General features: G+C 71.7%; 54 protein-coding genes (1 of these 54 running past the window's edge). 34 read left to right on the forward strand and 20 right to left on the reverse strand.

What is annotated here, in order from left to right:
• The 4 genes in view from RUR49_RS02105 to RUR49_RS02120 are tightly spaced (at most 26 nt apart) and all read left to right on the forward strand, a layout consistent with a single transcriptional unit that may run on beyond the window.
• Positions 1-431, forward strand: the 3' portion of a protein-coding gene (locus RUR49_RS02105) for a (Fe-S)-binding protein (RefSeq protein ID WP_409144680.1). The gene continues 382 nt to the left of window position 1, outside the view; 431 of the gene's 813 nt are visible here — the last part of the coding sequence; the start codon falls outside the window, past its left edge; its stop codon occupies positions 429-431.
• A gap of 16 nt (positions 432-447) precedes the next feature.
• Positions 448-954 (forward strand): DUF6653 family protein, encoded by a 507-nt coding sequence (locus tag RUR49_RS02110; RefSeq protein WP_409144681.1) that lies wholly within the window; start codon positions 448-450, stop codon positions 952-954.
• A gap of 26 nt (positions 955-980) precedes the next feature.
• Complete coding sequence (locus tag RUR49_RS02115; RefSeq protein WP_409144682.1) at positions 981-2,402, forward strand: LutB/LldF family L-lactate oxidation iron-sulfur protein; 1,422 nt, start codon at positions 981-983, stop codon at positions 2,400-2,402.
• Positions 2,399-3,082: a lactate utilization protein C gene (locus RUR49_RS02120; protein WP_409144683.1), complete on the forward strand. Its 684-nt coding sequence runs from the start codon at positions 2,399-2,401 to the stop codon at positions 3,080-3,082. The genes RUR49_RS02115 and RUR49_RS02120 overlap by 4 nt, the downstream gene beginning before the upstream one ends.
• Positions 3,083-3,150: 68 nt before the next feature.
• On the opposite strand, the gene RUR49_RS02125 is transcribed toward RUR49_RS02120, so the two are convergent.
• Positions 3,151-3,603 (reverse strand): hypothetical protein, encoded by a 453-nt coding sequence (locus RUR49_RS02125; protein WP_409144684.1) that lies wholly within the window; start codon positions 3,601-3,603, stop codon positions 3,151-3,153.
• 109 nt (positions 3,604-3,712) lie between these two features.
• Complete coding sequence (hrpB, locus tag RUR49_RS02130; protein WP_409144685.1) at positions 3,713-6,178, reverse strand: ATP-dependent helicase HrpB; 2,466 nt, start codon at positions 6,176-6,178, stop codon at positions 3,713-3,715.
• A gap of 122 nt (positions 6,179-6,300) precedes the next feature.
• Between hrpB and RUR49_RS02135 the strand changes: the two genes are divergently transcribed.
• On the forward strand, positions 6,301-6,561 hold the full coding sequence (locus RUR49_RS02135; RefSeq protein WP_409144686.1) for a hypothetical protein: 261 nt from the start codon (positions 6,301-6,303) through the stop codon (positions 6,559-6,561).
• A gap of 3 nt (positions 6,562-6,564) precedes the next feature.
• Entirely contained in the window at positions 6,565-7,140 is a 576-nt protein-coding gene (locus tag RUR49_RS02140) for a type II toxin-antitoxin system VapC family toxin (protein WP_409144687.1), read from the forward strand.
• A 10-nt stretch (positions 7,141-7,150) separates the two neighbouring features.
• Here RUR49_RS02140 and RUR49_RS02145 read toward each other — a convergent pair whose 3' ends face one another.
• The gene (locus RUR49_RS02145) at positions 7,151-8,617 is read right to left on the reverse strand and encodes a UPF0149 family protein (RefSeq protein WP_409144688.1); all 1,467 of its coding nucleotides are present in this window, start codon (positions 8,615-8,617) and stop codon (positions 7,151-7,153) included.
• Positions 8,618-9,074: 457 nt separating this feature from the next.
• Here RUR49_RS02145 and RUR49_RS02150 point away from each other — a divergent pair, with 457 nt between their 5' ends.
• A complete protein-coding gene (locus RUR49_RS02150; protein ID WP_409144689.1) occupies positions 9,075-9,395 on the forward strand; it encodes a HigA family addiction module antitoxin in 321 nt (106 codons plus the stop codon).
• Positions 9,396-9,663: 268 nt separating this feature from the next.
• On the opposite strand, the gene putA is transcribed toward RUR49_RS02150, so the two are convergent.
• The 3 genes from putA to RUR49_RS02165 form a co-directional block, all read right to left on the reverse strand.
• Positions 9,664-12,813, reverse strand: a complete 3,150-nt coding sequence (gene putA, locus RUR49_RS02155) for a bifunctional proline dehydrogenase/L-glutamate gamma-semialdehyde dehydrogenase PutA (RefSeq protein WP_409144690.1) — start codon at positions 12,811-12,813, stop codon at positions 9,664-9,666.
• Between the two features lie 138 nt (positions 12,814-12,951).
• Positions 12,952-13,437, reverse strand: a complete 486-nt coding sequence (gene bfr, locus RUR49_RS02160; RefSeq protein ID WP_409144691.1) for a bacterioferritin — start codon at positions 13,435-13,437, stop codon at positions 12,952-12,954.
• 73 nt (positions 13,438-13,510) lie between these two features.
• Positions 13,511-13,987, reverse strand: a complete 477-nt coding sequence (locus RUR49_RS02165) for a bacterioferritin-associated ferredoxin (protein WP_409144692.1) — start codon at positions 13,985-13,987, stop codon at positions 13,511-13,513.
• A 256-nt stretch (positions 13,988-14,243) separates the two neighbouring features.
• Between RUR49_RS02165 and RUR49_RS02170 the strand changes: the two genes are divergently transcribed.
• The 10 genes from RUR49_RS02170 to RUR49_RS02215 all read left to right on the forward strand — a co-directional run bounded on the left by RUR49_RS02170 (position 14,244) and on the right by RUR49_RS02215 (position 23,776).
• Positions 14,244-15,002 carry an SDR family NAD(P)-dependent oxidoreductase gene (locus tag RUR49_RS02170; RefSeq protein WP_409144693.1) on the forward strand — a complete coding sequence of 253 codons (759 nt, stop codon included), beginning with the start codon at positions 14,244-14,246 and terminating at the stop codon, positions 15,000-15,002.
• Positions 15,003-15,139: 137 nt separating this feature from the next.
• The gene (locus tag RUR49_RS02175; RefSeq protein ID WP_409144694.1) at positions 15,140-15,664 is read left to right on the forward strand and encodes a hypothetical protein; all 525 of its coding nucleotides are present in this window, start codon (positions 15,140-15,142) and stop codon (positions 15,662-15,664) included.
• Between the two features lie 448 nt (positions 15,665-16,112).
• Positions 16,113-16,643, forward strand: a complete 531-nt coding sequence (locus tag RUR49_RS02180; protein ID WP_409144695.1) for a helix-turn-helix transcriptional regulator — start codon at positions 16,113-16,115, stop codon at positions 16,641-16,643.
• Positions 16,644-16,826: 183 nt separating this feature from the next.
• A complete protein-coding gene (locus RUR49_RS02185; protein WP_409144696.1) occupies positions 16,827-18,116 on the forward strand; it encodes an ABC transporter substrate-binding protein in 1,290 nt (429 codons plus the stop codon).
• Between the two features lie 99 nt (positions 18,117-18,215).
• The gene (locus RUR49_RS02190; RefSeq protein ID WP_409144697.1) at positions 18,216-19,085 is read left to right on the forward strand and encodes a branched-chain amino acid ABC transporter permease; all 870 of its coding nucleotides are present in this window, start codon (positions 18,216-18,218) and stop codon (positions 19,083-19,085) included.
• A gap of 5 nt (positions 19,086-19,090) precedes the next feature.
• On the forward strand, positions 19,091-20,140 hold the full coding sequence (locus RUR49_RS02195; protein WP_409144698.1) for a branched-chain amino acid ABC transporter permease: 1,050 nt from the start codon (positions 19,091-19,093) through the stop codon (positions 20,138-20,140).
• Positions 20,137-20,901 carry an ABC transporter ATP-binding protein gene (locus RUR49_RS02200; RefSeq protein ID WP_409144699.1) on the forward strand — a complete coding sequence of 255 codons (765 nt, stop codon included), beginning with the start codon at positions 20,137-20,139 and terminating at the stop codon, positions 20,899-20,901. The genes RUR49_RS02195 and RUR49_RS02200 overlap by 4 nt, the downstream gene beginning before the upstream one ends.
• Complete coding sequence (locus tag RUR49_RS02205; RefSeq protein WP_409144700.1) at positions 20,898-21,662, forward strand: ABC transporter ATP-binding protein; 765 nt, start codon at positions 20,898-20,900, stop codon at positions 21,660-21,662. The genes RUR49_RS02200 and RUR49_RS02205 overlap by 4 nt, the downstream gene beginning before the upstream one ends.
• A gap of 220 nt (positions 21,663-21,882) precedes the next feature.
• Positions 21,883-22,791, forward strand: coding sequence for a hypothetical protein (locus tag RUR49_RS02210; RefSeq protein ID WP_409144701.1), 909 nt, complete (start codon positions 21,883-21,885; stop codon positions 22,789-22,791).
• Positions 22,792-22,867: 76 nt separating this feature from the next.
• Complete coding sequence (locus RUR49_RS02215; RefSeq protein WP_409144702.1) at positions 22,868-23,776, forward strand: hypothetical protein; 909 nt, start codon at positions 22,868-22,870, stop codon at positions 23,774-23,776.
• Positions 23,777-23,810: 34 nt separating this feature from the next.
• On the opposite strand, the gene RUR49_RS02220 is transcribed toward RUR49_RS02215, so the two are convergent.
• On the reverse strand, positions 23,811-24,851 hold the full coding sequence (locus tag RUR49_RS02220) for a GSU2403 family nucleotidyltransferase fold protein (RefSeq protein WP_409144703.1): 1,041 nt from the start codon (positions 24,849-24,851) through the stop codon (positions 23,811-23,813).
• Between the two features lie 321 nt (positions 24,852-25,172).
• Between RUR49_RS02220 and RUR49_RS02225 the strand changes: the two genes are divergently transcribed.
• From RUR49_RS02225 to RUR49_RS02235, 3 genes are read left to right on the forward strand one after another with little or no spacing between them, the layout of a single operon-like run.
• Positions 25,173-25,787: an ATP-dependent Clp protease proteolytic subunit gene (locus RUR49_RS02225; protein ID WP_409144704.1), complete on the forward strand. Its 615-nt coding sequence runs from the start codon at positions 25,173-25,175 to the stop codon at positions 25,785-25,787.
• A 13-nt stretch (positions 25,788-25,800) separates the two neighbouring features.
• Positions 25,801-26,142: a hypothetical protein gene (locus tag RUR49_RS02230; protein WP_409144705.1), complete on the forward strand. Its 342-nt coding sequence runs from the start codon at positions 25,801-25,803 to the stop codon at positions 26,140-26,142.
• Positions 26,143-26,184: 42 nt separating this feature from the next.
• A complete protein-coding gene (locus RUR49_RS02235; protein WP_409144706.1) occupies positions 26,185-27,027 on the forward strand; it encodes an aldo/keto reductase in 843 nt (280 codons plus the stop codon).
• Between the two features lie 6 nt (positions 27,028-27,033).
• Here RUR49_RS02235 and RUR49_RS02240 read toward each other — a convergent pair whose 3' ends face one another.
• Positions 27,034-27,738: a DUF599 domain-containing protein gene (locus RUR49_RS02240; protein ID WP_409144707.1), complete on the reverse strand. Its 705-nt coding sequence runs from the start codon at positions 27,736-27,738 to the stop codon at positions 27,034-27,036.
• A gap of 345 nt (positions 27,739-28,083) precedes the next feature.
• Here RUR49_RS02240 and RUR49_RS02245 point away from each other — a divergent pair, with 345 nt between their 5' ends.
• Positions 28,084-28,209 (forward strand): hypothetical protein, encoded by a 126-nt coding sequence (locus RUR49_RS02245; protein ID WP_409144708.1) that lies wholly within the window; start codon positions 28,084-28,086, stop codon positions 28,207-28,209.
• 208 nt (positions 28,210-28,417) lie between these two features.
• A complete protein-coding gene (locus tag RUR49_RS02250) occupies positions 28,418-29,074 on the forward strand; it encodes a glutathione S-transferase family protein (protein WP_409144709.1) in 657 nt (218 codons plus the stop codon).
• Between the two features lie 28 nt (positions 29,075-29,102).
• Here the strand turns inward: RUR49_RS02250 and RUR49_RS02255 are convergent, their stop codons facing one another.
• Positions 29,103-29,342, reverse strand: coding sequence for a hypothetical protein (locus RUR49_RS02255; RefSeq protein WP_409144710.1), 240 nt, complete (start codon positions 29,340-29,342; stop codon positions 29,103-29,105).
• Positions 29,343-29,681: 339 nt separating this feature from the next.
• Here RUR49_RS02255 and cysS point away from each other — a divergent pair, with 339 nt between their 5' ends.
• The 5 genes from cysS (at position 29,682) to cimA (ending at position 35,267) form a co-directional block, all read left to right on the forward strand.
• Positions 29,682-31,244: a cysteine--tRNA ligase gene (gene cysS, locus RUR49_RS02260; protein ID WP_409144711.1), complete on the forward strand. Its 1,563-nt coding sequence runs from the start codon at positions 29,682-29,684 to the stop codon at positions 31,242-31,244.
• Between the two features lie 211 nt (positions 31,245-31,455).
• Positions 31,456-32,040 carry a hypothetical protein gene (locus RUR49_RS02265; protein ID WP_409144712.1) on the forward strand — a complete coding sequence of 195 codons (585 nt, stop codon included), beginning with the start codon at positions 31,456-31,458 and terminating at the stop codon, positions 32,038-32,040.
• A 16-nt stretch (positions 32,041-32,056) separates the two neighbouring features.
• Entirely contained in the window at positions 32,057-32,659 is a 603-nt protein-coding gene (locus tag RUR49_RS02270) for a GFA family protein (protein ID WP_409144713.1), read from the forward strand.
• Positions 32,656-33,606 carry a prolyl aminopeptidase gene (gene pip / locus RUR49_RS02275; RefSeq protein WP_409144714.1) on the forward strand — a complete coding sequence of 317 codons (951 nt, stop codon included), beginning with the start codon at positions 32,656-32,658 and terminating at the stop codon, positions 33,604-33,606. The genes RUR49_RS02270 and pip overlap by 4 nt, the downstream gene beginning before the upstream one ends.
• A gap of 17 nt (positions 33,607-33,623) precedes the next feature.
• Positions 33,624-35,267, forward strand: a complete 1,644-nt coding sequence (gene cimA / locus RUR49_RS02280) for a citramalate synthase (RefSeq protein WP_409144715.1) — start codon at positions 33,624-33,626, stop codon at positions 35,265-35,267.
• Positions 35,268-35,542: 275 nt separating this feature from the next.
• Here cimA and RUR49_RS02285 read toward each other — a convergent pair whose 3' ends face one another.
• Positions 35,543-36,142 carry a TIGR00730 family Rossman fold protein gene (locus RUR49_RS02285; protein WP_409144716.1) on the reverse strand — a complete coding sequence of 200 codons (600 nt, stop codon included), beginning with the start codon at positions 36,140-36,142 and terminating at the stop codon, positions 35,543-35,545.
• Between the two features lie 119 nt (positions 36,143-36,261).
• On the opposite strand from RUR49_RS02285, the gene ubiG reads away from it, so the two are divergent.
• The gene (ubiG, locus tag RUR49_RS02290) at positions 36,262-37,041 is read left to right on the forward strand and encodes a bifunctional 2-polyprenyl-6-hydroxyphenol methylase/3-demethylubiquinol 3-O-methyltransferase UbiG (RefSeq protein ID WP_409144717.1); all 780 of its coding nucleotides are present in this window, start codon (positions 36,262-36,264) and stop codon (positions 37,039-37,041) included.
• Positions 37,042-37,065: 24 nt separating this feature from the next.
• Here ubiG and RUR49_RS02295 read toward each other — a convergent pair whose 3' ends face one another.
• From RUR49_RS02295 to RUR49_RS02315, 5 genes are all read right to left on the reverse strand, one after another.
• Positions 37,066-37,572, reverse strand: a complete 507-nt coding sequence (locus RUR49_RS02295) for a DUF1178 family protein (RefSeq protein ID WP_409144718.1) — start codon at positions 37,570-37,572, stop codon at positions 37,066-37,068.
• Positions 37,569-38,447, reverse strand: a complete 879-nt coding sequence (locus RUR49_RS02300) for a carbon-nitrogen hydrolase family protein (protein ID WP_409144719.1) — start codon at positions 38,445-38,447, stop codon at positions 37,569-37,571. The genes RUR49_RS02295 and RUR49_RS02300 overlap by 4 nt, the downstream gene beginning before the upstream one ends.
• Positions 38,448-38,476: 29 nt before the next feature.
• A complete protein-coding gene (gene grxC, locus RUR49_RS02305; RefSeq protein WP_409144720.1) occupies positions 38,477-38,731 on the reverse strand; it encodes a glutaredoxin 3 in 255 nt (84 codons plus the stop codon).
• A 106-nt stretch (positions 38,732-38,837) separates the two neighbouring features.
• Positions 38,838-39,662 carry a ComF family protein gene (locus RUR49_RS02310; protein WP_409144721.1) on the reverse strand — a complete coding sequence of 275 codons (825 nt, stop codon included), beginning with the start codon at positions 39,660-39,662 and terminating at the stop codon, positions 38,838-38,840.
• A gap of 64 nt (positions 39,663-39,726) precedes the next feature.
• The gene (locus tag RUR49_RS02315) at positions 39,727-41,442 is read right to left on the reverse strand and encodes a uracil-xanthine permease family protein (RefSeq protein WP_409144722.1); all 1,716 of its coding nucleotides are present in this window, start codon (positions 41,440-41,442) and stop codon (positions 39,727-39,729) included.
• A 247-nt stretch (positions 41,443-41,689) separates the two neighbouring features.
• Here RUR49_RS02315 and RUR49_RS02320 point away from each other — a divergent pair, with 247 nt between their 5' ends.
• Together RUR49_RS02320 and RUR49_RS02325 are read left to right on the forward strand one after the other, a co-directional pair.
• The gene (locus RUR49_RS02320; protein WP_409144723.1) at positions 41,690-42,559 is read left to right on the forward strand and encodes a methyltransferase domain-containing protein; all 870 of its coding nucleotides are present in this window, start codon (positions 41,690-41,692) and stop codon (positions 42,557-42,559) included.
• A 302-nt stretch (positions 42,560-42,861) separates the two neighbouring features.
• Positions 42,862-43,233, forward strand: a complete 372-nt coding sequence (locus RUR49_RS02325; RefSeq protein WP_409144724.1) for a hypothetical protein — start codon at positions 42,862-42,864, stop codon at positions 43,231-43,233.
• On the opposite strand, the gene RUR49_RS02330 is transcribed toward RUR49_RS02325, so the two are convergent.
• A complete protein-coding gene (locus RUR49_RS02330) occupies positions 43,205-44,809 on the reverse strand; it encodes a beta-1,6-glucan synthase (RefSeq protein ID WP_409144725.1) in 1,605 nt (534 codons plus the stop codon). The two genes, RUR49_RS02325 and RUR49_RS02330, sit on opposite strands and share 29 nt — an antisense overlap.
• Positions 44,810-44,991: 182 nt before the next feature.
• Here RUR49_RS02330 and dapF point away from each other — a divergent pair, with 182 nt between their 5' ends.
• The 4 genes from dapF (at position 44,992) to RUR49_RS02350 (ending at position 49,327) form a co-directional block, all read left to right on the forward strand.
• Positions 44,992-45,885: a diaminopimelate epimerase gene (dapF, locus tag RUR49_RS02335; protein WP_409144726.1), complete on the forward strand. Its 894-nt coding sequence runs from the start codon at positions 44,992-44,994 to the stop codon at positions 45,883-45,885.
• Complete coding sequence (mtaB, locus tag RUR49_RS02340; protein WP_409144727.1) at positions 45,885-47,162, forward strand: tRNA (N(6)-L-threonylcarbamoyladenosine(37)-C(2))-methylthiotransferase MtaB; 1,278 nt, start codon at positions 45,885-45,887, stop codon at positions 47,160-47,162. The genes dapF and mtaB overlap by 1 nt, the downstream gene beginning before the upstream one ends.
• Positions 47,163-47,170: 8 nt before the next feature.
• Positions 47,171-48,421 carry a signal recognition particle-docking protein FtsY gene (gene ftsY, locus RUR49_RS02345; RefSeq protein ID WP_409144728.1) on the forward strand — a complete coding sequence of 417 codons (1,251 nt, stop codon included), beginning with the start codon at positions 47,171-47,173 and terminating at the stop codon, positions 48,419-48,421.
• Between the two features lie 150 nt (positions 48,422-48,571).
• On the forward strand, positions 48,572-49,327 hold the full coding sequence (locus tag RUR49_RS02350; RefSeq protein ID WP_409144729.1) for an SDR family NAD(P)-dependent oxidoreductase: 756 nt from the start codon (positions 48,572-48,574) through the stop codon (positions 49,325-49,327).
• 10 nt (positions 49,328-49,337) lie between these two features.
• Here the strand turns inward: RUR49_RS02350 and recF are convergent, their stop codons facing one another.
• The 4 genes from recF to RUR49_RS02370 form a co-directional block, all read right to left on the reverse strand.
• On the reverse strand, positions 49,338-50,480 hold the full coding sequence (gene recF / locus RUR49_RS02355) for a DNA replication/repair protein RecF (RefSeq protein ID WP_409144730.1): 1,143 nt from the start codon (positions 50,478-50,480) through the stop codon (positions 49,338-49,340).
• Entirely contained in the window at positions 50,477-51,595 is a 1,119-nt protein-coding gene (gene dnaN, locus RUR49_RS02360; RefSeq protein WP_409144731.1) for a DNA polymerase III subunit beta, read from the reverse strand. Before dnaN ends, recF begins: the two co-directional genes overlap by 4 nt.
• A 140-nt stretch (positions 51,596-51,735) precedes the next feature.
• Entirely contained in the window at positions 51,736-53,406 is a 1,671-nt protein-coding gene (gene dnaA, locus RUR49_RS02365; protein WP_409144732.1) for a chromosomal replication initiator protein DnaA, read from the reverse strand.
• A 152-nt stretch (positions 53,407-53,558) separates the two neighbouring features.
• On the reverse strand, positions 53,559-54,005 hold the full coding sequence (locus RUR49_RS02370) for a rhodanese-like domain-containing protein (RefSeq protein WP_409144733.1): 447 nt from the start codon (positions 54,003-54,005) through the stop codon (positions 53,559-53,561).
• Positions 54,006-54,829 lie beyond the last annotated feature (824 nt).

The raw sequence follows: 54,829 nt of genomic DNA on the forward strand, positions 1-54,829 counted from the left end.
CCCACGAGCTGACGAGCTTCCTCGTCGACGTGCTGAAGGTGACGGCGGTCGACGCCCGCTTCGACGGCTCGGTCACTTATCACGACAGCTGCTCTGGCTTGCGCGAGCTCGGCGTGCAGGCGCAGCCGCGCCGGCTGCTCGACAGCGTCGCCGGCCTCGCCCTCACCGAACTGCGCGACGCCGACGTCTGCTGCGGCTTCGGCGGCACCTTCTGCGTCAAGTATCCGGACGTCTCCGCCGCCATCGTCGGCCGCAAGGCGCAAGCGATCCGCGAGAGCGGCGCCGGCACCCTGCTCGCCGGCGATCTCGGCTGTCTCCTCAACATGGCCGGCAAGCTCGCGCGCGACGGGACGTCGATCGAGGTCCGCCACGTCGCCGAGGTGCTCGCCGGCATGGCTGATGGCCCGGCGATCGGCGCCCCGCGCCGCTAGCCGGACCGCGCACCCCATGCCCGCCCCCGCCCGCCTCATCGCCACGCTGTTCGCCATGAACGAGCGGACCTGGGAGCGACACGCGAGCCCGTGGAGCGTGTGGACGCGCATGGCGACCCTGCCGGTCCTGCTTTCGGCGATCTGGAGCCACTCCACCCTCGGCTGGTGGGCGCTCGTGCCGGTGGCGATCGTCGTCGCCTGGCTGTGGCTCAACCCGCGCCTGTTCCCGCCGCCAGCCTCGACGCGGAGCTGGGCGTCGCGCACCGTCCTCGGCGAGCGGCTCTGGCTCGACCGCGCCCGGCCGATCGACCCTGAGCACCGCACCGCCGCGACGGTCGCCGCCGGCGCCTCCTCGATCGGCTTCGTGGCGGCGATCTATGGTGCGGCCGTCAATGACTGGGGCTGGACGGTCGCCGGTGCGGCAGTGTGCTATCTCGGCAAGCTGTGGTTCATCGACCGCATGGTCTGGGTTTTCGAGGACGAGCGCCGGCGCGATCCCGCCGTCGCCGCCTGGCTGCGCTGACGGCGGCAAGGAGACGGGCGAGGCCCATGCAGACCACATCCCCCCGCTTCAAAGAGAACGCCGCCGAGGCGCTCGTCGACCCGAACCTGCAGCAGGCCCTCGGCATGGTCGAGCGCGGCTTCATCGTGAAGCGCCGCGACGCCGCCGCCGCCCTGCCGGAGTTCGACGCGCTGCGCGCCTCCGGCCGCGCCATCAAGGACCACGTGCTGGGAAACCTCGATCTCTACCTCGAGGCCTACGAGAAGAAGGCGACCGAAGCCGGTGCCAAGGTGCACTGGGCGGTCGACGCCGCCGACGCCCGCGACATCATCCTCGGCATCTGCCAGGCCGTCGGTGCGAAGACCGTCACCAAGGGCAAGTCGATGGTGACGGAGGAGATCGGCCTCAACGATCACCTCTCCGCCAACGGCATCACACCGGTCGAGACCGATCTCGGCGAATACATCATCCAGCTGCGCGGCGAGCACCCGAGCCACATCATCGCCCCCGCCATCCACCTGACGCGGGCGCAGATCGCCGACGACTTCCGGCGCGTCCACACCCACCTCGATCCCGCCCGGCCGCTGGAGGAGGCACCGACGCTGCTGGCGGAGGCCCGCGGCGTCATGCGCGAGCGCTTCCTCGCCGCCGATGTCGGCATCACCGGCGCGAACTTCCTCGTCGCCGAGACCGGTACCTCGATCATCGTCACCAACGAGGGCAACGGCGACCTGACGCAGATCCTGCCGCGCGTCCACGTCGTCGTCGCCTCGATCGAGAAACTGGTGCCGACGCTGGAAGACGTCGCCCAGATCGTCCGCATCCTCGCCCGCTCCGCCACCGGCCAGGAGATGAGCGTCTACACGACGCTGTCGACCGGTCCGCGCCGGCCGGGCGATCCGGACGGGCCGGAGGAGTACCACGTGGTGCTTCTCGACAACGGCCGCTCGGCGATGCTCGGCTCGGAGTTCCAGGACATGCTTCGCTGCATCCGCTGCGGCGCCTGCATGAACCATTGCCCGGTCTATGGCGCGATCGGCGGCCATGCCTATGGCTGGGTCTATCCCGGCCCGATGGGGGCGGTGCTGACGCCGGCCCTGATCGGCATCGACAAGGCGGCCCACCTGCCGAACGCGTCGACCTTCTGCGGGCGCTGCGAGGCGGTCTGCCCGATGCAGATCCCGCTGCCGAAGATGATGCGCCACTGGCGCGAGCGCGAGTTCGAGCGGCACCTGCAGCCGGGGACCATGCGCGCCGGCCTCGGGCTCTGGGCCTTCGTCGCCCGCCGCCCGGCGCTCTACCGCCTCGCCACCGGCCTCGCCGCCCGCGCGCTCGGGCTGTTCGGCAAGCGCAAGGGCCGCTTCGCCTCGCTGCCGCTCGCCGGCGGGTGGACGGCCCACCGCGACATGGCGGCCCCCGAGGGGCGCACCTTCCAGGACCTTTGGGCGTCCGGGGAGCGGCGGCGATGAGCGGCGGTCCCTCGGCGCGCGACGCCGTTCTCGGCCGCGTCCGCGCGGCGCTCGGTGTCGACAGCCGCGATCCCGGCCGCCGGGCCGCCATCGCCGACCGGCTGGCGGCCCACCGCGCCGGCGTCGTGCCGGCGCGTGGCCACATCCCGCCGGCCGAGCAGGTCGACCTCTACGAGAACCGCCTGAAGGGCGTGATGGCGACCGTCGAGCGCCTGCCGGAGGCCGCCGCGGTGCCGGCGGCGGTGGCCGCGGTGCTGCGCGACCGCAACCTTCCGGCGGCGGTCCGCATCGGCGACGACCCGCGGCTTGCCGCGATGCCGTGGGGCGCGGTGCCGACGCTCGCCGTGGCGCGCGGCCGCTCCTTCGGGGATGACCTCGCGGCCGTCTCGCACGCCTTCGCGGCGGTGGCGGAGACCGGCACGACGATGCTCGTCTCCGGTCCCGACAACCCGACGACGCTCAACTTCCTGCCCGACCTGCACATCATCGTCGTCGACGCCGCCGACATCGCCGGCGACTTCGAGACCGTCATCGCCCGCCTGCGCGCCCGCTACGGCGAAGGCGAGATGCCGCGGACGGTGAACTTCGTCACCGGCCCGTCGCGCTCCGCCGACATCGAGCAGACGCTGGTCCTCGGCGCCCACGGTCCGCGCGCGCTGCACGTGCTGATCGTCGGCTGACGCCATAACTGGTCTGTGGGGCAGACCAGTGTGGCCCGTCGACCTGTGCCGCGCTGTGCCGGCCGGCGTCAGCTCGGTTCCGGCACCTTCACGGCGTGGTCGGCGAGGCGCGCCTTCGCCGCGGCGACAGCCTCGGGCGGGAAATGGTCGGCATACTCGACGACGATCGCCTCGCCGGTGAACTCGGCATGGCCGTTCGCCATCAGTGCCTCGAAGCCCGGCGTCACCTTGGTGTCCATCGCCCAGTCGGTGAGGGTGGCGATCGCCCCCTTGGTGGCGATCTTGCGGCGGGTGTAGCTCGCCCGGCGTGCCTTGCCGTGCTGGCGGTGCAGCGTCTCCTCATAGGCTGCCACCGCCTGCCAGAGGCGGCGCTCGATCGGGTCGTCGACGTCGACGCCGGCGAGCTCGTAGAGGCGGCGCTGGCAGGCGAGCGCCAGCTCCGGCGCACCGAGGCGCTCGGCGTTCATCATCAGCGTCCGCACATCCTTCACATCGGTGAGAGTCGTCGGATCTGCGGCCATGGTCGTTCTCCTGTTCTTGCCTCGCGCGATGGTGACGCAATGGCCGGTGGTAGCAAGCACCAATCGCCAGTCCTGCTCGCAGGTGCGAGAAAAAAGATCGGCCGCCGGCTCAACTCCGCCGGTTCATCCTGACCGGCGGTGCGGACAGCGGGTCCTCCGGCCAGGCATGCTTGGGATAGCGGCCGCGGAGGTCGGCACGCACCGCGGCCCACGAACCGCGCCAGAAGCCCGGCAGGTCGGCGGTGACCTGGATCGGGCGGTTGGCCGGCGACAGAAGCTCCAGCACGATCAGCACCTTGCCATCCGCCACCGTGGGATGGCGGTCGAGGCCGAAGAGGTCCTGGACGCGCACCGCGGCGACTGGCGGGTCCCGGCCGTAATCGATTGAAGCGGAACGGTTTCCGGGCGTCTCCAGCTGCTCCGGCACGAGCCGGTCGAGCAGACGTTCGCCACCGGCCGGAAACAGCGCCGTCAGCGCCGCCTCCAGCTCCGCCGGCCGGATGTCGGAAAACCGTGTCTTTCCCGGGATATAGGGCGCCAGCCAGGCGTCCGCGGCGGCCGCCAGTGACGGGTCGGAAACGTCCGGCCAGCCGGGCACCGCAAACCGGTGCAGGAAACCCGCCCGCTCCCGCAGCCGCCGCAGCGCCGGCGTCCACGGCAGCCGGTCGAGACCGTGATCTCTGATCACGGTCATCAGCGCTGCTGTCGCCGCCTCGCCGACCGCCGGGATCGCCTCCTCCGCCAGCACCAGCCGGTCGAGCCGGCGGATGCGCCGGCCGCGCACCGAGCCGCTGCCGGCGTCGAAGCTCATCGTCTCGACCGTCTCGATATGGTCCTTGAAATCACTCTCGATTTCGCCTCGGGAGATCGGCGCCGCGGCGAGGATGCGCGCCGCTTCCGCCGAACCGGAAAGGTCCGCGACGGCGAGGAACAGCTCGCGCGCCAGCCCGTCGGCGGGATCGAGGACGGCACCACGGCCGTTCGCCAGCCGGAACTTGCCGGGACCGCCGCGCGCTTGCGCCAGCCGCTCGGGAAAGGCGAGCGCCAGCGCGGCGCCGGCCGATTCGACATCGCCGTCGCCCCGCTTGCCGCCGACGCTTGCAACGAGCCGGTCGGCGAGGCGGCGGGCGTCGTCGGCGCGCCTTCCGCGCTCGCGACCAAAGCGGCGCAGGCGCTCGCGCAGGTCGACATCGTCCCCGCCGAGGCCACGCTCCGACAGGAGGACAGCGAGGTCGGCGGCGAGCCCCGCCCTGCCGTCGGCGGCCGCGCGGTGAAGCATGTGGGCGAGCCGCGGCGGCAGCGGCAGCCTGCGCAGCGCCTCACCCTCGGCCGTCAGCCGGCCGGTGGCGTCGAGGGCGTCGAGCGAGACGAGCAAGTCCACCGCCTCCCGCCACGCCGGCCCAGGCGGCGGCTCGAGGAAGGCGAGCGTCGACGGGTCGGTGACACCCCAGGCGGCGAGGTCGAGAACGAGGCCGGAGAGGTCGCTGTCGAGGATCTCCGGGCGGTCGTGCGGGGCAAGCGCCGCCGTCTGGCCGGCCTCCCAAAGCCGGATGCAGACGCCCGGCTGCGTGCGCCCGGCGCGGCCGCGGCGCTGGTCGGCGGCCGCCCGCGACACCCGCACGGTCTCGAGCCGCGTCAGCCCGGTCGCCGGCTCGTAGCGCGGCTTGCGGGCGAGCCCGCCGTCGACGACGACACGCACGCCATCGATGGTGATCGAGGTCTCGGCGATCGAGGTGGCGAGCACGACCTTGCGGCGGCCCGCTGGCGACGGCCGGATGGCGCGGTCCTGCGCAGCGCCGTCGAGCGCGCCGTAGAGTGGTGCGAGGTCGACGTCCGCCGGCAGCCGGCCGCCGAGGCGCTCGGCCGTCCGGGTGATCTCGCCCTGCCCCGGCAGGAAGGCGAGGATCGAGCCCGGCTCCTCGGCGAGCGCCGCCAGCACCGCGTCGGTGACGGCGTCCTCCAGCCGGGTGCGGGCGTCGCGTGGCCGGTGGCGCGTCTCGACGGGAAAGGCGCGGCCCTGGCTCTCGATGACGGGGGCGTTGGCCGGCGCGCCTGAGGCCCCCTGCCCTCCACTGAGGAGGTTCGCAAAGCGGGCGCCATCGATGGTGGCGGACATGACGAGCAGCCTGAGGTCCGGCCGAAGCGCCCCGCGCGCCTCGATCGCCAGCGCCAGCCCGAGGTCGCCGTCGAGGCTGCGCTCGTGCGCCTCGTCGAACAGCACCGCCGCCACGCCCTCGAGCGACGGATCGTCGACGATCATGCGGGTGAAGACGCCTTCGGTGACGACCTCGATGCGGGTCGCCGCCGAGATGCGGCTCTCCATCCGCACCCGGAAGCCGACGCGCCGGCCGACGTCCTCGCCCAGCGTCTCCGCCATCCGCCGCGCCGCCGCCCGCGCCGCGAGCCGGCGCGGCTCCAGCACGAGGATGCGCCCGTCGCCGCGCCAGGGGGCGTCGAGCAGCGCCAGCGGCACCCGCGTCGTCTTGCCCGCCCCCGGCGGCGCCACCAGCACGGCGGCGCCCTCGCGATCGAGCGCGGCGAGGAGTTCGGGGACAACGGCGTCGATCGGCAGCATGGGTGGGGAAGAGGCCGGATGAGGGGTGGGAGTCAAGCGGCGGGGCGGCGGCGATGCTTGCCGCGGGGTTGTCCGTGTCAGACGAAAAGTTTAATCTGTCATTCACACGGTGGAGACAAGCCATGCAGACGTCCAGGCCATCGCCGCGCCAGCGGGAACTGCTGGAGCAGGCCAGCGAGGCCGGGCTGCTGTCCGGGGACAAGGCTGTTCGCGTCAGCTGCCGGGTCACCGGCTCCCTGATGGAGGCGGCGACGCGGCGCTCCGGCATCCGCTCCCGGACCGAGCTCATCGAGTATGCCCTCTCCAAGGTGGCCCTTGAGGACGACTATGGCGACCGGCTGCTCACCCTGAAGGGAAGCGTGCCCGCCGACGTGGACCTCTGACCGATGCGCGGCGCCGGCGTCGATCTCGGCCGCCTGCTGCGCCGGATCAAGCCGGACAAGGTCACCGGGCCACTCGCGCCGAGGGCCGACGCGGAGCTTCCGTTCGCCGAGCAGCAGCAGACCTTCGGCCCGCCCCTCCTGCTCGACACCTGCGTCTATCTGCACGTCCTCAAGGGACAGACACCCCCGGCGGCGGACCGCCTGATCTCCGGGCGGACGATCCTCCATTCCGCGGTCGCCGTCGCCGAGCTGACGCACCGGTTCGGCCGCAGGCCACCCGCGAACGAGCGTGAGCGGGCGGCGCGCGCCCGTCTCGCCGAGGCCATCGAGGCCATGTCGGCGCGACGCATCCATGCACCGGGCGCGGCGGCGTGGGCGGAGGCCGGCATTCTCGCCGGGCTGCTGCAGCGGCTGCGGACGCTGCCATCCGACAGCGCCCGCGCCTGCCTCGACGACGCGCTGCTCCTCGTGCAGGCCCGCGATCAGGGGGCCGCGGTCATGACGGCGAACCTGCGGGACTTCGACATCCTGCAGCAGCTCGTGCCGGCTGCGCAGGTGATCTTCTACCGTACCGCCTGAACCGCCGCCCTCACGCCGCCGCGCCGCAGCAGCGCTTGTATTTCTGGCCGCTGCCGCAGGGGCAGGGGTCGTTGCGGCCGGGCTTGGCGCCGGCCGATGAGGGTCGGCGGGCCGCCGCTTCTTCCTCGACCTCGCGCCAGTAGCCGTAGAGCCCGGCGACGCAGGCCGGCAGTTCCTCGTGTGCCGAACGCAACTCCGCATCGTCCAGCCCGACCTCGGCGCGGCGAGCGGGATCGACCATCAGCGCGCTGATCGGCGCCATCAGTGCCCGCACGTCGTCGTCGTCCTGCATCGCGCGGGTCCAGTCCCGCCGGAAGAGACGGACGGCGAAGCCGAAGCCGGATGCCCAGGCCTCACCGGGGAAGCGCTCGACCGGCACGCCCGCCGCATCGACCGCCGGCTCGAACGCCTCCACCGGCAACAGCAGCGGCCGATGCTCGGCGTCGGCGGCGAGGCGCAGGGCGATCGACTGTCGCAGCCGCTCGACGATGTCCTCGCAGCGCTGCCGATCGGCCTTCGCCACCTTCGCGCCGGGCGCGAAGCCGCCGTCGAGGATCTCCCGCAGCACCGCCGCGGGCTCGAGGCTGCCCGGCCCAGCGACGAGGCCGGCGAGGAAGCCGTCGATCATCTCGAGGTCCATCACCGTCGGCCGGCACGTCGGCGACGCCAGGAACGCGACGAGCCAGTTGATCTCGTCGGCATCGGGCAGGACCTCGGCGGCGGGATCGGACTCGACACCGAACTCGAAGGCGACGGCGGGATCGTCGAGCGGTTCGATCGGGCGCGTGGTCTCCGGCGGCGGCGAGGCCGGATCGGCCTCCAGCGCGGCGAAGTCGGCGCGCAATTCGGCGAGGTCGGCGGGCGCGAGGCACGTCTTGCTCATCACCCACTGGGTGCGGGCGAGCGGGACCAGTTTGGCGGCGCGCAGCCGGAGCACTGCCTCGTGCCAGCCGAGCCAGGCGCCCTCGTCCTCCTTGTCGATCGTCGGCGGCATGGCGCGCAGCAGCGCCACCGCGGCGTCGCGGTCGACGCGGCCGTCGACCGCCAGTTGCGCGACGACGTCGGCGAGCACCCAGCGGACCGAGCCGTCGGTGGCGGGAGCGAGGAGCAGGCGCTGCGCCGCCGCGAGGTCGCCGTCGAAGACGGCCATCAGGATCGCCGGGAAGGTCTCGGTGACGGCGTCGCCGAACAGGTCGTCGAGTTCCTCGCCCGGGCGGGCGAGCACGGCCAGCAGCGGCTTCCAGAGCTCCGTGCGCCGCGCCGCCGCCAGGACGTGCACGCCGAAGAAGGCGAAGCGGGTGTCGTCCTCGTCGAGCTCCTCGCCGGTTGCGGCGGTCGCGAGGATGGCGAGCACCGGCGCGGACAGGCGCTCGGCGCTGGCGACCGTGGCGCGCAGGGCGTCGGGATCAGGCTCCTCCGCGGTGATCGCGGCGAGGAAGTCGGCGACGGGACCAGTCTTCGGAAGAAGGTTCGGCACGTCGGCGCTCCTCGCGACTCGTGGTCGGCGTCTGCGTAGCACGAGGAGCGGTCATCGCGGCAGTGAGGAAGGCTACGGGGGTGGATCGAGGGCGGAGGGAATGAGTTTTGGCGGAGAGCCGCGCCCCTGCCCCGACTGCGAGGCGCGTCCGATCATGTTCGGTGTGACCATGCACGCGCACAGCATTGGCCTGGCGACCCTCATGACCGTCACTTCCCACGCCTACTCGACCTGCACCCCCCTCGTTCCGTCATCGCCCGGCTCGACCGGGCGATCCATCCCGGACGAAAAGCCTTGCGATTTCCGTGTGATGGATACCCCGGTCAAGCCGGGGTATGACGGGGGAGAGGGTTGTGGCCCAACGACCATGGTGTCGGGCGGGCTCCCTGCCGATGGCGGGAGATGGATGCCCCGATCTGAACATTGAGCCAGGGCATCACGGAAGGAGGCGCAAGCGATGTCGAAATCGTCGACTATCACGGCTGAGGTGGACCTGCTCGCCAACCCCCACCCCGGCGACATCCTGCTTCTTGAGTTCCTCGAGCCGATGGGGCTCAGCCAGAATGCGCTGGCGCGTGCGATCGGAGTGCCGCCGCGGCGGGTGAACGAGATCGTCCTCGGCAAGCGCTCGGTGACGGCCGACACCGACCTGCGCCTCACCCGCTATTTCGGCCTGTCGGAAGGCTTCTTCCTCGGGCTGCAGGCCGACCACGACCTGATGGCGCGGCGACGGGAGATCGGACCGGAACTCGCGCGCATCGTGCCACGCGCGGCCTGAATCGCCGCTGGCTCGGCCATCGGTTCCGACCGCACCGCCCGACCTGTGTGACTGTGCGAGGCGCCCACCCCCCTTCGTTCCGTCATCGCCCTCACCCGGCTTGACCCGGTGATTGACCGGGCGATCCATCCCGGGCGAAAAGCCTTGCGATTTCCGTGTGATGGATACCCCGGTCAAGCCGGGGTATGACGAGGGAGAGGCTTGTGGCCCGACTACCACGATGTCGGACAGGTTCCCTCCCGTTGGCGGGGGATGGGTGCGCTCCCCCTCAGTTCTCGCCCATGGCGATCAGCGTCGCGTTGCCGCCGGCCGCCGCCGTGTTGATGGAGACGACCTGCTCCAACACGAAGCGGGTGAGGTAGGCCGGGCCGCCGGCCTTCGGGCCTGTGCCGGAGAGGCCGGAGCCGCCGAAGGGCTGGGTGCCGACGACGGCGCCGATCATGTTGCGGTTGACGTAGACGTTGCCGGTGTCGAGGCGGGCGACGATGCGCTCGACCGTCTCGTCGATGCGGGTGTGGATGCCGAGCGTCAGCCCGTAGCCGGTGGCGGCGATGGCTTCCACCACACGATCGAGGTCGCGCGGCTTGTAGCGGACGACGTGCAGCACCGGGCCGAACACCTCGCGGGTGAGCTCCTTGCCGTCGGAAAGCGCGATCACCGTCGGTGGCACCCAGTGGCCCGCGGCGAGCCCGCCGCCGGGCGCCCTGCCCTCGAACAGCACCTTCGCCCGGCTGCGCATGGCGACGATGTGGGCATGGAGGCCGTCGGCGGCCTCGCGGTCGATGACCGGGCCGACATCTGTGGCGGGGTCGCGGGGGTCGCCGAGCGAGAGCTCCGCGGCGGCGCCGGTGATCATCTCGATCATCCGGTCGGCGACGTCCTCCTGCACGTAGAGGATGCGGAGCGCCGAGCAGCGCTGGCCGGCGGAGCGGAAGGCCGACATGACGACGTCGTCGGCGACCTGCTCGGGCAGCGCCGTGGCGTCGACGATCATCGCGTTGATGCCGCCGGTCTCGGCGATGAGCGGCACGATCGGCCCGTCCTTGGCGGCGAGCGCACGGTTGATGGCCCGCGCGGTCTCGGTCGAGCCGGTGAAGACGACGCCGGCGACACGGGCGTCAGCGACCAGCGCCGCACCGACGCGGCCGTCGCCGGGGACGAACTGCAAGGCGGATGCCGGCACGCCGGCCTCGTGCAGCAGCTTCACCGCCTCGAAGGCGATCAGCGGTGTCTGCTCGGCGGGCTTGGCGACGACGGCATTGCCGGCGACGAGCGCCGCCGAGACCTGGCCGAGGAAGATCGCCAAGGGGAAATTCCACGGCGAGATTGCCACGAAGACGCCGCGGCCGCGGTGGTGCAGGCGGTCGTCCTCGCCGGTCGGGCCGGGCATCACCTGCTCCGGGGCGAGGGTGTCGCGGGCGCGGGCGGCGTAGTAGCGGCAGAAGTCGGCCGCCTCGCGCACCTCGGCGACGCCGTCGGCAAGCGTCTTGCCGGCCTCCAGCGCGGCGAGCGCGATGAAGCGGTCGCGGCGGGATTCGAGCAGGTCGGCGGCGCGCTCGAGCGCCGCGGCGCGGGTGGTGGCGGGCGTGGCGCTCCAGGCGCGGAAACCGAGCGCGGCGGCCTCCATGGCTGACCGGGCGGTGGCCTCGGACGCCTCGGTGACGGTGCCGACGACGGTGCGGCCGTCGGTGGGGCTCAAGACGTCGCGGGTCGTGCCGGTGCCGGCGGCCCCGTCCACGAGCGGATGAGCGTCGACCACCGGCGGGGCGAGGCGGGCGACGGCCGTGGCCAGCGCCTCGCGTTCGGCGGCGCAGCCGAACTCGAGGCCGGCGGAGTTGCGCCGCTCCGGCGCGTAGAGGGCGGCCGGCAGCGGGATGCGCGGATGGCGGGCGAGCGCGCCACCCGACAGCGCGCCGACCGCCCGCTCGATCAGCTTGTCGACGGGGACGCTCGGATCGCCGACGGCGGAGACGAAGGAGGAGTTGGCGCCGTTTTCGAGGAGCCGGCGGACGAGGTAGGCGAGCAGGTCGCGGTGGCCGCCGACCGGCGCGTAGATCCGGCAGGGGATGCCGTCCTTCTCGGTGACGATCTCGTAGAGCGCCTCGCCCATGCCGTGCAGGCGCTGGAACTCGTAAGGCGTGCCGGCGGCGATGGTGCGGACTTCGGCGACCGTCAGCGCGTTGTGGGTGGCGAACTGCGGGTAGAGCCGGCCGCGGGTGGCGACGAGGCGGCGGGCGCAGGCGATGTAGGAGAGGTCGGTCGCCGGCTTGCGGGTGAAGACGGGATAGTCGGCGAGGCCGCGCTCCTGGGCGCGCTTCACCTCGGTGTCCCAGTAGGCGCCCTTGACGAGGCGGACCATGAAGCGCCGGCCGAGGCCGCGGGCGAGTTCGTCCATCCAGTCGACGACGGCGACCGCGCGCTTCTGGTAGGCCTGCACGGCGAGGCCGAAGCCATCCCAGCCGGCGAGCGACGGATCGGCGGCGACGCGGGCGATGACGTCGAGGGAGAGCTCGAGCCGGTCGGCCTCCTCGGCGTCGATCGTCAGATTGAGGTCGTGGGTCTTGGCGAGGCGAGCGAGCTCGAGAAAGCGGCCGGGGAGTTCGGCCAGCACGCGCGCCTCCTGCACCGCCTCGTAGCGGGGGTGCAGGGCCGAGAGCTTCACCGAGATGCCCGGGCGATCCGGCAGCGCCTTGCGGCCGGCCTTGGCGCCGATCGCGGCGATGGCGTCGGCATAGGAGCGGAAGTAGCGCTCGGCATCGGCGGCGGTGCGGGCGCCCTCGCCGAGCATGTCGTAGGAGTGGCGGTAGCCCTTTGCCTCCGACGAACGGGCGCGACCGAGGGCGTCGGAAATCGTCTCGCCGAGGACGAACTGGTGGCCGAGGATGCGCATCGCCTGGCGGGCCGCACCCCGCACCGCCGGCGAGCCGATGCGGCGGACGAGGCCGGCGAGCACGGAAGCCGGCGTCTCGCCGGGGTGGACGAGGCGGGCGGCGGTGGCGAGCGCCCAGGTGGAGGCGGAGACGAGCCACGAGTCCGTCGTCTTCGTCTCGCGCGCCTCGAACTGGGCGGCGGCGAGCTTGTCCTCGATCAGTCGGTCGGCGGTCTCGGCGTCGGGGACGCGCAGCAGCGCCTCGGCGAGCACCATCAAGGCGAGGCCCTCGCGGGTGGAGAGCCCGTACTCGCGCAGGAAATCCTCGACGCCGCCGAGCGAGCCCTGGGCCTTGCGGATGCCGGTGACGAGGCGACGGGCGTCAGCCTCGAGCGCCGCCTCGGCGGCGGGCTCGAAGTGCGCCTCCGCCGCCAGCCGGGCGACGAGGGCGCCGTCGTCGTTGGCGTAGGGTGGCCGGAAGGGAGGCGGCAGGCGGCCGGGGGAATGAGCGGCCGTGAGGGCGGGGGACGCGGAGGTCTGTGCGGTCATCGAGGCAGCCCGGAAACGGAAACGGCGCCCGCGACCCTAGCAGATCGCGGACGCCGTCGAGAGGGTGGCCCGGTGACGGGCCGGCGTAGCCCATCACCCGGCCGGCGGCCGGGCGAGGCTCGCGAAAGACGCGTGCGGTCAGTCGGCCTCGTCGGCCGAGCCGGCGTTCAGCTGTCCGTAGTTCTGGATGCCGATCTGCTCCATCAGCTGCAGCTGCGTCTCGATGAAGTCGATGTGGTGCTCTTCGTCTTCGAGCAGGTCCTCGAACAGCTCCATCGACACGTAGTCACGCTTCTCGCGGCAGAGCTCACGCGCCTCGGTGTAGAGCTTGCGGGCGGAATATTCCGCCGCGAGATCACACTCGAGCACTTCCTTGATGTTCTGGCCGATCCGCAGGACGTCCAGCGTCTGCAGGTTCGGGTGGCCTTCGAGGAAAATGATACGCGTGACGAGCTTGTCCGCGTGCTGCATCTCCTCGATCGACTCTTCCCGCTCCTTCTTGGCGTACTTGGTGAAGCCCCAGTCGTCGAGCAGGCGGTAGTGCAGCCAATACTGATTGATCGCGGCGAGCTCGTGCTTCAGCGCGCGGTTCAGCATGTCCAGGACTTCGGGATCGCCCTTCACGGAAAACTCTCCTCATGCGTGCGCCGAGGTGGCGCTCCGACGTGAGGTTATACTAATTCTAAAATGAAAAAGATCAACCGGCGCGGCGCAGGGCGGCGGGGCCGGAGGGTGCCGGCAGGGTCAGCGCGGGCAGGATCACGGCCGGCGAGTTCGCTGCCGGCAGCGTCGTCCCCGGCCTGGTCGGGCGCACGACGGCGGGCAGCTGCACGACCGACGGTGCCGGCAATTCGCCGGCGGCGCGGGCGCGTTCGTGCTCGGCGCGCGGGCAGTCGGCGCAGGCGTGCTGATGCGCCGCGGCGGGACGCTCGGTCGGATCGAGGAAGGCGGGCAGGCCGCGGGTGGCGCCATGCAGCACCTCGACGACGAGCGGGAAGCAGCCCCCGCAGCGCGGCCGGCAGCCGGCGGCGCGGAACACGGCGCCCGGGGTGACCACCCGGCGACCCGGCTCGAGCGCGACCTCGGCCGCGGCGTCGCGCAGCACGTCGTCCGTCAGTCTGTTGCAGTGGCAGACCATCATGGAGAAGGCGCTCCGGCGGCTCGTCCCGACCATCGCGCCCTGCCCTTCCGGCAGGCGCTCCTCTCGGCCGACAAGAAGACACCTAGACCGGCGTGCGGTCCGGCGCAAGGGAAATGAGAACCATTCGCAACTTGGAGTCTTTCCAAACTCGGCGCCGCACCGCACCCGTCCCTCGCGGCAGCCGCGGGGGCGGGTGCGCGCGTCGGCGCGGTCGCAGCGGGCTTGTGGCGAGGCCGAACTTGGCGCTTAGCTGCGCCAGCGTGACATTCATTCGAGGACGGGACCACCGATGACGACGTCGACGCCAGCAGCCGCGCCTCGGCCGACGCTCGTTTTGACCGGAGCGAGCCGCGGCATCGGCCACGCCACGGTCAAGCGCTTCTCGGCCGCCGGGTGGCGCGTGATCACCTGTTCGCGCCAGCCGTTTTCCGACAAGTGCCCGTGGCCGGCGGGCGAGGACGACCACATCCAGGTCGACCTCGCCGACCCGGACGACCTCGAGGACGCGGTGGAGGAGATCCGCCGCCGCCTCGGCACGGCCTGCCGGCTCGATGCACTCGTCAACAACGCCGGCATCTCGCCGAAGGGCGAGGGCGGCAGCCGGCTCGATTCCCGCTCGACGCCGATGGAGACGTGGCGTTCGGTGTTCCAGGTTAACTTCTTCGCGCCGATCATGCTGGCCCGCGGCCTGTTCCCGGAGCTCGCGGCGGCGCGCGGCTCGGTGGTCAACGTGACGTCGATCGCCGGCGGGCGGGTGCATCCCTTCGCCGGCACCGCCTACTCGACCTCGAAGGCGGCGCTCGCGGCGCTGACGCGCGAGATGGCGGCCGACTTCGGCCCGCACGGCATCCGCGTCAACGCCATTGCTCCGGGCGAGATCGACACGGCGATCCTGTCGCCAGGCACGGAGCTGATGGTCGGCGACATCCCGCTGCGCCGGCTCGGCAAGCCGTCGGAGGTCGCCGACACGATCTTCTACCTGTGCAGCGACGCGTCGAGCTACGTCAGCGGCGCCGAGATCCACATCAACGGCGGCCAGCACGTCTGAGACCGGTGCGGCGCCCCGCCGCCCCGGCGGAACCGCCCCGCAATAACCCGACTTTCGACTGATGACAGCCGAGCCTCGCGGTGACGCCGCGGGGCCGGACCCGTTAGTCTTTCGCAAAACAGGAGGATCACCCACCGATGGCCATCACCCAGAAGGAAGAAGCCCGGGCGCTCGACGCCGAGGAGCGCGACCTTGTCGAGAAGTCGCACCACCCCGCCTTGCAGCAGCTCTCCGACCAGGAGCTGTCGAAGCTCGTGAAGCTGGTGCGGGAGCGTCGCGACAAGGCGAAGACGACGGCCGAGCAGCGCCGCCGCGAGATGCGCGGCAAGGCGGCACCCCGCGGCGCCACCCCGTCGAAGGCCGATACCGGCTCGCGCACCAAGCTCGCCGTGCTGGCGATGGCGGTCCGCCGCCTCAACAGCGAGAGCGAGCGGCGCCGCCGCATGGCCGCGAGCACGTCGCTCGTCTCCAATGCGAAGAAGGCGCTGGCGCTGCGCCAGGCGAGCGACGAGGACGACGGCCCCGCCTTCAACTCACGCCACGCCCACAAGGGCATGCGCGACGTCTCGAACCAGCGCGCCGACAGCCTGATCCGCCCGATGGAGCGCGGCCGTCTGCGCAAGGCCGCCGCCGTCTCGCAGGCAAAACGCGACGCGCGCTGAGCCTATGACCCGCGACCCGGCCGGCGGCTTCGGCCTACCGGCCGCGGTGGCGGGGCGCTGTGTTTAGCTTTGGCCGCTCCTACGCCGCGTGAAGCTCAGTCCGCGGCGTCGAAGATTGACATTGCCCTTGGCCTGCATGTCCGTCGAAGATCGCGGGCGTCATTTCCGACCCTGCGATGTTGACATTTGTTAACACTCGGCTGATCCTGGGCAGCGCCGATGGCTAGGCCACGTCATCCTCACAAGGCGGTGGAAGAGGCGGTAGCCACGGCAGAGTCGCAGGGGTGGCGCTGGCGCAAGATGGGACATTGGGGTCGGCTTTTCTGTGCCCATGCGGACCGGGACGGTTGCCAGGTCGGCGTCAACGGAACGCCGCGAAACGCGGAGGCGCATGCACGGCAGATCCTGCGTGCTCTCGATCGCTGCCCGCACCGAGAGGAGGCTTCCGATGACGGTCCATGAGTTCTGCGTGATCGCTTCGGGCCTGGACCCGCAGGCCGAGGATTTCGAGGCCCGCTTCTACGAAGCCGGCTGCGACGACGCGACGATCTCCTTCCAGCGAGGCCACGTCATCGCCGACTTCACGCGGGAGGCGGAGAGCATCGAGGAGGCAATCGCCTCAGCCATCGCGGGGGTCGTGGCCACCGGCGCCCGCGTCGAGCGCGTTGAGCCCGACACGTTGGTGAGCCTCGCCGACATCGCGGCGCGGACCGGATTGAGCCGTGCAGCCATCACCCAGTATGCCAAGGCACAGCGCGGCAAGGCCTTCCCGGCGCCGGTTGCCAAGGTGACGTCGGATAGCCCGCTGTGGGACTGGGCGGTCGTCGCGGCGTGGCTGTTCCGACACGAAAGGCTGTCGCGCGAGGCATTGACTGCCGCCGAAGCGGTGAAGCGGGCGAACAACATCCTCGCGGAGGGACGTATCCCGACGCTGGACATGCTCCGGCAGCGCCGCTCGGTGCTCGAACCGGCGGCGTGATCGCACCGCTGCCAAGACGTGAGAAAGCACCAGACGCGGCGCTTGTCTGCTCTTCAGGTCTTCCCTTGACGCGAACACACCTCGCGGTCGACCATCCCGGCCGATCGCGGGGCGTGCGTCCCGCAGGTTGACGGACGGCCAGAGGAAACGGCCGCCGCATCGGAAACCTGAGGGAGGGAGCCCATGTCCGACGAGATCAAGGCCGACGAGATCACGGCCGATAAGCCCACGGTCGCGGCGAAGGTCGCGTCCACCGCCGTTTCGCCCGCTCGCAGCGCCGCCAAGCTCCTGCGGCCGTCGCGCCGCGCCGTGCTCACCGGCCTCGGCGCCGCCGCGACGCTGCCGCTGTTCGGCCGCTTCAACATCGTCCGGGCCCAGGGCGCGCCGCTGAAGGTCGGGCTGATGTTGCCCTATTCGGGCACCTTCGCGCAGCTCGGCGAGAACATCACCTCAGCCTTCGAGCTCCTGATCGCCCAGAAGGGCGGCACGCTCGGCGGCCGGGCGCTGGAGATCATCAAGCTCGACGACGAATCCAATCCGGCCAAGGGCCCGGAGAACATGAAGCGCCTCGTCGACCGCGACATGGTCGACGTCGTCGTCGGCACGGTGCACTCCGGCGTGCTGATGGGCATGCTGCAGGTGGCGCGGGAATCCGGCACGCTGCTCATCATCCCGAACGCCGGCGCGGGTGCGGCCACCGGCGCCCAGTGCGCGCCGAACATCTTCCGCTCGTCGTTCTCCAACTGGCAGCCCGCCTATGGCTGCGGCCGCATCGCCGCCGACGCCGGCTACAAGAAGCTCGCCTACGTGACGTGGGACTACGCGGCCGGCAAGGAATCGGCGGCGGGCTTCGAGGAGGGTGCCAAGGAGAAGGGCGCCGAGGTCGTGCAGGTGCTGACCGTGCCGTTCCCGGAGACCAACTTCCAGCCGATCCTGGCGCAGTTGCCCGGCCTCGGCGTCGACGCGGTCGGCGCCTTCTACGCCGGCGGCGGCGCCGTGCAGTTCATCAAGGATTACGCAGCCGCGGGCCTGAAGGACAAGCTGCCGCTGATCGCCTCGGGCTTCGCCACCGACGGCACGCTGGGCGCGCTCGGCAGCGTCGCCGACGGCCTCGTCACCGGCCTGCACTACGCCGACGGCCTCGACACGCCGACCGACAACGCCTTCCGCGCCGCCTTCAAGGAGAAGGCCGGCCGCGAGGCCGACGTCTATGCCGTGCAGGGCTACGACGCCGGGCAGCTGCTCGCCGCCGGGCTCGAGGCGGTGCAGGGCGATTTCGATGAGACCGACGCCCTGCACAAGGCGATCGCCGGCGCCAAGCTCGACAGCCCGCGCGGCCCGATGACGCTTTCGCCCTCGCACAATCCGGTGCACAACATCTACCGGCGCGTGGTGAAGAACGGCATGAACGTGGTCGATGGCGTCGCCGTCGAGGCGCTCGCCGATCCGGGCGTCGGCTGCTCGATGACCTGAGCCACGCTTCTCGCGAGATGCTTCCGGCGGGCGGGGCCTTTCCCCGCCCGCTCGTTTTCCGCCCGACTGCTTCCGCCCTCCCCCGACGACGGATGACCGATGGACCCGGCGACGCTGCTGACCCAGGTTTTGAACGGTCTGCAGTACGGGCTGCTGCTGTTCCTCGTGGCGAGCGGTCTGACCCTCGTCTTCGGCATCATGGGCGTGATCAACCTCGCCCACGGCAGCCTGACGATGGTCGGTGCCTACCTCGCCTATGCGATCGGCGCCGCCACCGGCTCGCTGTGGCTGGCGCTGCCGCTGGCTGTGGCTGCCGGTGCCGTGTTCGGGGCGGTGCTCGAGCGCGTGCTGATCCGCCGCTTCTATGATCGCGCCCACCTCGACCAGGTGCTTCTGACCTTCGCGCTGATCCTGCTGTTCGAGGAGGGGCGCTCGCTGCTTCTCGGCAACGACTTCCACTCCGTGCCGATCCCGCCGGTGCTCGACTTCTCGGTGCCGATCTCCAGCGTCTTCAGCTATTCGGCCTACCGGCTGTTCGTGCTGGCCGTCTGCGTCGTCATCGCCGCCGCTCTGTTCCTCGTCATCCACCGCACCCGCTTCGGCGGCATGATCCGGGCAAGCGCCGAGAAGCCGGAGATGGTCGAGGCGCTCGGCATCCCGGTGTCGCGGGTGCAGATGGCGGTGTTCGCGCTCGGGACCGCGCTTGCCATGCTCGCCGGCGCGCTGTCGGCGCCGCTCACCTCGGTCTATCCGAACATGGGCGACGGCGTGCTGATCGTCTCCTTCGTCGTCGTCGTCATCGGCGGCATCGGCTCGATCGCCGGCGCGTTCTGGGGGGCGCTCTTGATCGGGCTCGTCGATACCCTCGGCAAGGCGCTGGTGCCCGATCTCGCCGGCATCGCCGTCTACGTGCTGATGGCGGCCGTGCTGCTGTGGCGGCCGACCGGCCTGTTCGCCCGCGCGGCGTGACGACCATGCTGCCGCAGACCCGCATTGCCAAGCTCGCCCTCGTCGCCGGTTTCCTGGCGCTTGCGCTGCTGCCGCTGGTGCTGCCGCCGTTCTATCTGATGCTCGGCTCGACGGCGTTCGTCGCCGCCATCTTCGCCCTCAGCCTGCAGCTCCTCGTCGGCGGCACCGGGCTCGTCAGCCTCGGCCACGCGGCCTTCTTCGGCATCGCCGCCTACTCGGTCTACCTGATCTCGCCGGCCGACACCCCGCTGTCGGTGTTCGTGACGCTGCCGGTGGCGATGATCGCCGCGGGGCTCGCCGCGCTCATCATCGGCGCCTTTGCGCTCCGGACGCGGACGTTCTTCTTCCTGATGGTGACGCTCGCCTTCGGGCAGATGGTCTACTTCGTCTTCCATGACACCGGCCTCGGCGGCGGCGCCGACGGCGTCTTCGCGCCGCGGCCGATCCTCGGGATCGAGGGCTTCCAGCTGCCGATGGGCCGGCGCGAGCGCGGGCTGACGCTCTACTACGTCAACCTCGCCCTGATGGCGGCGACGTTCCTGGTGCTGGCCGGCGTGCTCGCCTCGCTGTTCGGCCGCGTCCTCGTCGGCATCCGCGTCAACGAGCACCGCATGCGCATGCTCGGCTACGACGTCTATGCCTACAAGCTCGCCGCCTTCACGCTGGCCGGCGCGCTCGCCGGGCTCGCCGGCCACATGTTCGTGGTGCAGGAGGGCTTCGTGAATCCCGAGCTCGTCGGCTGGCACCGATCGGCCGAGGCGCTGCTGATCGTCATCCTCGGCGGGCTCGGCACGCTGGTCGGGCCGATCCTCGGCGCGATCGCGCTGACGGCGCTGGGGGAGGCGAGCCAGCAGCTGACCGAGCGGCAGCTGCTGGTCGAGGGCCTCGTCATCCTGGCGGTGGTGCTGGTGCTGCCGCGCGGCCTCGCCGGGCTGTTCACGCGGCGGGTGCGGACGGCGGATGCGAGCGAGGCGGCGACGGCGGACGACACCCCGGCCGCGGAGACGGCGCCCCTGAGCGCCGCAGCCCCAGTGCGAACGGAGGCTGCGCCGTGAGCGGCCTTGCCTCGCCATCCCCTGCGCTCTCGGCCCGCGGTCTCACACGCCGCTTCGGCGGCCTCGTCGCCGTGCGCGACGTCGACCTCGACCTCGCGGTCGGCGAGTTGCACGCCGTCATCGGGCCGAACGGCGCCGGCAAGTCGACGCTGATCAACCTGCTCTCCGGCGACCTCGCGCCGAGCGCCGGCGAGATCCGCATCGGCGGCACCGACGTTGCAGGCTGGCCGGCCTTCCGCATCGCCCGGCGCGGCGTCGGCCGCTCCTACCAGCGCACCAACATACTCGGCGAGCTGACCGTGCTCGAGAACGTCCGCCTTGCAGCCCAGCGCGGACGGGCGACCGTCGGCGGCCTGCTCGCCCCGGCCGAACGGCGGCGCGACATCGTCGCGGCGGCGGAGGCGGCGCTCGGAACCGTCGGGCTGATGAGCCGGGCGGCGCGGACCGCCGGGCTGTTGTCGCACGGCGAGCAGCGGCAGCTCGAGATCGCCATGACGCTCGCCACCGATCCGACGATCCTGCTGCTCGACGAGCCGCTCGCCGGCATGGGGCCGGAGGAGGCGGAGGCGACGGGCCGGCTGATCGCGAGCCTCGCTAAGCGCCACGCGGTGCTCTTGGTGGAGCACGACATGGACGTCGTCTTCGCCATCGCCGAGCGCGTCACGGTGATGGTGAACGGGGCGGTGATCGCCACCGGCCTGCCCGACGCCGTCCGCGCCGACCCGCAGGTGCGCATCGCCTACCTCGGCGAGGACGCATGAGCGCGGGCGCGGCCATCGCTCGTGATGGTGGCGCCGTGGGCGCGCGCACGGCCGCGCCGCTGCTGGAGGCGCGCGCGATCCACACCTACTACGGGGCGAGCCACATCGTCCGCGGCGTCGACCTCGCCATCGCGCCGGGCGAGACCGTCGGGCTGATGGGCCGCAACGGCATGGGCAAGACGACGCTGATCCGCTCGCTGCTCGGCCTGACGCCGATCAAGAGTGGCAGCGTGGCGGTCGGCGGCACCGACGTCACCGGCTGGGCGGCCTCGCGCATCGCCCGCCACGGTGTCTCCTACGTGCCGGAAGGACGCGGCATCTTCGCGAGCCTGTCGGTGCGCGAGAACCTGACCTTGGCGGCGCGGCCCGGCGTCGACGGCAGCCGCGACTGGACGCTGGAGCGGGTGCTGACGGTGTTCCCGCGGCTTGCCGAGCGCATCGGCAATGGCGGCGACCAGCTGTCGGGCGGCGAGCAGCAGATGCTGTCGATCGGCCGGGCGCTGATGACCAACCCAAGCCTGATCGTGCTCGACGAGGCGACCGAGGGGCTGGCGCCGCTGGTGCGTGCCGAGATCTGGCGGACGCTGGCGCTGATCCGCGCGGGCGGCACGGCGACGCTGATCGTCGACAAGACGGTGAGCGCGATGGCGGAAGCCTGCGACCGCATCCTCGTGCTGGTGAAGGGGACGGTCGCCTTCGAAGGGCCGCCGGCTGAGCTCGTCGCGGACGCGGAGGCGATGCACCGGCATCTGGGGGTTTGAAGGTCGGCCGTAGGCAGTAGGCAGTGGGCGTGCAGCGCTTGCGGCCCCCCTCTCCCGCCCGCCCCGAGAATCCGCTAGTCTTCGCTTCGGTCGGGGGCGACCCAACACGAAGCGGGACCACATCGGCGGCACGCGGCCCGGGGGCGGCGCGGCGATGGTTTTCCGCACTTCGGCTGTCCAGCGGGCTCACGGGTCACGCCGCAGAAGGGGGTAACGAGCCATGAACTCCATCATCGGGATGGCGCGCGGTGCCGTGTGGGCGGTGCTCTTCGGAGCCGTCGCGGCCGGCTCCTTCGCGCTCGGCTCCGTCGCGACGCCCGCCGCTGCCAACGAGCTGAAGCTGATGTGTCCCGGCGAGGGCGGCGACACCTATCGCTTCAAGGACCGCCGCACCAAGGAACAGAGCGAGGTGAAGGACCCGCAGCTGAAGGCGCTCGCCGAGCAGGCGTGCGAGACCTCCCTCGGCGCAAAGGCCGAGACCGGCCCGGTGGCCATCACCAACAAGCAGTCAAAGCCGATCTATGTCGGCTTCACCACCATCGACCACAAGCCGGGGCCGATCACCTGGGGCACGGGGTGCACGAAGTCCGGCAAGGGCGCCAAGATCGCCGCCGGCAAGACCTGCAAGGCGACTGTGGCGAGCAACGCCGCGCCGTCGCGCTTCTGCGCCAGCCCGAAGGCCGTGCCGAAGGACTGCTTCGACGCGCAGCAGAACCACCAGACGATGGTGGAGACGAACTTCGAACCCAGCACCAACGCCGGCTGCTTCAACAAGGGCAACTGCGTCTGGTTCGACATCAGCGTCATCCCGCAGAACTGCACGGACGCGCTGTGGAAGAAGAACAGGTGCGCCAGCACTGGCGGCGCCTCGTACAACTTCCCGGTTTCGATCGCCTGCGGCACCAGCGCCAAGCCCACCTACACCTGCCAGGGCCCGACCACGACGAAGTGGGGCAACTCGAAATATCCCGGCAACTGCGGCAACCCGGACGCCACCTGCCAGAGCAAGAAGAACTGCCAGAACGCCTATTTCTATCCGATGTTCGATCCGCCCGAGAACAAGTACCAGCCGAACGCGGTCTGCCTCGCCGGCCAGACGCTCGCCATCACCTTCCTCGCCGGAAAATGACCCGCCCGGGCGCGCGACGGCGGGCGCCGCGCGGCGCCCCGGCGCGGCCTCGAACGGGTGACACGGAGCAACCTCCATGCGCGTTCCCAAGAGCCTCACGAACACGGCCCTCTCCTTTGCGCTCGCGATCGGCCTCGCCGCGACGGGCCTCGGCCTCGCCGGCTCGCTCTCGCCGGCCGCAGCCGCCAAGGAGCTGAAGCTCATCTGCCCGACGGACGGCGGCGACGGCTACGCCTTCAAGGACCAGCGGACGAAGGAGACGACGCCGATCCGCGACCCGCAGCTGAAGGCGATCGCCGAGCGCGCCTGCAAGGGGCCGAAGCTCGACAGCACCGACGCGACCGGGCCGGTGAAGATCGTCAACAAGCAGAGCGTGCCGATCTATGTCGGCTTCACCGCCTCGGGCGGCACGCCGGGCTCGATCACGTGGGGCTCGGGCTGTTCGAAGAGCGGCAACGGCGCCAAGATCGCCGCCGGCGCCACCTGCCAGGCGAGCGTGACGGCCGACGGCACCTCTACGCGCTTCTGCGCCGACACCGACGCGGTACCCTCGAACTGCTTCGAGGCGCAGCAGAACCACCAGACGATGATCGAGACGAACTTCGAGCCGGCGTCGAACGGCGGCTGCTTCAACCAGGGCAACTGCGTCTGGTTCGACATCTCGCTGATCCCGTCGACGTGCACGGACCAGCTGTGGGACGAGAACCAGTGCGCCAACACCGGCGGCGCCTCCTACAACCTGCCGGTCTCCGTCGCCTGCGGCTCCTCCACCGTCTACACCTGCCAGGGCCCGGTGAGCGGCGCCTGGGGTCCGGAAAACTATCCGAGCAAATGCGGCAACCCGGACGCCACCTGCCAGAGCTCGGCGAACTGCCAGAACGCCTACTTCTACCCGATGTTCGACCCGCCGGAGAACGCCTACCAGCCGAACACCGTCTGCACGGCGGCGCAGACGCTGACGATCACGTTCCTGGCGGGGGAGTGAGGGCGGGGCGGCGCCTGCCGGCAGCAGGCGCGCCTCAGGCCGGGCTCGTCGTCCCCTCCCGAAACAGGGGCACGGCGGCCTCGTACACATCGCGCGGCAGCATCCGCAACTGCGCGGCATCGTAGGCGAGATGCGGCAGGTAGCGCGACACCAGGCGGCCTACCGTCGCGGCCTGGATGGCGTCGCGCCGCCGCCGCAGCGGGTCGCGATCGATGCGCCGCGAGAGCCAGAGCTTGTGTGCCACGAACACGCGCGGATCGACGGCCACCAGACGCGCCGGGCTCCCCCTTTCGTCGACCACGACCGCCTCGAAGGGTGGGGCGCTCTCCAGCCAGGACAGCCCGGCAATCGACACCGCGGCGATATCGTCGGACGCAGGGCCGACCGTCTCCCGCTCGTGCCGCCACGGTTCGTGCCGTTCCGGCTTGATGAGATCGACGAGATAGCCGTCGGCATTGGTGGCGCGAAATACCTCCCGACCGCGGACGAACGTCCTGTCGAGGCGCCGCAGCAGCGCGATCAGCGTGCCCTCGGGAACATCGGCGGAGGCTAGCATCCGCAGCCTCCGGCGAGCATCGAAGAGGAGGTCGATGTCGAGGGTAGCCGTGACGCTGGCGTCGACCATCACGCCGGCCGCTGCCTCGTAGGCATAGATCGCGTTCGTACCGATGACCCGCAGGCCCCGCCCGAGCAAGCCGGCGTCGTCGAGGGACCGGATGATGCGGGCGCCGAGAAGCGGCACGCGGCCGAGCCCGAGCGCCCTGTTGACCGCCGCCTGTCGATCCAGGGTCGCGCGCAGCTGCTTGGCACGCGCCTGCGCCGCGGCTCGCCCCTCCTCCCATTCGGACTTGAGCGCCTCCGTCTCGCTGCCGCGTTTTCCGACGACCTTCTGGCGGCGGTTTCCGGACGCGTCGTAGTAGCTGCGTGTCAGATACTCGTCGCCGTTCGACCGGTGCCAGACGAGCGAACCGCGGAAGCCGCGCAAGCGCGCCGCCGCATCCCGCCAGGCACCGAAGCGCTGCGCGGTATTCACCCGCTCGCGGGCCTGATCGAGCGTGAGTTCGTTGATTTCCATGGGCTCGGCGGGCGATGTCATGCGGGACCGGACTGCATCTGATCGGCGATGCGAAACTCTAGAGGACTTTTGCAACAGTTGGATCGGATTTCTCATCCAAGTGTTGGTGTCGTTGAATTTATTAGCAGAATTCCGGAAATTGGCGATACCGTGGTCTGCCGCAACGGGCCGTGTCTCGGACCGTCAGCCTTCCAGCACCGAGACGCCACGGGCGTCCCCTTCTTGCCCCCCGTTTGCACCGGCCGCCCCCGTGTCCTAAATGGGGGGATGTCCGCGGCGGCCGGTTCGCCGCCCCCCTCTCGCCCACCAGGACCACATCCCATGCGCTTCTCGGACCGGATCCCGTCACGCCTCGACGACGAGGACGATGAGGAGAAGACCAAGACCCCGCAGTCGATCCCGGTCGACAAGCACCTGTTCGACGCCCGCACGGTGCTGATCACCGGCGGCATCACCCAGGAGCTCGCCCGCGACGTCACGGCGCGGCTGTTCGCGCTCTCGCACGTCTCCAACGACCCGATCACGGTCGTGGTGTCCTCGCCCGGCGGCCACGTCGAATCCGGCGACATGATCCACGACGCGATCAAGTTCGTGCGGCCGCGCGTGCGCATCCTCGGCATGGGCTGGGTGGCGAGCGCCGGCGCGCTGATCTACGTGGCGGTGCCGAAGGAAGACCGCTACTGCACGCCGAACACCCGCTTCCTGCTGCACCAGCCCTCCGGCGGCTCGAGCGGCCCGGCGACCGACATCGAGATCCAGGCGCGCGAGATCCTGAAGATGCGCGACCGCCTGAACCGCATCTTCTCGGAGGCCACCGGCCAGCCGGTCGAGCGGATCGACAAGGATACCGACCGCGACTACTGGATGGACCCCGAGCAGGCGATCGCCTACGGGCTCGTCGGCCGGGTCGTGCCGACGATCGACGACCTGCCCTGACACGGAGGCCGGCGTGACCGTCACCCTGCGCGGCATCGTCGCCGCAGCCCTTGTCGTCGCCGGGGTGACGGCGGCGGCGGCGCAGTCGCCCGGACCCTATGACATGCGCTATGCGGTGACGGCGGAGACGGCGCTCACCGCCGACATCGAGAAGGGCTCGCGCGCGGCCGGGACGATCCCTGCGGGCTCCGACGGCATCGTGCTGCGCTGGTGCCGGCCGGAGATCCCCTTCGCGACGTGGCAGTTCGGCTCGCCGGCGACGTGGCGCAAGCTCCTCGACGAGCGCCGCTGCGAGGTCGGCTGGAACGGCCAGGTCGGATATGTCGAGGGCAGCGCGCTGCAGCCGGTGCGCTGACCATCCGCTGACCACCCACAACCCGAGGACGAGGCGACGGACATGACGGTGAAGGTTCCGACCATCGATGCCGCCGGGGTCGCCATGCCGGCGATCGGCCTCGGCACCTGGGACCTGCGCGGTGCGGAGTGCGTCAAGGTGGTCGGCGAGGCGATCGGCCTCGGCTACCGCCACATCGACACCGCGGCGATGTACGCCAACGAGCGCGAGGTCGGCGAGGGCATCCGGGCGAGCGACGTCCACCGCGGCGACCTGTTCGTCACCACCAAGGTCTGGCCGGACAATCTCGCCCCGAAGGACCTGCTGCGGTCCGCCGGGGAGAGCCTCGAACGGCTCGGCCTCGCCTATGTCGATCTCTTCCTGATCCACTGGCCGAGCCGGACGGTGCCGCTCGTCCAGTCGATCGACGCGCTCTGCGAGGTGAAGCGGCGCGGCTGGGCGCGCGCCATCGGCGTCGCCAACTTCACGGTCGCGATGGTCGAGGAGGCGGTCGCGCGCGCCGTCGAGCCGCTCGCCTGCAACCAGATCGAATATCACCCCTACCTCTCGCAGACGCGCGTGCTGGAGGCCTGCCGGCGCCACGGCATGGCGGTGACCGCCTATTGCCCGATCGCCCGCGGCGCCGTGTCCGACGATCCGGTGATCCAGGAGATCGCAGCCAGGCACGGGCGCACGCCGAGCCAGGTGGCGCTGCGCTGGCTGATCCAGCAGCCGGGCGTCGCTGCCATCCCGAAGACGGCGCGGCGCGAGCGGCTGATCGAGAACCTCGGTGCCGTCGAGTTCAGCCTGACGGAGGCCGAGATGGCGCGCATCGCCGGCCTCGCCCGCCCCGACGGCCGGCTGATCGAGGAAGACAACGCCCCGGTGTGGGACGCCGCCGAATAGGCGGCGTCAGCGAACCGCCGGCGGATCGCCGGCACCGCGCAGGCTGGCGGCGAGCGAGCGCGAGGCGAACTGCCGGCGCGCCAGCACGGCGACGATGAAGGTCGTCGTGGCGATGAACGCCCACGGCCCGGCGAACCAGCCGAGCAGCCCGACCGACAGGAACATCGCCCTGAGGCCACGGTTGAAGTGGCGCCCGGCGATGACGATCATGTCGGCGGCCCGGCCGACCGCCGCCCGCCCCTCCGGCGTCTCCGCCTCCTCGCCCTGCGGCACCGCCCCGATCAGGATCGAGGCGTAGTTGAACAGCCGGTAGGACCAGCCGAACTTGAAGAAGGCGTAGGCGTAGACTAGCAGCAGGCCGAAGCCCTTCGCCTCCCATTCTCCCGCCGTGACGCCGCCGGGCGCCAGATCCGACATCACCTCGGCGACGCGATCAGACGAGTTCAGCACCGCGAAGGCGGCGCCGATGGCGAGCGCCGAGGTGGAGGCGAAGAAGGCGCAGCCGTTCTGCAGCCCGGTCATGATGGCGGTATCGACCATCCGCATCTCGCGCCGCGCCATCGTCGCGATCCACTCGCGCCGGTGGCCGTCCATGACGTGGGAGAGCGAGCGGAAGCGCAGCGGGCTCGCATCGACCAGAAGGCCGTAGACCAGCCAGCAGCCAACGAACCAGGCGACGGCGATGAAATCGAGATGGGGCAGCTGGCTCACCGGTCTCGTCTCCCAGGCTTCGGCGGATCGGCGAGCCCTCGCTCAACCCGAGCGCCGGGCGAGCGATGCCGGGTGGCGGCGCGACAGCCCCTAGCCTCGATCCTGCCCGGGCGGGCGGAGCGACCGCAAGCCACACGGCGCGATTCGCAGCCGGGGGTCACGACGGCGCATAGCAGCCATCGGTGGAATTCATGGCGGATCACCGTGCAGACGCTTGCACACGGTAAAGAATTCGTTACTGCTTCGGGCTCGGTCGCATCGGGACGATGAGTCGGCTCCCTGGGGGGCAGCCTTCCTCGACACCGGCGACCGCGGGGAGGCTCGTTCCTCTTTTCAGGAAACCTCATGGACAGACGTGTGACGCCGTCCTGCTGGGGTGTGATGACGTGGACCGTCGTCGCGCTCGGCATGGCGCTCATTCTCGCGAACCTCATCGGCGGCTTCGGCGTGGCCGAGATCGCGATGAACTGACGACCGACGCCGGCCCTTCCGCCGGCGCCCCGGTCAAGGATCAAGCAACGGGGCGTGGCGCGAGCCGCGCCCCGTTTTCTTTTCGGAAGTCCCGGCGTGGTGCGAGGTGCGCTCCGATCGACGGCGGCGATGGGTTCATCAGCCGAATTCGCTGGAAATGCCGTGCGCCTCGTCCGATCCTCCGGCCGCGCAATTTCCGGAGCCCCGCATGGCCCTCACCCTCGTCATCGCCAACAAGCGCTATTCCTCGTGGTCGCTGCGCCCGTGGCTGGTGCTCAGCCACTTCGGCATTCCGTTCGAGGAAATCCTGATCCCGCTCGACCAGCCGGACACGCGCGCGCGCATCCTCGAGCACTCGCCGACCGGCAAGGTGCCGTGCCTGATCGACGGCGACGTGCGGGTGTGGGAATCGATCGCCGTCATCGAGACGATCGCCGACTGGTTCCCCGAGCATCCGGTGTGGCCGGCGGACAAGGCGGCCAGGGCACACGCCCGGGCGATTTCCGCCGAGATGCACTCCGGCTTCGCGGCGCTCCGCCAGGCCTGCCCGATGAACCTCGGCCGCGACGACCGCACCTTCAAGGACCGGGGCGAGGGTGCGGCGGCCGACGTCGCCCGCATCGAGGCGATGTGGCGGGAGACGCGGGCGCGCTTCGGGGCCGGCGGGCCGTTCCTGTTCGGGGCGTTCTCGGCGGCGGATGCGATGTACGCGCCGGTGGTGACGCGCCTCGACCGCTACGGCTGGCCGGTGGCGGCCGACACGCAGGCCTACATGGACGCGGTGCTGTCGATGCCGGCGATGGTGGCGTGGACGGAGGCCGGCCGCGCCGAGGAATGGCGCGCCTGGGCCGACGAGGTGGACTGAGGCCGTCTCCCGGAACCGCCGCCGCCGCTCAGCGGCGCGGCGCGAACAGCGCGATTTCCAGCGACGGGCCGGCGCGGCAGCCGATGCCGGCGGCGTAGCACATCGGCTTCTCGTCGATGGCGCCCGACGCGGAGGGGCCAATCGCCGCCATTGCCACGAAGGTGAACGGCGCCGACAGCATCGCGAGCAGGAGCACCACCGTCGCGAACGAGGCGAGATGGGCACGCGTCGGCAGCAGCGAGCGGAGGGTGATGGCGGTGGCGGTCATGGCGGTCGTCCCTCGTTCGGTGGCGGTCCGGAAACCGCGGCGTTGGGACGGGTTCTAGGGGTTGGGCGCTGAACCCCGCCTGAGGGCCGCATTCAGAGTGCGTTCAGGCGGCCGGGGCGCTTCCGGGGCGGGCGCATTTTCGCGGGGCGCTTGACGATTTCCGCGGGATCGGTCACTCACAGGGGCATGACGACGGCGATGCGCACGGGCGCGATCATCTGCGGGATTATTTGCGGCTAGCGCGCATACGCTGGCTGCGGCCGTCTCCCTTTCAAAACACCCTCCGAAAAGGATACGGACGCCCCGGCGAGGCACTCGCGCCGCCTGTGGGGACGGACGATGACGGATTTCGGCACGGGCGTGACCGAGGCGGACGGCGGCTTCCGCGGCCTCCGGCTCTACGACACGCTGACCAAGGAAAAGCGCGACATCCGGCCGATCGACTGGCGGCCGGAGGCCGGCGTCGCCCCAGTGGACCGCCATGTGCGGATGTATGTCTGCGGGCCGACGGTCTACGACTTCGCCCACATCGGCAACGCCCGGCCCGTCATCGTCTTCGACGTGCTGTTCCGGCTGCTCCGCCATCTCTATGGCGAGGGCCACGTCAAATACGTCCGCAACATCACCGACGTCGACGACAAGATCAACGCGCGCGCCGCCCGCGAGCACCCGGAGCTCGCCCTCAACGAGGCGATCCGGCGCGTCACCACCCTCACCGAGCAGCAGTTCCACGAGGACGTGGCGGCGCTCGGCTGCCTGCCGCCGACGGTGGAGCCGCGGGCGACGGATCACATCGAAGAGATGCGGGCGATCGTCGAGCGCCTCGTCGCGCGCGGCAACGCCTACGTGGCGGAAGGCCACGTGCTGTTCGACGTCGCCTCGATGCCGGGCTACGGACGGCTCGCCCGCCGCTCGCTCGACGAGATGCTGGCCGGCGCCCGCGTCGACGTCGCCCCCTACAAGAAGGGGCCGATGGACTTCGTGCTGTGGAAGCCCTCGAAGCAGGGCGAGCCCGGCTGGCCGAGCCCCGCCGGCATCGCGGTCGCCGGCCGCCCCGGCTGGCATCTCGAGTGCTCGGCGATGTCGATGGCGGAACTGCTCGCGCCCTATGGCGGCGGGCTCACCTGCGACGACCCGCTGAAGAACACCTTCGACATCCACGGCGGCGGCATCGACCTCGTCTTCCCGCACCACGAGAACGAGATCGCCCAGTCCTGCTGCGCGCTCGGCACGCCGGCGATGGCCGAGACGTGGATGCACAACGGCTTCCTGATGGTGGAAGGCGAGAAGATGTCGAAGAGCCTCGGCAACTTCGTGACGATCCGCCAGGTGCTCGCCGACTGGCCGGGCGACGTCGTCCGCCTGACGATGCTGAAGACGCACTATCGCCAGCCGATCGACTGGACGGTGAAGGGGCTGAAGGAGAGCGAGAAGACGCTGCGCAAGTGGCGGGACGCCATCCGGCGCAACGGCTTCGCACCGCCCGCGGCGCTGCCGGGCGGCTTCCTCGAATATCTCTCCGACGACCTCAACACCCACGGGGCGCTTGGCGAGATGCACCGCTTCGGCTTCGAGGGGAACCGCGGCCACAGGGGCGAGCCCCACGCGGATGCCGCGTCGGCCGACGCCGCTCAGGAGATCGGCGCGGGCAAGCTCATCGCCTGCGCCGACTTCCTCGGCATCGAGCTGCGGCCGGAAGCTGCGGCGGCGAGCCCGGCGGCGGGTGTCAACGAAGCCATGGTCGCCCCGCTCATCGAGGCCCGCCTCGCCGCCCGTCGCGCCCGCGACTTCGCCGAGGCCGACCGCCTGCGCGCCGAACTCGCGGCGCTGGGTATCGCGCTGAAGGACGGCAAGGACCCGGCGACTGGCGAGCCGGTGACGACCTGGGAGGTGGCGCGGTGAGCCTCGCCATGTCGAACCCGCGGCGCCCCCCCTCCCTACCCTCCCCCGCGAGGGGGGAGGGTTTTCCGTTGGCGGTCTGGCTAAAGCGATTGCCTCAATCTCGACGCGAACCCTCCCCCCTCGCGGGGGAGGGCAGGGAGGGGGGGCCGCGGGCACAGTCCCTCGAGAACCGCACGCACCGCCGCGGGCTCTCGACCCTGGAGGTGGCGCGATGACGCTAGACGAGCGCTCTCCCGTGGTCGTCGCCGATGCCGGGCCGCTGATCCGTCTTGCGGCGGCGGGGCTGCTCGGCTCCCTGCGCGGCCTCAACCGGCGCATCGTTCTCGTCGACCGCGTCGAGGATGAAGTCTCGGCCGATCGCACCAAGCCGTTCGCCGACGAGATCGTCGCCTGGATCGAGGCGATGGGGCCGGCGATCGAGCGGGTCCGCACCGTCGAGGGCTACGGCATCGCGGCGCTGCGCGAGAGCGCGGACACGCCGGAGGCGGCCTCGCTCCTCAAGCGACGCCTGCGCGACAGCGGCGAGCGCGCCATCCGCGAGTTCGTGGAAGGCTTCGAACCCGATGACGCTTCTGCCGCGATCATCCTCTACGAGGACCGCGACGCACCGGCGCTGATGGCGGCGGCGCGGGTGCCGCTGACCTTGATGACGACCCGCCGTTTCGCCCGTCTCGTCAACGACTGGGGCATCAACGTCGATGCCGTCGCCGCCATCGAGGCGATCACCGGCCGCTACGACCTGAAGCCGTCCACGATGATCGAGATCGAGCCGGCCTCCGGCTCTTCGGCCAAGTGACAAGCGAGGTGACGTCATGACCTCAGAAGCCTCCTCCCCCGCCCCCCGCCTGACCGGCGGCTGCCAGTGCGGGGCCGTGCGCTATGCCGTCACCGCCGAGCCGGAGAAGCCGTCGATCTGTCATTGCCGGATGTGCCAGAAGGCATTCGGCGCCTATTTCGCGCCGCTCGCCTCGGTGAAGAAGGCGGCGTTCGAATGGACGCGCGGCCAGCCAACGCGCTTCCGCTCGTCGAGCCTGGTCTCCCGCGGCTTCTGCGCCCTCTGCGGCACGCCGCTCACCTACGAATTCCATGGCGTCCCCGCGCCGGGCAGCGATGCGGCCGATGCCGCCCGGCACGGCGAGCCCCCGGAGGCGGTGGCCTCGAGCCCCGGCTTCGCGGCCCACGACGAGGTCGCCTTCTCGCTCGGCAGCCTCGACGATCCGGCTTTGGTGCCGCCGGTCATCCAGTACGGCATCGAGGCGCGGATGCCGTGGCTCGCCTCGCTCGACCGCCTGCCCGGCAGCGTCACCGAGGACGACATGCCAGAGGGTGCGATGGACGCGCTCGTCTCCTACCAGCACCCCGACCACGACACCGCGGACTGGCCGCCGGCGTCCGACGCGAAGGCGAAGACATGAGCGACCGCGGCCTCTACCCGCCGATCGAGCCCTATGCCTCCGGCCGGCTCGATGTCGGCGACGGCCATCAGGTCTACTGGGAGATCTGCGGCAACCCGGAGGGAAAGCCGGCCGTGTTCCTGCACGGCGGTCCCGGCGCCGGCTGCTCGCCGACGCACCGCCGCCTGTTCGACCCCGAGCGCTACCGGGTGCTGCTGTTCGACCAGCGCGGCTGTGGCCGCTCGCGGCCGTCGGCGAGCCTCGAGGCCAACACCACCTGGCACCTCGTCGCCGACATCGAGCGCCTGCGCGAGATGATGGGCGTCGACAAGTGGCTCGTCTTCGGCGGCTCGTGGGGCTCGACGCTGGCCCTCGCCTATGGAGAGACGCACCCGGAGCGGGTGAGCGAGATGGTGCTCAGGGGCATCTTCGCGCTCCGCCGCTTCGAGCTCGAATGGTACTACCAGTGGGGCGCCTCGCAGCTCTATCCCGACAAGTGGGAGCGCTTCCTGGCGCCGATCCCGGAGGCCGAGCGTGGCGACCTGATGGCCGCCTATCACCGCCGCCTCACCGGCTCCGACCGCGCCGTACAGCTTCAGGCGGCGAAGGCGTGGAGCGTCTGGGAGGGCGAGACGATCACGCTGATGCCGAACCCGGCGATGTCGGCGATGCATGCGAGCGACGCCTTCGCCCTCGCCTTCGCGCGCATCGAGAACCACTACTTCGTCAACGCCGGCTGGATGGAGGAGGGGCAGCTCATCCGCGACGCCCACAAGCTCCGGGCAATCCCGGGGGTGATCATCCAGGGCCGCTACGATATCGCCACCCCGGCCGTCTCCGCGTGGGACCTGCACAAGGCCTGGCCGGAAGCGGAGTTCCACCTCGTCGAGGGCGCCGGCCACGCCTTTTCCGAGCCCGGCATCCTCGAGCGCCTGATCGCCGCCACCGACCGCTTCGCGGCCGGCTGAGCGGAGGGACAAGACCCATGACCGACACGACTGCGCGCGAGCGCCTCTATCTCTTCGACACGACGCTGCGCGATGGCGCGCAGACGAACGGCATCGACTTCTCGCTCGAGGACAAGATCGCCGTGGCGAGCCTCCTGGAGCGGCTCGGCGTCGACTACGTCGAGGGCGGCTATCCCGGCGCCAATCCGCTCGACACCGCCTTCTTCGCCGAGAAGCGCACGAAGAAGGCGATCTTCACCGCCTTCGGCATGGTGAAGCGCGCCGGACGCTCGGTCGAGAACGACCCCGGCGTCGCCGACGTGCTCGGCTCGGCGGCCGATGCGTGCTGCTACGTTGCGAAGTCGTGGGACTATCACGTCCGCGTCGCCCTCGGGACGACGCTGGAGGAAAACCTCGTCTCGATCCGCGAGACGGTGGCGGCCACCGTGGCGGCCGGCCGCGAGGCGCTGGTCGACTGCGAGCATTTCTTCGACGGCTATGCCGCGAACCCCGACTATGCGCTCGCCTGCGCCCGCACGGCGTACGAGGCCGGCGCCCGCTGGGTGGTGCTCTGTGACACCAACGGCGGCACGATGCCGTCGCAGGTGGAGGCCGTGGTGCGGGCGGTGACGGCGGTGGTGCCGGGCGACCGCCTCGGCATCCACGCCCACGACGACACCGGCCAGGCAGTGGCGAACTCGCTCGCCGCCGTGCGCGGCGGCGCCCGCCAGATCCAGGGCACGCTGAACGGCATCGGCGAGCGCTGCGGCAACGCCAACCTCGTCACCCTCATCCCGACCCTGAAGCTGAAGCCGGCCTATGCCGAGCGCTTCACGATCGGCGTCGACGACGAGGCGCTCTCCGACCTGACAGGGATCAGCCGCGCCTTCGACGAGCTCCTCAACCGCGCTCCTAACCGGCACGCCCCTTACGTCGGCGAGGCGGCGTTCGCGACGAAGGCCGGCATCCACGCCTCGGCCATCCTGAAAGACCCCCGCACCTACGAGCACGTGCCGCCGGAGACCGTCGGCAACCGCCGCCGGGTGCTCGTCTCCGACCAGGCCGGCAAGTCGAACCTCGTCCACGAGCTCGACCGCGTCGGCATCCAGGTGGCCAAGGACGACCCGCGCCTCGACCGCCTGCTCGCCGACGTCAAGGCGCGCGAGGCCGAGGGCTACGCCTACGAGGGGGCCGACGCCTCCTTCGCGCTGCTCGCCCGCCGGGCCCTCGGCACGGTGCCGCGCTTCTTCGACGTGAAGAGCTTCCGGGTGATGGTGGAGCGCCGCTTCAACGCCGTCGGCGAGCTCGTCACGGTGTCGGAGGCGGTGGTGAAGGTGGTGGTCGACGGCGAGGAGATCCTCTCGGTCGCCGAGGGCAACGGCCCGATCAACGCGCTGGACATCGCGCTCCGGAAAGATCTCGGCCGCTACCAGTCGATCATCCAGGACCTCGAGCTCGTCGACTTCAAGGTGCGGATCCTCAACGGCGGCACGGGGGCGACGACGCGCGTGCTGATCGAGAGCCGCGACGGCGACGGCGACCGCTGGTTCACCGTCGGCGTCTCGCCGAACATCGTCGATGCGTCCTTCCAGGCGCTGATCGACTCGGTGACCTACAAGCTGATCAAGGAGGGTGCGGCGACCGCGAGCGGCGCCGTGGCGGCGCTGCGGAAGTCGGCTTGAGGCGGCGGGGTGGCGGGAGCTTATTGCGCTCTCACTGACTCAAGGCGGCGCCGAACCCGCGGCCCCCCCCCTCCGACCGGCTTCGCCGGCCACCTCCCCCGCGAGGGGGGAGGGTTCGCATCGAGATTTGAGCAAGAGAGTTGCCAGAGAGCGAAACGTAAACCCTCCCCCCTCGCGGGGGAGGGTAGGGAGGGGGGCGCCGCGAGTCCTGACGGTGCAGCATCCGGCGACGAGGCCGCGGCGAGGATCTCACGACCGAGGCAGCCGCCCGCCCCTCACATCCGCCGAAGCACCGCCGCGTCCTCGGGCCGTCCCGCCGCAGCGCCTTGTGCTGCCTCGAGCCGCGGCAGCAGGTCGGCGACCTCGGCCACCACCTCGTAGCGCAGCTCGTAGCCCGGGCGGATGAAGGCCTCGGCGCGCATGTGGTCGAGGAGATCGACCAGCGGCCGCCAGAAGCCGTCGACGTCGAGGAGGGCGATAGGCTTGTCGTGCTGGCCGAGCTGGGCCCAGGTCATCATCTCGACGACCTCCTCCAGCGTGCCGATGCCGCCCGGCATCGCCACGAAGGCGTCCGACTTCTCGAACATCAGCCGCTTGCGCTCGTGCATGTCGGCGGTGACGACGAGGTCGTCGGCGTCCTTCAGCATGACTTCGCGGTCGGCGAGGAACTGCGGGATGATGCCGGTGACGGAGCCGCCGTGGGCGAGCACCGAGCGGGCGATGCGCCCCATCAGCCCGACCGAGCCACCTCCATAGACAAGGCGCACGCCGGCACCGGCCAGCGTGCGGCCGAGCTCGTCGGCCACCGTGGCATAGAGGGGGTTTCGGCCCGGCGCCGAGCCGCAATAGACGCAGACACTGTTGATCGATCGCATGTCCCTCTGTCGCACCGCACAAGAAGGGGCGTCAAGCCGCAGCAGGCATGCCGGACGCCGGCGCCGCATTGACATCGCCGGCGCCCGCGCGACCTATCGCGGGGACAAGGGAGCCTCAGATGACGGGAAACAGCATCCTCGAGCCCGCGGCGACGGCACCGGCAACGGAGCGGACCACGGTCGATCCGGCCGAGGTCGCCCGCTTCGCGGCGCTGGCGAAGGAATGGTGGGATCCGCGCGGCAAGCTCGCGCCGCTGCACCGGCTCAACCCCATCCGGCTGCAGTACATCAAGGACGCCTGTGCGCGCCGCTTCGCCCGCGACCCGAAGGACAGCAATGCGCTGGCGGGCCTCACGATCCTCGACGTCGGCTGCGGCGGCGGGCTGTTGTCGGAGCCGCTCGCTCGCATGGGCGCCCGCGTCACCGGCCTCGACCCGGCGGAGGAGAACGTCGCCGTCGCGAGCCTGCACGCCGAACGCGCCGGCATCGCCGTCGACTACCGCGCCACCACGGCGGAAGAGATCGCCGCCGCCGGCGAGCGCTTCGACGTGGTCCTGGCGATGGAGGTGGTGGAGCACGTCGCCGACGTTCCGGCCTTCATCGCGGCCTGCGCCTCGATGGTGAAGCCGGGCGGACTGTTCGTCGCCGCCACCATCAACCGCACGCCGAAGGCGTTCATGCTCGCCATCGTCGGCGCGGAGTACGTGCTTCGGTGGCTGCCGCGCGGCACCCACTCCTACGACAAGCTGGTGCGCCCCTCGGAGCTGTCGTCGGCGGTGACGGAGGCGGGACTTCTGGTGCAGGAGACGATCGGCGTCGTCTACGACCCGCTGCGTGACCGCTGGTCGACGGCGGCCGACACCGACGTCAACTACATGCTGCTCGCCGGCCGCGGCTGAGGGGATCGCTCGCGGGCCGCTTGGTCAGTTGCGATCTTCCGGCAGCACCGGCAGGGCGTGCACCTCGATGCCCTCGTCGAGGAGCGCCTCGACCTCGTCGCGCGAGGCCTGGCCGTAGATGCCGCGGGCGTCCGTCTCGCCGTAATGGATCTTGCGCGCCTCCTCGGGGAAGCGCGGGCCGACGTTCTCGGCGTTTTCCTCGACGTGGCGGCGCATCTGCCGGAGCATCTCGGCGAGCGCGGCCGCGCGCGGATCAGGCAGCGTCACCGGCATGGGCGGCGGCGGGACGGGCGCCGCAGCAGCGGCGGCGGGCTCGGGCACCGCTGGTGCGGCGGCCATCGTCGCGGCGATCTCGGCGCGCTTGCGCGAGGTCGAGACGGCCGGCGCCATCAGCGCGCGCGTCACCGCGTGGGAGCCGCAGACGGGACAGGCCAGGAGCTCTGCTGCCTGCTGGCGCTCGAAGTCGTCGGAGGAGCGGAACCAGGCCTCGAAACCGTGCTCCTCGCCGCACTCGAGCGCGTAGCGGATCAAGAGGCCGCCCTCCGGGCCGCCGCATCGACGGGCGGCAGGTCCGGCACGCCGAACAGGCGGTCGTTCTTCAGGGCCGGGATGCGGCCGCGCGCCTCGGTCACCTTCGCCGGATCGAGATCGGCGAAGATCACCCCCGGCTCGGCGCCGGCCTCGGCGACGACGACACCCCACGGGTCGACGATCAGGCTGTGGCCGTAGGTCTCCCGGCCGTCCTCGTGGGTGCCGCCCTGGGCGGCGGCGACCACGTAGGCGCCGCACTCGATGGCGCGGGCGCGCATCAGCACGTGCCAGTGCGCCTCGCCCGTCTGACGGGTGAAAGCCGCTGGTACGGCGAGCAGCCCGGCGCCGCCCTTGGCGAGCGCCCGGAAGAGCTGCGGAAAGCGCAGGTCATAGCAGATGGCGAGCCCGAGCCGCAGGTCGGCCGGCGCGCCCGGCAGATCGACGGCGATCGCCTGCTCGCCCGGGCTGTAGGTGTTCGATTCCCGCCAGCTCTCGCCGTTGGCGAGGTCGACGTCGAACATGTGGATCTTGTCGTACTTGGCGATCACCGCGCCGTCCGGGCCGATGACGAAGGCGCGGTTGGCGACGCCGTCCGGTGTGTGGATGGCGAGCGAGCCGATATGGACGACGATGCCGAGCTCGGCCGCGACTTGGGCGAGACGCGTCAGCGTCGGATCCTCGGCCTCGGAGGCGATCTTGGCCAGCACCGCGGCGCGGTCGCGCTCGAGGAGGTTCGTCATCTCGGGGGTGACGACGTAGCGCGCGCCGCCCTTCGCCGCCTCGCGGATCAGCGCCTCGGCGGCCGCGATGTTGTCGGCGACGGTGCGCCCGGAGCGCATCTGCGCGCAGGCGACGCGGAAGGTCTCAGAGGCCATGGCAGTTTCCTTCAGGACCGCTGTCTCCTTCAGGCGGCGAGCAGCGGATCGAGCTTGCCGGCGCCGTCGAGGGCGTAGAGGTCGTCGCAGCCACCGACGTGGGTGTCGCCGACGAAGATCTGCGGATAGGTCGCCCGGCCCGAGCGCTGGATCATCTCGGCGCGCAGCTCCGGTCGCCCGGTCGCGTCGATCTCCTGGAACGCGGCGCCCTTCTTCTCCAGCAGGCTCTTCGCCGCCGAGCAGTAGCCGCAGGCCTGACGCGTGTAGATGACGACCTTTGCCATGATGCCCTCGCAACGTCGCAGCGTCGCGGAAAGTTCAGTTCCGTCTAAGTAGGTGAGGCGACTGGGGTCTGGCAAGGTGGGGGCGTCCCCGGCCGGCGCGGCGGCGTCAGATCCCCTCCCCCTGCACCACCCGGGCGAAGACGAGCACGTCGACCCGCGCCGCCCCGGCCCGCTTCAGCGCCCGCGTCGCCGCCGCGACGGTGGCCCCGGACGTCAGCACGTCGTCGACCAGCACGAGCCGCCGCCCCTCGACGGCGGCCTTGCGCCCGGCCGGCACGCGGAAGGCGCCGCGGACGTTGTCGGCACGCTCGCCCTTGTCGAGACCGACCTGATGCGGCGTCGGCCGCACCCGCTCCAGCGCGAACGGATCGACCGCGACGCCGCTGCTGCGGCCGACGACGTCGGCGATGGCGGCCGCCTGATTGAAGCGCCGGGTCCACAGGCGCCGCGGGTGCAGCGGCACCGGCACGAGGGCGTCGGCATCGACGAGGAGGTCGCGGCCGGCGCGCGCGGCCATCCTGCCCATCAGCGCCGCCACCTCGCCACGGTCGCGGTACTTCAGCGCGTGCACGAGGTTGCCGGCGACGTCGCCGTAGCGCACGGCGGCGCGGGCGCGGTCATAGGGCGGCGGGTCGGCGATGGCGGCGGCCGACAGCGCCCCCTCGCCGAGGTCGAAGGAGAACGGCGTGCCGAGCCGGTCGCAGAACGGCCGCTCGATCGGCGCGAGCCCGCCCCAGCACGTGACGCACAGCGCATGATCGTCGGCGACCGGGCGGCGGCAGGCGAGGCAGACCGGCGGCAGGGCGGTGTCGAGGACGGCGCGGCCGAGGCGCAGCGTCGCGTGGCCGGCGGCGGCGAGGCGCGCGCCGAAGGCCACCGGCCGCCGCACGGCCGGCTCCGCCGCCATCCCCTCGGGCAGCCATTCGCTCATGGGCGGTATCCTAGCGCGGCGGCGACCCAGCTGCGAGCGGGAGCGCCGCCGTCGAGGCGCCCGGCTACTGGTCGAAGACGATGCGCAGGCGCCGCCGGCCGCCGTGGTCCTGCACCTCGGAGCAATCGGCGCGGTCGAGGACCAGCCGGCGCTGCACCGCGGTCATGTAGGCGTCGACGTCCTCGATGTCGTCGAGGCTCGACGGCGGCGTCGGCGGCGGCATCTTCTCGAGGCTGACGCCGGCCGGCAGCATCGCCGTCAGCGCCGCCATGGAATCGGTCGCCTCCACCGTCAGGTCGAGGCCCTGCCCGCCGCCCTCGCGGCGCACGAGGTCGGCGACCTCCTCGGCCGCCAGGACCATCATGCCGGCGACGTCACGCGCCATGCCGAGGCGGGCGGTGGCGTCGCGGACGAAGTCGGTCATCTCCGGCAGCTCGGCGGCGGTGAAGGCGCGGGCGCGCTTGCGGCGCTGGCCGAGACCGAGCACCAGCGTCAGCACCACCGCGCAGACGATCGCCACCGTCAGGCTGGAGCGCGTCAGCGCCGCGAACGCCGGCGGCAGGCCGGCGAAGAAGGTGGGGAAAGCGTCGTGCGCCATCACCAGCAGGAGCGACAGCCCGACGACGAGGATGCGGCGATTGTCGAGGGCGCGCGAGGCGATGACGAACAGGCCGTTCATGATGATGAAGGCCGCCGAGAACAGCAGCACCGCGCCGGAGATTTCCTGCGGCACCATCAGGGCGACCGCGCGCACCGGCGGCAGCAGGCTCATGGCGATCAGGATCAGGCCCGCGAGGATGCCGACGGCGCGCGACAGCACCCCCGCCGCCACCGACAGCCCGACGCTGCCGGAGAACGAGTTGGTGCCGAGCGAGCCGAGGATCGCCGAGGTGAGCGTCGAGACGCCGTCGGAGAGGATGCCGCGGGCGATCTGGCGGTAGTCGGGCCGGCGCCAGCCGGGGGTGGCGGCGCGCTGCGCCGTCGTCACGTCGCCGGCGGTGCGCAGCGCGCAGGCGAGGCCGGCGATGACGAAGCCCGGCAGCAGCGCGAGGTCGAAGGTGGGCACGGGGAAGAACGGCATCGGCACGTTGACCAGGCCGATCTCGTGCCAGGCCGGCAGGCGGGTGAGGTCGAACTCGCCGAAGAACGGCGCCGCGACGAGGCCGACGACGAGGCCGACGAGGGCGGCGAGCGTCTTCAGCGAGCCGGGCAGGTAGACGGCGGCGAAGATCATCACCATCACCGTCAGCCCGCCGAGGCCGGGCGAGGCGGCGCGGTCGATCGCCGCCCCGTGCGGGTCGAGCGAGAAGATCAGCCGGAAGCCGACCATGCCGAGCAGGATGCCGATCGTGACGATGACGACGCCGGCGAGCTCGACCGAGACGAAGTGGCGGATGCGCCGGAGGATGAGCCCGAAGCCGAGCTCGACCACAGCGGCGATCATCAGCATGCCGGCCATCAACGGCAGGCCGCCGCGCTCCACCGCGAGCAGGATCGGCGGCATGTAGGCGGCGGTGAAGGTGGTGGGCACCAGCAGCCGCGAGCCGAGCGGACCGAGACCCCGGCACTGCAGCAACGTGCCGATGCCGAGCACCAGGAAGGCGAGGCCGATGAAGCGTTCGCCGTCGACGCTGCCGGCCGGCAGGGCGTTCAGCACGATCACCGGGAAGGCGATGTTGATCGCCGTCAGCACGCCAACGTGCTGGGCGGCGCTGCCGACCAGAAGGCCGAGCGGCGGTCGCTGGTCGGGTCCGTAGACCGTCCGGGTGCCGTCGCTCATCGCCGGCGCACGGTCCCGCCGTCCGCACCGGACGCCCTCAGCCGTTCCACCCGGTCCGTCCGCATCGCCGCGTCGCCCCCCCACCGGACGTCGCGCCGGCTGTGGCGCGAACGTGCCCCGGCGCGGGGCCGGTGTAAACGGGGCCGGCGCCGCTGCCGTACCGGCAGACGTGGTGCGCTCGGCCGCGACGTCCAGAGCCGGCGGGCGGCCATCGACGGTGCCGCATTTCGGTGCTAGCGCATCGGCCATGCCGACCGCCGCCCCCTTCGACCGCGCCCTCGTCGCCACCCGCCGGCGCCGCGCCCTCGCCCGCCATGCCGACGGCGGCGGCTTCCTGCGCGACGCGGCGGCGGACGACGTCGCCGAGCGGCTGACGGCGGTGAAGCGCGACTTCGCGCGCGCCCTCGATCTCGGCAGCGGCGGCCGCGTCGCGGCGGTGCTGCGGGCGCGCGGCGTGCCCGAGGTGGTGCGCGCCGACGTCCTCGCCGCCGAGCCGGCCGGTGGCGGACCGGACGTCGTGCTCGACGAGGAGGCGCTGCCGTTCGCGGCCGCGAGCTTCGACCTCGTGGTGGCGACGCTGACGCTGCAGGCGGTGAACGACCTGCCCGGCGCGCTCATCCAGATCCGCCGCGCCCTGAAGCCCGACGGGCTGTTCCTTGCGGCCCTGCTCGGCGGCGACACGCTCACCGAACTGCGCACGGCGCTGATCGCCGCCGAGGCCGAGCTCACCGGCGGGGCGGCGGCGCGCGTCGCCCCCTTCGCCAGCCTGCAGGATCTCGCCGCGCTCTTGCAGCGGGCGGGCTTCGCCCTGCCGGTCGCCGACGTCGACCGCCTCACCGTGCGCTACGACAGCCTGTTCTCGCTCGTCCGCGACCTCGCCGAGGCCGGCGCGACGAGCCCGCTCGCCGACCGCCCGCGCACGCCGCTGCGGCGCGCGGTGCTTCTGCGAGCGGCGGCGATCTACGCCGAGCGCTTCGCCGACCCCGACGGCCGCGTGCGGGCGACGCTCGACATCGTCTCCCTCTCCGGCTGGGCCCCGCACGAGAGCCAGCCGAAGCCGCTGAAGCCTGGGTCCGCGACGCACCGGCTGGCGGATGTGCTGAAGGGCGGGGGGTAGCGTTTCGCCGTCGGCCTTCGGCCTATCGGCGTCATCCCGGACGCGAAGCAACGCGAAGCGATCCGGGACCCAGCGCAATGGTTGTCGCGCGGGACGCGCGACGCTTAAGCCGCGCCTCCGGCGCGGACTTTGACGCTGGGTCCCGGATCGGCGCTCGGCTGCGCCTCGCTTGTCCGGGATGACGACTGCGAGCGGTTGCTCGACTGCCAGACAGGGTCACTACTCCATGACCAGCACCACCGCGAATTGACACCCGCACCGCGCCCGGCGATGAGGGACTCCCCCGAGGAGGCGATCACAGCATGTCCCGCGCCTACCTGCCCTCGCCGCTCACCATGATCGCCACGCTCGCGGCCTTCGCCGCCGCCCTCGCTGCCGCCGCGGCGGCGCGATACGGGCTCGTCGAGAACACGCCGCTCGGACATGCCTGCGAGGCCGGGGCGACATCGCTCGCCTGCACCGTGCGTTACGCCGTCAACGAGGGCTTCCGGACGCTGGTGCCGGGGATCGTGGCAGTGGCACTCGGCCTCTGGTGCCTGTGGAAGCCGGGGCCGCTGCCGCTGGTGCTGACGGCGCTCGTGGCCGGGCTCGGGCTGATGCTGTTCAACGCCTGGCCGTCGGCGCTCGCGCTGACGCTGGCGCTGCTCACGCTCGCACGCCCCGCCAGGGCCTGAGGGCGAGCGCCAACAGCACGCCTTCGGCGGCGAACAGCAGCGCCTGCCAGTTCTCGACACCCTCGCGGATGGCGACGCCGATGGCGACCGCCGCGATCAGCGGCGCCAGCACGCGCTCCGGCCGCGTCAGCGCGACGCCCGCCGGAACCGCCAGGAAGGCCGCCACCGGCACCGCGAAGGCGGCGACGGGGAAGTCGCGGTAGCGCGGATCGAGCAGCATCGCGAGCAGCCCGGCCGACAGCAGCAGAACGGTCGCGAGCAGCATCCAGCCGAGCATGGCGGCGAGCAGGCCAGGCGGGCCGGAACGGTCGCCGCCGAGCACGACGGCAAGCCGCGGCCAGCGCAGGTCGCGCGAGAGCGCCAGCGGCACCGCCACCATCAGGATCAGCGTCACGCCGAGGGTGGCGAAGGCGAAGGCCCAATCCCAGGCGTCGAGGCTGACGAGCGGCATCTCGACCAGCCACCACGGCAGGGCGACACCGGCGACGACGGCGACGAAGCCGAGCCGGAGCGGCTCGGTCGACAGCGCCCGCCGGCCCATCACCAGCATGCCGGTCGCCACCAGCACGCCGAGGAGGCCCTGCCAGAGCCAGAACGGCCGATCGAGCAGCGGCTCCCCCCAGGCGAACTTCAGGCCGAGGGCATCGTCGAAGATGCCCCAGTGGCCACCGACGGTGCCCTCGAGCGCCCGCTTCCACGGCTGGTCCTTCGCCTCGATGAGGTTGTAGTCCCAGCCGTTCTCCTTCGAGAGCGCGATGATGTCGGAAAAGTAGCGGGCCTGGTTCGATGGTGACGGCAGCGCGTCCTCGCGCATGCGGCCGGCGCTCGGCCAGCCGGTTTCGCCGATGACGATCTCGCGGCCGGGAAACAGCGTGCCGACGTGGCGGCGGATGTCGGCGACGTGTTCCTTGGCGTGGTCGATGCCGACCGGATCGTCCTCCCAGTAGGGCAGGATGTGGACGGTCACGAAGTCGATCCCGTCGGCGAGCGGCACGTTGCGCTCCCAGAACTCCCAGACGTCGGCATAGGTGACCGGCACGCCGGCGTTGTCGCGCACCTCGGCGATGGCCGCGGCGAGTTCCTCGACGGGAAGGTCGCGGCGCAGCAGCACCTCGTTGCCGACGACGATCGCCCGGATGACGTCCGGATACTCCTTGCCGAGCTCGATGGCGCGCTTGATCTCGGCGGCGTTGTCGGCGCGGTTGCGGCCGAGCCAGATGCCCATGAGGAGCTTCAGGCCGTGCTTGCGCGCCATCTCCGGCGCCTTGTCGAGGCCCTGGCCGACGGAGTAGGTGCGCAGGCACCCGGTCGAGATCGAGAGCGCCTCGAACTGGCGGTCGATCTGGTCGGGCGGAATGACGAGCCCCGCCTGGAACGGCGACTGCGTGCCTTCATAAGGGGCGTAGGAGAGACAGGCGATCTTCTCGCCCGGCGCGAGCGGCGGCGGCGGCAGCGCGGCGGGACGGCCGAGCGCCCACCAGGCGAGCGCCACGAGAAGCGGCACGGCGATCGCGACGGCGAGGCCGGTGAGGCGGGTGCTGCCCGAACGGGAAGGCGCGGTGAGCGGCGTCTGCATGCCGGGGGAAGCCCTTCGGAGACGGCCGTCGGACTGCGGTCGGGGCGCCCGCCTCTTCCGTTCCGGCCCGCCTTCGGCCATATAGACCGCAGGGCGACCGTGCAACCGATCGACCGCGGCACCGGCCGCGTCGCGGCGTCGCCGCCCTGTGATCCCGACACCCGGACAGGCCGGAACCAGCGATGGGCGACCGCCTCCCCGTCTTCAAGATGAACGGCATCGGCAACCGCATCGCGGTGGTCGACCTGCGCGCGCACCTTCGCGCCGGCGGGACGCCGCTGACCGAGGCCGAGGCGCGCACCCTCGCCGGGCCGTCGCGCGGGCTCGGCTTCGACCAGCTGATGGCCCTGCACCCCGGCCGCGACGGCGCCGACGTCGTCATCGCCATCCACAATTCCGACGGCACGCCCGCCGGCGCCTGCGGCAACGGCATGCGCTGCGTCGCCGACGTGCTGTTCGCCGAGACCGACGCCGACCGGCTCGTCGCCGAGACGACCGCCGGTGCGCTGGCGATGACCCGCGGGCCGCGGCCGCTCACCTACACGATCGACATGGGCCCCGCCCGCTTCGGCTGGGCGGACGTGCCGCTCGCCCACGCCGTCTCCGATACGGGTGCCGTGGACGTACCCCTCGGCGTTGACGACGCGGCCCTGCTCGGGCCGGCCGCCTGCGCCAGCATGGGCAATCCGCATGCGGTGTTCTGGGTGAGCGACCCGCAGGCGATCGACCTTGCCCGCCTCGGGCCGATGATCGAGACGCACCCGCTGTTTCCCGACCGCGTCAACGTCTCGTTCGTGCGCGTCGACGGTCCGGACGCGGTGACGGCGCGCGTCTGGGAGCGCGGCGCCGGGGCGACGCTCGCCTGCGGCTCGGCCGCCTGCGCCATCGCGGCGCTAGCCGCCCGCAGCGGCCGCACTGGGCCGTCGGTGCGGGTGTCGCTTCCCGGCGGCAATCTCGACATCGAGGTCCGCCCCCACGACGGCCACATCCTGATGACCGGCCTCGTCGAGACGGAGGCCGTCGGCAGCATCGACCGCGACACGCTTACCGTCGACCTCGGCCGGGCGGCCGCCTGATGGGCGTCTCCGTCCTCACCTTCGGCTGCCGGCTGAACACGGCCGAGTCCGAGGTCATCCGCCGCGAGGCGGAGGCGGCCGGCATCGGTGAGGCGATCGTCGTCAACACCTGCGCCGTCACCGGCGAGGCGGTGCGCCAGGCGCGCCAGGCGATCCGCCGCGCCCGCCGCGAGAACCCCGGCGCCCGCATCGTCGTCACCGGCTGCGCCGCCCAGATCGAGCCCGCCACGTTCGCCGGCATGGACGAGGTCGACCTCGTGCTCGGCAATGCCGAGAAGCTCTCGGGCGCGTCGTGGCGGAAGGTGGCCGGGCCGGACTTCGGTCTCGCGGGCGCCGAGAAGGTGCTCGTCGACGACATCATGAGCGTGCGCGAGACCGCCGCGCACCTGATTGACGGGCTGGACGGACGGACGCGCGCGTTCGTGCAGGTGCAGAACGGCTGCGACCACCGCTGCACCTTCTGCATCATCCCGTTCGGCCGCGGCCCGTCGCGCTCGGTGCCGATGGGCGCCGTCGTCGAGGAGGTGCGCCGCATCGCTCTCGCCGGCACGGCCGAGGTGGTGCTGACCGGCGTCGACCTCACCGCCTACGGATCGGATTTGCCCGGCACGCCGCGGCTCGGCGACCTCGTCGCGAGGATCCTCAAGCTCGTGCCGGAGCTGCCGCGGCTCAGGATCTCCTCGATCGATTCCGTCGAGGCCGATCCGGCGCTGTTGCGCGCCATCGCCGACGAGGAGCGGCTGATGCCGCACTTGCACCTGTCGCTGCAGGCCGGCGACGACATGATCCTGAAGCGCATGAAGCGGCGGCACCTCACCGCCGATGCGGTGCGCTTTTGTGAGGAAGCGCGGCGGCTTCGACCGGACATGGTGTTCGGCGCCGACCTGATCGCCGGCTTCCCCACCGAGACGGAGGCGATGTTCGCCAATACGCTCGCTCACGTCGACGATTGCGGGCTGACGTTCCTGCACGTCTTCCCGTTCTCCGCCCGCCCCGGCGTGCCGGCCGCCCGCATGCCGCAGGTGCCGGGCGACGTCGCCCGCGAGCGCGCCCGCCTGCTGCGCGAGCGCGGCGCGGCACGGCTCGCCGCCCACCTCGCCGGCGAGGTCGGCCACCGCCGGCAGGTACTGGTGGAGACGGACGGCGTCGGCCGGACGGAACACTTCGCGCCCACCCTCATTCCCGGTGGGCGCGCCGGCGAGATCCTCGCCGCCCGCATCACCGGTCACGGCGGCGGCCGGCTGATCGCCGAGGCCCTGTTGGCCGAAGCCGCCTGAAGGACACGATGAGCGAACCCCGCAAGCCCGGCCTGTTCGGCCGCCTGTTCGGCTTCGGCGAGACGCCGCCGCCGGCGCCCGAGACACCGGTCCCGGAGACGACGAAGGCGGAACCGTTCGCACCGGCCGCGGAGGCGCCGGCCGCTGAGGCGCCGCCGGCCACGCCAGAACCCGTCGCCGGCCCGGCTGCGGATGAAGCGCAGTCATCGCGCGAGGTCCCGCCCGCCGAGCCCGCCCCGCAACCGCCGCCGGTCGAGCCCCCCCCTCCGACCCCCGCGCCCGCCCGCCCCTTCTTCGCAGCACCGGCCCCGCCGCCGGCGCCTCAGCCCGAGGCGCCGAAGGAGAGCTGGATCGCCCGCCTCGGCAAGGGGCTGAAGCGCTCGTCCTCGGCCTTCGGCGACAAGCTCGGGGCGCTGTTCACCAAGCGCAAGCTCGACACCGCCACCCTCGATGACCTCGAGGACCTGCTGATCGAGAGTGATCTCGGCGTCGACACCGCGGCGGCGATCGTCGCCCGCGTCTCCGCCGGGCGCTACGAGAAGGGCATCGGCGAGGACGACGTCCGCGCCATCCTCGCGGAGGAAGTCTCCGCCCGCCTGATGCCGGTAGCCAAACCCCTCGTCATCGACCCGGCGCGCAAGCCGCACGTGGTGCTGGTCGTCGGCGTCAACGGCTCCGGCAAGACGACGACGATCGGCAAGGTCGCCGCACGCCTGCGCCGCGAGGGCAAGTCGGTGATGCTCGCCGCCGGCGACACCTTCCGCGCTGCGGCGATCGAGCAGCTGAAGATCTGGGGCGAGCGCACCGGCTCGGCCGTGGTGGCGCGGCCGCAGGGCTCGGACGCCTCGGCGCTCGTCTTCGACGCGTTCAAGGAGGCGACGGCCGCCGGCGTCGACGTGCTCCTGATCGACACCGCCGGGCGCCTGCAGAACCGCACGGAGCTGATGGCCGAGCTCGAGAAGGTGATCCGCGTCATCCGCAAGCAGGACGCCAGCGCGCCGCACGACGTGCTGCTCGTTCTCGACGCAACGACGGGGCAGAACGCCCTGCAGCAGGTGGAGATCTTCGGCCGCATGGCCGGCGTCACCGGCCTCGCGATGACCAAGCTCGACGGCACGGCACGCGGCGGCATCCTCGTGGCGATCGCCACCAAGCACAAGATTCCCGTGCACTTCATCGGCGTCGGCGAGGGCGTCGACGACCTCGCCCCCTTCGACGCCGCCGACTTCGCCAGCGCCATCGCCGGCGTCGAGAAGTAGGCGCGGCGCCGGCCGTCAGGCCGCGGATCGCCTGATCGCGCGCGATTGACGGCGGCTGCCGTGGGGCGCAGCCTCTCCCCCGACAGAAGGGCCGCACCCGGACGAGCTCCGCGGGAAGCGGCGCCCGCGTTCGATCGAGGGAGGAGCGGCATGGCGGCGTCCGACAGGTCCGTGTTCGTCACCGGGGGTGCCGCCGGCATCGGCGCTGCCGCCGTGGCGGCCTTCGTCCGCGACGGCCGAAGGGTCGGCTTGCTCGACACCGACATTTCCGCCGGCCGGGCGCTGGAAGAGCGCTTCGGGCGCGACAGCTGCCGCTTCTTCGCCGGCGACGTCCGCCGGGGCGCCGACCTTGGCACGGCGGTGAAGGCGACCGAGGCGGCGTTCGGGCCGCTCGGCGTCGTCTTCGCCAACGCCGGCATCCACCGCTTCAACTCGATCCTCGACATCACCGACGCCGACCTCGACCTCGTCGTCGACGTCAACATCAAGGGCACGGTGAAGACCCTCGCCGCCACCGTGCCGCGGCTGGTGGCGGCCGGCGGTGGCGCGGTCGTCATCAACGCCTCCGACCAGGCGCTGATCGGCAAGCGCAACTCGCTCGTCTACGGGCTGACCAAGGGGGCGCTCGGGCAGATGACGAAGAGCCTCGCCCTCGACCTCGCCCCGCACGGCATCCGCGTCAACGCCGTCTGCCCCGGCACGACGCGCACCCCGCTCACCGACGCGATCTTCGACCGCATGACCGATCCCGCGGCCGCCTGGGCGGCGGAGGCGGCGACCTATCCGGCCGGTCGCGTCGGTACGCCCGAGGACGTGGCGGAGCTCGTCGTCTTCCTGGCCTCGGACAGTGCTGGCTTCATCACCGGCTCGCTGCACTCCGTCGACGGCGGCCTCACCGCCGGCTGAAGCGCGTCCGTCAGGCCGGCACGACGGTTCCGGCTGCGACCGTGAAGCGCTGAGCAGGCTCGCCGACCAGCTCAAACAGGGTGGCGTCCGTGCCGGTCATGAAGACCTGGGCGCCGAGGCGCGACAGCCTGGCGAACAGGCCGCCGCGCCGGCGGGCGTCGAGATGGGCCGCGACCTCGTCGAGCAGCAGCAGCGGCGTGCGGCCGGTGAGCGCCGCGACGAGTTCGGCATGCGCCAGCACCAGCCCGATCAGCAGCGCCTTCTGCTCGCCGGTCGACGACAGCGCCGCCGGCATCGCCTTCTCGCGATGGCTGACGAGAAGGTCCGAGCGATGCGGGCCGTCGAGGGTGCGGCCGGCGGCGCGGTCGCGGGCGCGGCCGGCGCGCAAGGCCGCGCGCAGACCGTCCTCCACCGCGGTGGCGGGACGGGCGGCGAGGTCGTCGTCGATCTCGCCGGCGAGCGCCAGCACCGCGACGGGGAAGTCGGCGCCGTCGGCGGCGGCCGCGAGCCGCTCGAGGCAGCCGACCACCTCGCGGCGGGCGGCGGCGACGGCGACGCCGGTCTCGGCGAGCTGCGTCTCCACCGCGTCGAGCCAGCGCGCTTCGGCCCCCTGCTCGAGCAGGCGGTTGCGCTCCGTCATCGCCCGCTCGTAGGCCGCCACGCGCGCCGCGTGGCCGGCGTCGACGGCAAGCACCAGGCGGTCGAGGAAGCGGCGGCGGTCGCCGGGCGGGCCGGTGAACAGCCCGTCCATCGCCGGCGTCAGCCAGAGCACGGAGAGGAGGCGCGACAGCGTCTCGGCGGTGGCGTCCTGGCCGTCGACGCGGACGCGACGGGCCCGGCCGAGATCGCCCTCGACGAGACCAGTGCCGATCGCCGTCTCGCCGTCAGCGCCCTCGAGCGTGGCGGCCACCGCCCAGGCGCCGGACGAGCCGCGCCGCGCCACCGCCTCGTTGGCGGCGCGCCGGAAGCCGCGGCCGGGCGAGAGGAACGAGACAGCCTCGAGGAGATTGGTCTTGCCGGCGCCGTTGTCGCCGACGAGCACCACCGCGCCGGGGCCGAGCCCCAGCACCAGACGGCCGTAGTTGCGGAAATCGGTGAGCCGCAGCGTCGACAGGAACGGCGCAGCCGTGCCGGGCCGGACGGTCTCCGTCACACCCGCATCGGCATGAGCACGAAGAGCGCGCTCTCGTCGCCGCCGTCCTGGATCAGTGTCGGCGAACCCGGGTCGGCGAGGCGGAAGCGCATCGTGCCGCTGCCGATCTGGTCGGCGATGTCGAGCAGGTACTTGGCGTTGAAGCCGATCTCCAGCGCCTCGTCCTCGTAGTCGGCGGGAAGCTCTTCCGTGGCCGAGCCGGAGTCCGGGTTGTTGACGGCGAGCACCAGCTTGCCCTCGGAGATCGACAGCTTCACAGCCCGGCCGCGCTCGCTCGACACCGTCGAGACGCGGTCGACCGCAGTCTTGAAGTCGTCGCGCTCGACGGCGAGTTCCTTGTCGTTGCCCTGCGGGATGACGCGGGCATAGTCGGGGAACGTGCCGTCGATCAGCTTCGAGGTCAGCACCACCGTGCCGATCGAGATGCGCAGCTTCGCCTCCGACAGCTCCACCAAGGCGGTCGCCTCGGGGTCGTCGATGAGGTTCTTGATCTCGCCCACCGTCTTGCGCGGCACGATGACGCCCGGCATGCCGGCCGAGCCTTCCGGCGCGGCGATGTCGGCCTGGGCGAGGCGGTGGCCGTCGGTGGCGACGGCGCGCAGCGTCGGCCCGCCGCGGCCGTCGAGGGTGTGGAGATAGATGCCGTTCAGATAGTAGCGCGTCTCCTCGGTGGAGATCGCGAACTGGGTGCGGTCGATCAGCCGCCTGAGGTCGGCCGCCTTCATCTCGAAGCGGTGGGTGAACGGCCCGGCAGTGATGTCGGGGAAATCCGTCTCCGGCAGCATCTGCAGGCTGAAGCGCGAGCGGCCGGAGCGGATCGACAGGTTCGCCCCGTCGGGCGCCGTCTCAAGCGAGACCTGGGCGCCGTCCGGCAGCTTGCGGACGATGTCGTGCAGCAGGTGGGCCGGCACGGTGGTGGCGCCGGGCTGCTCGACCACCGCCGGTGTCGTCTCGGTGATCTCGAGGTCGAGGTCGGTCGCCTTCAGGCGCACCTCGCCGCCGTCGGCGCGCACCAGCACGTTGGAGAGGATCGGGATGGTGTTGCGACGCTCGACGACACGGTGCACGTGCGAGAGCGTCTTCAGCAGGTGAGCCCGCTCCAGGGTCGCGCGCATCGATGTCGGTCCGTCTTCTGGGTCAAGAAAAGGGACCGGCGCCGAGGACCAGCGCCGGGGGCGCCGAACCTGCCCGCTGACGACGCCGGATGCAAGGGGCGGCGTGGCGGGCGATCGGCCGACCCGGCGGAAACCGCCGCTCAGCGCGACGGCTCGTCCTCGATCTGGCGCTTCAGGAGCTCGATGTCGTCGGCGAGACGGGTGTCCGTCTTGGCGAGCTCGTCGATCTTGCGCACGGCGTGCAGCACCGTGGTGTGGTCGCGGCCGCCGAAGCGCCGGCCGATCTCCGGCAGCGAGCGCGGCGTCAGCACCTTGGCGAGATACATGGCGATCTGTCGCGGCCGGACGATCGCCTGGGTGCGCCGGGCGGAGACGAGATCGGTCTTCGGGATCGAGTAGTGGCGGGCGACGACGCGCTGGATGTCCTCGATGCGGACGCGCCGGGCCTCGCGCTGCTTCAGCAGGTCGCGCAGCACCGTCTCGGCCATCTCGATCGAGATCGGCGCGCCGGTCAGCTGGTTGTGGGCGACGAGGCGGTTCGCCGCGCCCTCGAGATCGCGCCCGTTGGTGGCGACGGCGCGGGCGACGAAGTCGATCACCGCCTCCGGCACCTCGACACCGGGGAAGGCGACGCGCTGGGCGGCGAGGCGCTGGGCGAGGATGCGCCGGCGCAGCTCTGCATCCGGCGGCATCAGTTCCACCAGCAGACCGCCGGCGAGGCGCGAGCGCACCCGCGCGTCGAGGGACTCGAGCTCGCTCGGCGGCCGGTCGCCGGCGACCACCACCTGGCGGGCGCCGTCGATCAGGGCGTTGAGGGTGTGGCAGAACTCGGCCTGGCTGCGGTCGCCCTGCAGGAACTGCATGTCGTCGATGATCAGGAGGTCGATCTCGCGCAGCGCGTCCTTGAAGTTCAGCGCCGTGTGGGCCTGCAAGGCGGCGACGAAGCGGTACACGAAGTGCTCGGCGGTGAGATAGAGCACCCGCCGGCCGCCGTTGCGCTGCGCCTCGCCGGCGATCGCCTGCAGGAGGTGCGTCTTGCCGAAGCCGACCGGCGCCTGCACGAACAAGGGGTTGAACGGCACCGCCTCGCCCGGACGGGCGCCGGCGACCTGCCGGGCGGCGGCGAGCGCCAGCGCATTCGTGCGCCCTTCCAGGAACGTGTCGAAGGTGAAGCGCGGGTCGAGCGGCGAGCCGGCGAGGGCGGACTCGCGTCCCCCGTCGCTGCGACCCGTGTCGGCGCGGCCACCGTCGTAGCGGCTGCCCTCGGAACGGGCGGCCGGCCGGGCGGAGCCACCGGTGCCTGACGTCGTCCGGCGCTGACCGTCGGAGCGGCGGGGCTCCGGCGCCGGCGCGCGCACCGCCACCGCCGCCGTCGGGGCGGCGACGGCACGGCCGCGGCCGGCGGTGCGCACGGCGATGTCGACACGCCGCACGCTGCCGCTCTCCACCCGCCAGAGCTCGGTGAGGCGGTCGCCGTAGTTTCCGTGAATCCACTGCTTGAGGAAGCGCGTCGGGACCGACAGGCGCAGCGCCGCGGCGTCGCAGTCCTCGAAATCGAGGCGAGCGAACCAGCTCGAGAACACCGCCTCGCCGAACTCGGCCCGGAGCCGTGCCTTGACGCGGTTCCAGATCTCGGCGGCGGGCTCCCCGGCGGGGGCCGCCTCAGCCGGGACCTCGGCGGAGGCGCCGTCGAGGGGGGCCTCGCCGCCGACGCTCCGGGCTTCGGACGCCGCGTCCTCCGGCACCGAGACCGGTCCCATCGCGCCCAGCGCCTCTCCGTCGTCCGATCCGTCGTCTGCGAAGCTGTCCATCGTCGCCCTCGTCGCCACCGGCCCGTCCGCCGGTTCCGTCCCGTCTTCGATCGTGCTCTTCCCCCACACCCTCGCCGGCCCGTCACCGGGCCGGGTCACCGATCCCCTCCACCAGTCGTCCCTCTGGGCGGCAGCCGCCGCACGCCGTGGCATCAGCTTTGCGCCCACGGAAGACCGCGGGCCTTCCAGCCGTCGACGCCGCCCCGGTGGCCCTCCGGGTCGAGCGGTCCCTCGAAGCCGTTCTCGATGTTGAAGGCCCGTGCGAAGCCGGCCGCGGTCAGCGCGATCGCCGCCGAGCGGCTGCGCACCCCGGACCGGCAGAGCAGCACCACCGGTGCATCCTTCGGCACGCCGTGATCGTCGAAGTGGCGCTCGACGGTGGCGACGAAGTCCGGCCGCGGGCCAGCCGAGGGGAACCCCTGCCACTCGACGAGCAGCGCCTGCTTGCCGAGCGGACGCAGATCCGGGGTGCCGACGAAGTTCCACTCCGCGACGGTGCGGACGTCGACCAGCATCGCCTTCGGATCGCCGGCGAGCAGGTCCCAGGCCTCATCCGGCGATATGTCGCCGGCATAGGAGTTCGCTGCGTCAGCAGGCATAGTTGTTCCCCCGCGGTGCCGGGCACCGCCGTCTTGCCAAGGATGGAAAGTGAGGTTTTCGTCGCGAGGGACGTACGAAAGGCGCTCGCTAAAGTCTAGTCCCTGCGTTCAGTTCGGTGCGCATCTGGAAATTTCCTAATTTTGCTTAGGTTTCTGGACACCTGAACGCGAACAAATTGACTGCTCCGCCCAAAGTAGGCGTTGCAATTGGACTCAATGTTTGATGAGCCGGGAGGCGCGCCCCCGATGGCTTCGAAAATACACAGAGGGGGGTGGTGCCGCAACAGAATGAATCGCCCCGCGACGGCCTCGCACACCCCCTCACCGCCCAGCTGGGCCACCCTGGACGCGGTGGTCGCCGGGCAAAACGTGCAGACTCAAAGCCTTGCCATAATTGCCCTGCGGGAGAGTCGCCGGAGCACCGGAAGGTAAAAAAAATATTAGCCGGAAGCCTTGACTCGCCCCGCCGGGCGGCGGGCCTCGCCGGGCATGCGGGACCTGTCGCTAACGCCTTGCGGCGCCGCCTTTTTTCGAGTCAGCTCGAAAGCCGGCGAAGCACTGTGTGGCGCCTCGGCAAAGCTTAGCCACCTTTGCCTGTGGACGGCCGTGGACGGGGGCGTTCGGCCCTTGACTGGGGGCCCCGGCCCGGCTTAGCGCGCGCCCGATCCCGCCTCGTTAGGAGCCGTCTCCGTCGCCCGTCCGGGACCCCCCGCGACGCCTCCGTCCTGCCCTGTGCGCCCGGCGGGACGTGTGGCCAAGGAAGCGAGCCTGGACGCGCCCGCGCGTCCCGTGCGACGCGCCCCGGACCGTCCGGCGTCATCCGC

It is taken from the genome of Pseudoxanthobacter sp. M-2 (assembly GCF_046156265.1).
GTDB lineage: Bacteria > Pseudomonadota > Alphaproteobacteria > Rhizobiales > Segnochrobactraceae > CAMDHY01.

What these genes read in the sequence shown, in the direction of transcription:
- RUR49_RS02110 (WP_409144681.1), top strand. Translation starts at nt 448, where the DNA reads ATGCCCGCCCCCGCCCGCCTCATCGCCACGCTGTTCGCCATGAACGAG.
- RUR49_RS02115 (WP_409144682.1), top strand. Translation starts at nt 981, where the DNA reads ATGCAGACCACATCCCCCCGCTTCAAAGAGAACGCCGCCGAGGCGCTC.
- RUR49_RS02120 (WP_409144683.1), top strand. Translation starts at nt 2,399, where the DNA reads ATGAGCGGCGGTCCCTCGGCGCGCGACGCCGTTCTCGGCCGCGTCCGC.
- RUR49_RS02125 (WP_409144684.1), bottom strand. Translation starts at nt 3,603, where the DNA reads ATGGCCGCAGATCCGACGACTCTCACCGATGTGAAGGATGTGCGGACG.
- hrpB (WP_409144685.1), bottom strand. Translation starts at nt 6,178, where the DNA reads ATGCTGCCGATCGACGCCGTTGTCCCCGAACTCCTCGCCGCGCTCGAT.
- RUR49_RS02135 (WP_409144686.1), top strand. Translation starts at nt 6,301, where the DNA reads ATGCAGACGTCCAGGCCATCGCCGCGCCAGCGGGAACTGCTGGAGCAG.
- RUR49_RS02140 (WP_409144687.1), top strand. Translation starts at nt 6,565, where the DNA reads ATGCGCGGCGCCGGCGTCGATCTCGGCCGCCTGCTGCGCCGGATCAAG.
- RUR49_RS02150 (WP_409144689.1), top strand. Translation starts at nt 9,075, where the DNA reads ATGTCGAAATCGTCGACTATCACGGCTGAGGTGGACCTGCTCGCCAAC.
- putA (WP_409144690.1), bottom strand. Translation starts at nt 12,813, where the DNA reads ATGACCGCACAGACCTCCGCGTCCCCCGCCCTCACGGCCGCTCATTCC.
- RUR49_RS02165 (WP_409144692.1), bottom strand. Translation starts at nt 13,987, where the DNA reads ATGGTCGGGACGAGCCGCCGGAGCGCCTTCTCCATGATGGTCTGCCAC.
- RUR49_RS02170 (WP_409144693.1), top strand. Translation starts at nt 14,244, where the DNA reads ATGACGACGTCGACGCCAGCAGCCGCGCCTCGGCCGACGCTCGTTTTG.
- RUR49_RS02175 (WP_409144694.1), top strand. Translation starts at nt 15,140, where the DNA reads ATGGCCATCACCCAGAAGGAAGAAGCCCGGGCGCTCGACGCCGAGGAG.
- RUR49_RS02180 (WP_409144695.1), top strand. Translation starts at nt 16,113, where the DNA reads ATGACGGTCCATGAGTTCTGCGTGATCGCTTCGGGCCTGGACCCGCAG.
- RUR49_RS02185 (WP_409144696.1), top strand. Translation starts at nt 16,827, where the DNA reads ATGTCCGACGAGATCAAGGCCGACGAGATCACGGCCGATAAGCCCACG.
- RUR49_RS02190 (WP_409144697.1), top strand. Translation starts at nt 18,216, where the DNA reads ATGGACCCGGCGACGCTGCTGACCCAGGTTTTGAACGGTCTGCAGTAC.
- RUR49_RS02195 (WP_409144698.1), top strand. Translation starts at nt 19,091, where the DNA reads ATGCTGCCGCAGACCCGCATTGCCAAGCTCGCCCTCGTCGCCGGTTTC.
- RUR49_RS02205 (WP_409144700.1), top strand. Translation starts at nt 20,898, where the DNA reads ATGAGCGCGGGCGCGGCCATCGCTCGTGATGGTGGCGCCGTGGGCGCG.
- RUR49_RS02210 (WP_409144701.1), top strand. Translation starts at nt 21,883, where the DNA reads ATGAACTCCATCATCGGGATGGCGCGCGGTGCCGTGTGGGCGGTGCTC.
- RUR49_RS02215 (WP_409144702.1), top strand. Translation starts at nt 22,868, where the DNA reads ATGCGCGTTCCCAAGAGCCTCACGAACACGGCCCTCTCCTTTGCGCTC.
- RUR49_RS02220 (WP_409144703.1), bottom strand. Translation starts at nt 24,851, where the DNA reads ATGGAAATCAACGAACTCACGCTCGATCAGGCCCGCGAGCGGGTGAAT.
- RUR49_RS02225 (WP_409144704.1), top strand. Translation starts at nt 25,173, where the DNA reads ATGCGCTTCTCGGACCGGATCCCGTCACGCCTCGACGACGAGGACGAT.
- RUR49_RS02235 (WP_409144706.1), top strand. Translation starts at nt 26,185, where the DNA reads ATGACGGTGAAGGTTCCGACCATCGATGCCGCCGGGGTCGCCATGCCG.
- RUR49_RS02245 (WP_409144708.1), top strand. Translation starts at nt 28,084, where the DNA reads ATGGACAGACGTGTGACGCCGTCCTGCTGGGGTGTGATGACGTGGACC.
- RUR49_RS02250 (WP_409144709.1), top strand. Translation starts at nt 28,418, where the DNA reads ATGGCCCTCACCCTCGTCATCGCCAACAAGCGCTATTCCTCGTGGTCG.
- RUR49_RS02255 (WP_409144710.1), bottom strand. Translation starts at nt 29,342, where the DNA reads ATGACCGCCACCGCCATCACCCTCCGCTCGCTGCTGCCGACGCGTGCC.
- cysS (WP_409144711.1), top strand. Translation starts at nt 29,682, where the DNA reads ATGACGGATTTCGGCACGGGCGTGACCGAGGCGGACGGCGGCTTCCGC.
- RUR49_RS02265 (WP_409144712.1), top strand. Translation starts at nt 31,456, where the DNA reads ATGACGCTAGACGAGCGCTCTCCCGTGGTCGTCGCCGATGCCGGGCCG.
- RUR49_RS02270 (WP_409144713.1), top strand. Translation starts at nt 32,057, where the DNA reads ATGACCTCAGAAGCCTCCTCCCCCGCCCCCCGCCTGACCGGCGGCTGC.
- pip (WP_409144714.1), top strand. Translation starts at nt 32,656, where the DNA reads ATGAGCGACCGCGGCCTCTACCCGCCGATCGAGCCCTATGCCTCCGGC.
- cimA (WP_409144715.1), top strand. Translation starts at nt 33,624, where the DNA reads ATGACCGACACGACTGCGCGCGAGCGCCTCTATCTCTTCGACACGACG.
- RUR49_RS02285 (WP_409144716.1), bottom strand. Translation starts at nt 36,142, where the DNA reads ATGCGATCGATCAACAGTGTCTGCGTCTATTGCGGCTCGGCGCCGGGC.
- ubiG (WP_409144717.1), top strand. Translation starts at nt 36,262, where the DNA reads ATGACGGGAAACAGCATCCTCGAGCCCGCGGCGACGGCACCGGCAACG.
- RUR49_RS02300 (WP_409144719.1), bottom strand. Translation starts at nt 38,447, where the DNA reads ATGGCCTCTGAGACCTTCCGCGTCGCCTGCGCGCAGATGCGCTCCGGG.
- grxC (WP_409144720.1), bottom strand. Translation starts at nt 38,731, where the DNA reads ATGGCAAAGGTCGTCATCTACACGCGTCAGGCCTGCGGCTACTGCTCG.
- RUR49_RS02310 (WP_409144721.1), bottom strand. Translation starts at nt 39,662, where the DNA reads ATGAGCGAATGGCTGCCCGAGGGGATGGCGGCGGAGCCGGCCGTGCGG.
- RUR49_RS02315 (WP_409144722.1), bottom strand. Translation starts at nt 41,442, where the DNA reads ATGAGCGACGGCACCCGGACGGTCTACGGACCCGACCAGCGACCGCCG.
- RUR49_RS02320 (WP_409144723.1), top strand. Translation starts at nt 41,690, where the DNA reads ATGCCGACCGCCGCCCCCTTCGACCGCGCCCTCGTCGCCACCCGCCGG.
- RUR49_RS02325 (WP_409144724.1), top strand. Translation starts at nt 42,862, where the DNA reads ATGTCCCGCGCCTACCTGCCCTCGCCGCTCACCATGATCGCCACGCTC.
- RUR49_RS02330 (WP_409144725.1), bottom strand. Translation starts at nt 44,809, where the DNA reads ATGCAGACGCCGCTCACCGCGCCTTCCCGTTCGGGCAGCACCCGCCTC.
- dapF (WP_409144726.1), top strand. Translation starts at nt 44,992, where the DNA reads ATGGGCGACCGCCTCCCCGTCTTCAAGATGAACGGCATCGGCAACCGC.
- mtaB (WP_409144727.1), top strand. Translation starts at nt 45,885, where the DNA reads ATGGGCGTCTCCGTCCTCACCTTCGGCTGCCGGCTGAACACGGCCGAG.
- ftsY (WP_409144728.1), top strand. Translation starts at nt 47,171, where the DNA reads ATGAGCGAACCCCGCAAGCCCGGCCTGTTCGGCCGCCTGTTCGGCTTC.
- RUR49_RS02350 (WP_409144729.1), top strand. Translation starts at nt 48,572, where the DNA reads ATGGCGGCGTCCGACAGGTCCGTGTTCGTCACCGGGGGTGCCGCCGGC.
- dnaN (WP_409144731.1), bottom strand. Translation starts at nt 51,595, where the DNA reads ATGCGCGCGACCCTGGAGCGGGCTCACCTGCTGAAGACGCTCTCGCAC.
- dnaA (WP_409144732.1), bottom strand. Translation starts at nt 53,406, where the DNA reads ATGGACAGCTTCGCAGACGACGGATCGGACGACGGAGAGGCGCTGGGC.
- RUR49_RS02370 (WP_409144733.1), bottom strand. Translation starts at nt 54,005, where the DNA reads ATGCCTGCTGACGCAGCGAACTCCTATGCCGGCGACATATCGCCGGAT.